The sequence below is a fragment of the Halalkalibacter nanhaiisediminis genome (assembly GCF_007830185.1).
Lineage (GTDB): Bacteria > Bacillota > Bacilli > Bacillales > Bacillaceae_D > Halalkalibacter > Halalkalibacter nanhaiisediminis.
The window spans coordinates 78,605-136,275 of the sequence record NZ_VLKZ01000005.1 but is presented as its reverse complement, the minus strand read 5'-3'; the positions used below and the strand labels follow the sequence as shown (position 1 = coordinate 136,275).

Below are 57,671 nucleotides of genomic sequence, written 5' to 3'. Positions count from 1 at the left end.
AAAAGTCGAAGTGCAATTGTCACGACGATAATAGATAAGCCATAACTACCATAAAAGAACTCAGCTACCTGAATAATAAGCCAAGAGAGTGGATAAACAAAGAAATGATTCCATATCCCCTCTGTTTCTGCTGTTATTGGTACGCTATTACCACTACTACCACAAGCACTTAAAATCATGATTATACTTAAGAGCATTATCAACAAACTAATTTTTTTCACAAAATATCCTCCTTGTTGTTATCATTTATCGATAAACAACAAGAGATGGACCTTCCTCATCTTGATCCAAATGATCGATACGAGAAGGAATTTTTGGACGATAGAGCTTGGTCAGTAAGGGAATGAGGAATGAATTTATTTGTTTTTGTTCAACAAGATCTACTATCTGTCTTTTTGAACTCGTGCGAAGCTCCCATTCCATTCTGAGAATATTCGCTTTCGTAAAAGCAGTTACAAGTAAAACTGTCATAACAACACTAACCCAGAGCATCGTCATATCCGAAATAATTTCAAGCATCCCCATTCACCTCCCTTACTCACTTCATTGTGTTTATTTTATCACAAAAACATTTCCCTACCAAATCGCTATCTAATTATTTTTCATTCCGTGATAGTTGCAACGCTTTTTTAATATCTTTTAAGATTGAGCTTTTACCATACATTAAAACACCACCCTTAAAAATTCGTGCACCAATCATTGCTAATAGAATAATTGTTGCGACTAATATCCCTATAGATAGTGCGACTTCCCAAATTGGAATATTTAAAATACCAACCCTTAAAAACATCAGCATTGGAGCAAAAAACGGAATATACGAGCTAATAGTTACGATCGTAGACTCTGGAGCATTTAGTCCAAACATAGCAATAAAGAAAGCACCAATAACAAGAAAGTTAACTGGACCAAGCATTTGATTGACATCCTCAATACGACTGACTAAAGATCCGAGAGTAGCTGCGAGTGTAGCATATAGAAAATAGCCAAGGATGAAGAATACGATCGCATACCCAATCAAGTTCAAAGGGATATTCTGATTAATCAAATCGCTTAGCAGCTCTCCCTCTTCACTAGATCCACTTGACCTTAACAGGATATTCCCGAGTCCAACTAAAAATAGGATCCCATACTGGGTCAGAGCCAGTAAACCAATCCCAACGATCTTCCCAAACATTTGGGTGATAGGAGAAACACTAGAAACAAGTATCTCCATTACTCTTGAGGATTTTTCAGTTGCAATTTCAGTCGCAATCATGTTTCCAAATATTAACACAGAAATATAAATAATGAACAATAAAATATAGACAATGGATTGCGCTTGCATGATTTCATCTTCAGATTTTGCCCCTTCACTGACCGTTGATAAATCGAAAGCAATTGGGGTGTAAATTTGCTCAAGTTCTGCCTCACTTAACCCAAGTTCCACTGTCTTCTGTGTTTCTTTAATATGTTGAAGTGCTTGTTCTAATTGTCTAGGAGCAAACGTTTGTGTTAAGGAATCTGAGAAATACATGCCTCTGATGTTTTGATCCTCATCATTTGAAATCACTAAAGCGGCATCATAAATACCATCAGTAATATCTTGCTTAGCTTGCTCAGAGGATTCTTGTGAATTTATAAGCTGAAGCCGTTCAGAAAAAGGCGCCATTTGCTCTTCAAGTAGAGCATACATTTTATTCGTTTCATCAACAACAACAATTTGAGTCATTTCACTTTCTGCATCACTTTCAAACATCATGAAAAGACGATCCATGTTCATAAAAAAGAGAACAAATAATAGCGTGATGATGGTTGTGAAGAGAAAGGTTTTCGTTAACAGTCGATTTAAATACGTATGGAAAGCAATAATCCAAAAATTACGCATAAGTTGTCCCAACCTTTTCTATGAAAATATCATGAAGACTCGGTTCTTCCACTTCAAACTTACGCGCATAGCCCTTGGCTGCAATATGAGTAAAAAGCTCTTTAGCCACACCTTCATCCTGAACCTGTAAACGAACGCCCTCTGCTGTTGCATGGTATTTTAAAACTCCTACCTGATTGGCAAGCGAGGACAAATCATAATCTGCTTGAATGACAACATTTTTCTTCCCAAACGATCTCTTAATCTCTCGTAAGTTCCCATTAACAACTAGTTTCCCATGATGAAGAATACACAGATGCTGACACAGCTCTTCCACATGCTCCATGCGATGACTGGAGAAAACAATCGTCGTCCCTTTTTGTTTCAATTCAATCACAGCTTCTTTCAACAACTCGACGTTAACTGGATCTAATCCACTAAATGGTTCATCGAGGATGAGCAATTCAGGCCGATGAATGACCGATGCAATAAATTGGATTTTTTGTTGGTTTCCTTTTGATAGCTCTTCAATTCTTTTATTTGCATAATCAGGAACCTTAAATTTCTCAAGCCACTTCTCCATTTCAATAAGAATAGATTTTTTCTCCATCCCTTTTAATCGTCCAAGATAAATTAATTGGTCTTTCACTTTCAATTTTGGATATAAACCTCTTTCCTCGGGTAAATAACCGACTACGTTTGTCCTCTGATACGTAATTTCTTCACCAGCCCAAGTAATCGTTCCCTCTGATGGCTGTAATAACCCTAGTAGCATTCGAAATGTCGTCGTTTTTCCTGCACCATTTGCACCTAACATGCCAAACATTTCTCCTGGTGGAATCTGTAGTGTTAAATGATCCACAGCATGAAAAGAACCAAAGCGTTTAGTCACATTATTGATTTCAAGAGTCATTAGCTTCCCCTCACTTTCTTTTCTCACCTATTACTACTACGGATACAACTTGTTTTCGTTTCAATTTTTTAGTAAATACGTTAAGATTTCACTAAGCTGCATTCGTTGGTCCGAATCAATTTCAATGCCTGCTCGTGAAAAACTTACCTCCGTTTTGAAAATGTCTTCTGTTTAGACAGTTAATTTGAAATTTTTTTCACTTGATCCTGTAAACGCTTCAATTTACACTAGAGATAAAGTCATAATTGAGGTGAGGTTGATGTGCGAATACACACTTACTGTTTTTGAATCGACAGGAGAAATGGTATTTGAAGAACGTTTTGAAGCCGAAAATGATACAGTTGCTAAACAAATTGGCATGCAGAAGCTAGCTGAAAACAATTACAGTGAACATACCCACCGCATGACACGATCAGGAAAGCTTCTATTATTTCATCGTTAATACAAAGAGAGGACAGCTCCATATGGGAACTGTCCTCTTTCTTTTATACTCGCACACGATGCTGCTTACGAAACACCTCACGAATCATATAGGAGACCCCGTCTTGCTCATTTGAACGAGTTAACCAGTCCGCAACATTTTTAACTGCTTGAGTCGCATTCCCCATCGCCACACCTAGACCTACTTGTGAAATCATGTCGACATCATTATCATTAGCTCCTATCGCAACCATCTCATTTGCTTGAATACCTAAGTGCTGTCCTAGTGCTTGTAATCCTCTTGCCTTTGACACTCCTTCATGTACAAAGTCAAATCGACCAGGTGCAGATGAAATGATGTTAATCCCTCTCACTCTTTTCTCAAGCTGGTTCATTGCTTTTATTTGCTCTTTTGGATCGAAAAATTGTACTTGTATTTTTGGTGGGGCTATTGGCTCTTTGATCAATTGCTCTCCAACCGAATCAACAAATGTAATCGGGTAAAAGAGCGGGTCACCTATACCAATTGTCATTTTTGCGATTAGGTTATTAACCTGGCTCACTTTATTTCCAATAGAATAAGACTCGTGTAAGACACGAACATGACAATGATACTGCTCAAGAATATCCACGATCTGAAGGGCCTTTTCTTCCTTTATCCTCCTCACAAACACTGGTTCTTCAAGCGACGATGAGACATATGCTCCGTCACTCGTAATCAGACAACCATCAATTTTTAAAGTTTTTGCCAATTTTTTTGCTGAAGGAAAAGGTCTTGCTGTTGCAAGTGTCACATATACACCTTTATCTTTGACGTATTCAATTGCATCCTTTGTTTGTCTACTTATTTTTGAATTAGCTCTTAGAATAGTGCCGTCAACATTTAAGGCTAGTAATCTGTATCGCATCGTCACATGTCCCCCTTGTTCTCGTTGTCCTTTACCTGGCAGCCTGATATAGGCATGCTACTCTCCACTAGCTTATGACGTTTTTTCTTCTATTAGAACAATTGCTTTTATATCAGAACTAGACGAGAAAAGGAATGTTTCATATACTTATACGACAGTGCAATCCTATTATGAGGAGCAAAAAAAATGAAAAAAGTATTATCCTATTATTACATTCCAACAGGGATCTTTTTACTACTTGCGTTACTTGATTACACTAATACGGAATCTCAAAATCTTTTGATGACGATTGCTGGTGCACTTGCTATCGGTCTTTTTGCAGGGGTTGTCTTTCATCTTGTTACGAAGGTCATGAAAAAGATTTCCAATTAAAACTATTATGAGCTTCTACTCTCAACCTAGAATGAAACAGCATGATTCTTTTTCTATCCAACTAGAAACGAACCAATTTTCATACAAAAAAAGGCTATCTCATAAGGTCACACTTTGACCTTCTAAGAAAAGCTCCAGCGCCTTGGTCAGTCGCTGGAGCTAGACATCATCGAATTTTATGCTTTCTTATCTTCAAAAAAAGTTCAGCACAGAAGATGTGCTGAACTTTTTTATCTACTTATTGTTGGTCAGGATTACCGTAAATTTCTTCAAGAGGCTCTGTGATAATTTTATTAATATCACCAATGATTACACTTAGACGTTGCTCAGCTTCCATTAGCTTTGAAATAAGCTCGTGCTGTTGAACAAGCTCAAATTGCTGTTGTGCTTGTTGTGCTTCCTCTTCAGTAATTTGAATTCCTTGCATTTGCTTCTGTTGAAGTTCAAGTTGAAGATTGCGGAAATTAGTAAGCATCTTTTTTGCAATGTCATCTGCTTCAATTTGCTCATGTAAAGATTTTAACCCCTTAAATTCTTCACTTTCTGCTAATGTACGCTTTAATTCGTGTGCCGTGTCATAAATATTAGACATTCTGTACGTCCCCCTAAAAAAATAGTCTTAACGACTATAACATGTTCACTTCGACTTTTCATCAATATCGAATGAAATGAGACAATTTTTACAGCCTTTTTACCCTCTACCCGATAAAAAGAACAATCAAACTTTGAATGAAACCAATCGCTCCACCAAGCAAAGCTCCTAAATAAGTAATCATTTTTAGCTCACGCCTCGAAATCGATAAAACAAGCTCCTCTATTTTCTCGATCGAAAAGGCTTCTACTTGTTCACGAACGATTTCATCAAGATGAATGCGCTCAAGTAGTGCCTCTAGATGTGTAGCGAGAACTTCTAGTATAAGATCGACACCTTTTGGAATAGCACTCTCCACAATCATTTCTTCATAAGCACTCGTCCACTCATTTAACGGTTGATCAATCCATTGATAAAGAGGAATATGCTTGTCCACTGTTTTGACAATAAATGAAACGACCTCATCCTCTTTAATATAGGCTTCAATGTCAGCTAGCTTTTTACCTTTGATTTTTTCCCACTCTTGTACAAGCAAGTTTTCGACAAGCTGCCTTGTTCCGTCATCACGTAGAAATTTCATTAATTCTGGATGAATCTTATCGACCAAACGCTCGTTACCGAGAAACATTGATACCATATTGCCAATTGTCCCTTTTTGAGCAAGAAAGCGATCAATCATCATACTTAATCTTTCTTTCCCTTCAGGACTTTGTAAATAGTCTTGACCACGCTCAAGAATATAGCTCGTTACATTTGGAATATGTCTTTCTATATTATTTTGGACAGTTACTGGTACTAGTTGAGCTAATGCCTCATTACGATGAGAATCTAAAAATGTTCGATAGCCTTTTGTGACGAATGTTTCTGTACGATCAAGTAAGACCTGCTTTGGCTCATTTATTCCGATGTGCTTCTCTATTAAGTCAGCTGCACTATTATCGCTTCGGAGAACTTTTTTCACCTCTGTACGTAACCAATTCGTCATACCTTCTGTAAACGCAGCAGTTTTAAGCTTTTTTCCTAACCCTTCAGCTGTTAAAAGGTACTCAACCACTACTTTTCCTAGTTGGCTCGCAAGCTCATCACGACGCTTTGGAATTAAACCAGGTGTAAATGGAAGATGCCATGAACCAATCATAATGGCTCTATATGGTCGAAAAAGCATCTTTATTGCGATCGAGTTCGTCATGCCGCCAATTACGGCACCGATAACGACCATAAATATGATTAATGTCAGTGTTTGCAACCGTGTGTCACTCCTTCAACTTATTCAAAAACGGATGTTTAACACATAGTATACGATACGATGATCATCCTCGCTAGTTTTGTCTAATCATAGCGAAAGGTTTACTGCTTTCACACGTATGAGAAGGTATCACTGAAAAAGAAATTAAACAGCTCTGCACTTATGATATAATTTTAGAACAAGCTGTAATTTAGTTAAGAGGTGACGGCATGATTTCTCATTTTCAATGGAAAGAGCTTCGCAATAACTTAGTACGAAGAGAGTGGACTATTTCCTTCTTTCATAAAGGGCAATATATCACAGGCATTTACCATCAAAATGGTACGATTGCTTGGAATGAGTCATTACTAACAAATGATAGTAAGAAAGAGCTTGAACCACAGATTCATGAATTAATGCTGTATCATGTTTACGAAGAACATTAATGAATAAAATATCATCATCGAGCCATTCTATAAAGAGGGGTGGTAAGCATGTCAGATAAAGACAAAGAGTCGAAATTTGAAGGTCGGGATGAATATTTTATGGATGTTGATCGGATGATTAACGAAGGTCTTGGTGGCGGAACCGTCAATGACACTCACGCTGGTATCATTGAGGAATCACGTGACCTTGAGAAAGAAAATCCTCCTGCTCAATCATAACCAACGAGGTGATCTCAAAAAATATGCTGAGATCACCTCTTTATCTTCGAGACGAAAAACAGCCTAGTGACGTTTCAAGTTCAAAGAAAAAGATCTCCCTGCTATAATATAGCTAATCGTACTTATAGGTATATATGAAAAGGAGGTACATAGAGATGGCTGAAATTCAATTAAAGAATATCTATAAAATGTATGATAGAGATGTAACAGCTGTTACAGACTTCAGCCTTGATATTCAAGATAAAGAGTTTATTGTCTTCGTCGGTCCATCTGGTTGCGGAAAGTCCACAACACTTCGGATGATAGCAGGACTTGAAGATATTTCTAAAGGTGATCTTATTATTGATGGTAAACGTATGAACGATGTCGCAGCTCGAGACCGCGATATCGCAATGGTTTTTCAAAATTATGCGCTTTATCCCCATATGACTGTCTATAAAAATATGGCATTTGGACTAAAGCTTCGTAAATGTAAAAAAGACGAAATTGATCGTCGTGTACGAGAAGCAGCAAAAATTCTCAGGCTTGAAGAAATGCTTGACCGTAAGCCAAAAACAATGTCTGGTGGACAACGTCAGCGTGTTGCCCTTGGACGAGCCATTGTTCGTGATCCACAAGTATTTTTGATGGATGAACCCCTTTCGAACCTTGATGCAAAGTTACGTGTGCAAATGCGTGCTGAAATCACAAAGCTACATAAACGTCTTCAAACAACAACCATTTACGTCACACATGACCAAACCGAAGCGATGACAATGGCCACACGAATCGTTATTATGAAGGATGGATTTATCCAGCAAGTTGGTTCACCAAAAGAAGTATACGACAATCCAAGAAACATTTTTGTTGGTGGTTTTATTGGTTCACCAGCTATGAACTTTATTAGTGGCCGATTAGAAGGAGATTCTTTTAAAGTCGGAGAGCTAGCTGTTAAAATTCCAGTAGAAAAGCTCGCAATCCTTAAAGAGCAAGGTTATGTAGATAAAGAACTTATTCTTGGTATTCGTCCAGAAGCTGTACATGATGAGCTATTATTTATCAAATCATCACCAGATATAGTGATTAAAGTTAATATTGAAGTCGTCGAGCTAATGGGGGCCGAAACTGTGCTTTATTCCTCCATTAACGGCCAACAATTAACGGCACGTATTGATTCACGGATAGGTATTTCAAGTGGACAATCAATCGACCTTGCCCTTGATATGAATCAAGCTCACTTCTTCGACAAAGATACAGAGCTTGTTATTAAATGATAAATAAATCTGTTCTCCGTTAACTATCATATATAAGTTGTTCTTCGACAAGATAAATCGAATACTGACTACAACTTGGGCACGTCATGTAATGAGGGCAAAGACTATTTTGTAAATCATTTTCAATGCCATTAGCTACTTTTAACAAGTCAATCTCTTCATATGCCTCATATTTCTCACCATAATCCATAATACGTCCAAAATCGATAAGCTCTATTTCACATTGTGGACAATCAATTTTTATGTTGTTCATCCCATTGCACATAAGACACATACTCATCCCTTTTTACACCTCCACACAGTTCGAAGAAGGGATGAGCTTTCCCATCCCTTAAGCCATATTATTGTTGTTGATATCCATTCATTTGTTGTTCAGACATTTGTACAAGACGTTTTGTAATTTCTCCACCTACAGATCCGTTAGAACGAGATGTTGAATCTGGACCAAGCTGAACGCCAAATTCTTGCGCGATTTCATACTTCATTTGATCGAGCGCTTGTTGTACACCAGGTACAACAAGCTGGTTTGAACTGTTGTTTCTCGCCATGTTTCTCACCTCCTTCTGTACTCATAGTTTGGATGTTTTCACATTAGTTATGTGCATTTCAGATTAATAATTACTGGGATTTTAGAGAAAGATAGGCTATAACATTTACTAATCCTGATTTTTCAAATTCGACTATGGCCGATTTTTATTCTCAAAATAAAAAAAGAAGCTTAACCACTTCAAGGTTTGAGCCTCTCTCACGTTCCATCTATTCAAATGTTCCTTTAACCAAAACCTCACCTTTTTCGACCATAACTTGACCACGTGCAATGACTGTATCAATGTCCAACCTATCATCAAGCAGCACGATATCAGCATCTTTTCCGACCTCGATTTCCCCTTTTTGTATGAGCTTTAAAGCTTTTGCTGGGTTCTTCGTAATGACCTGAATAGCAGTCTCTAGTGCAAGTCCTTCATCCATAATGGCATCACGTACCTCTTTAAACAGTGAACGAATATCTCCAAGCTTCAACCCAATTAAGTTCCCATTTTCATCAAAGTCTGGTAAACTCGCCTGCGCATCAGATGTGAACGTAATCTGACTTAGCTCTATCCCTTCAGCAAGCATCCTACTTAGAGCTTGACTACATTTTATTTCTCCTTCAGCAAGAAATTTTGGAATCGTACTCGTCGTAAAGTCAACTCTCCCTCCCTTTTTAGCATAAGCAATCCCAGCCTCAAATAGATATGGATTACGGTTGATGTGCGTCGGCATAAATTGCGCTAACGGAATATCACTTTTTTCAGCAATTTTTTCTAACAAATCAAGCTTCTGCCTACTATCACCGACATGAATGTTGACAATTCCACCTTTTCCAGATAACATTCCACCGACTCTTGCTTCGGAAGTAAGTCTAATTAATTCTTGGACTGTAGGCTGTGACGAGCGGTGATCAGAAATCGCGATTTCACCTACACCGATTATTTTATCAATTAAGATAAGGTCGCTTTGAATGGAGCCTGTTAACGACTTTACTGGCACTTGATAAGAGCCCGTATGAACAAAACACGTGATTCCTTCTTCTTCTAACCCCTTTGCTTTTGCAATCAAATCAGGCATCGTCCTTGTTGTTCCATCTGTTCCGATTACACCAACAATCGTTGTGACTCCAGCTGTCGTCGCTTGACTTAGCATTAATTCAGGGGTCCTTGTTCTGTAGCTTCCCTCACCTCCACCACCAATAATGTGAACGTGGTTATCAATGAAGCCTGGGACAACATTATGTCTTTCTGCGTTAACCACACGTACCTCACCAGGTAAACAACTTTGATCAATTTTATCTTCCAACGCCACAATACGATCGCCTGCTATTAAAATATCCTTTTTCCCGAGGTGCTTCGGTGCAAATACGTCGCCATTTATAATCAATGTGAACATCTTTTTTCCTCCATTTATATATTGCCCCAATTATAGTACTCATCTTGACAAATATTATATTAGAACAACTTAACAGATATATTAATATAAAAAAACGAACTCAGATCTGCATCTAAGTCCGCTTCTTTTATTTCTTTTAGTAAGTACCTATTGGAACTGTTTTTTTAGCACTTTCTGATGAAAGCAATTCAACGAGTAAGCTCATACCTTGTTCAATTTTCTCTGGTGTAGAATGAGTAAAGTTTAATCTCATCGTATTCTTTTGCGCAACCCCAGCATAAAACGGTTCACCAGGCACATATGCTACTCCTTTTTCAACAGCTTGTGTGAGTAATGCCGTTGTGTTGATCGACTTCTCGAGTTCAACCCAAAGGAACATACCACCTTTTGGTTTGACGAAACGTACATCACTTAGATTGGCTTGTTCAAGACATCTAACCATGACCTCCATGCGGCTGTTATACACTGAAATCAAATGCTGAATATGAGCATCAAGGTCAAAATGGCAACAAAGCTGATACAAGGCTTGTTGTGATAATGAGTTCGAATGAAGATCATTCGCCTGCTTCGCTTGAGACATCATCCGAATCACTTGGAAAGGTCCAACAATCCAACCAGTTCGAAGCGCTGGAACAGCTGTTTTTGAGAACGTGCTTGTATACATAACATGCTGGCCATTATCAAGTGCAGCAAGAGGTACATACGTTTCATCTTGTTGGAACTGAATTTCACCATAAGGATCATCTTCAAAGACAACAATATTATATTTTTGAACAAGCTCAATAAGTTGTTTCCTTCTTTCAAGTGACCATACACGTCCTGCAGGATTAGAGAAAGTAGGTACGACATAAATACATTTTGGTTTATGTTGTTTTAACTTTTTCTCTAAATCATCTGGTAACATACCAGAATTATCTGATTGTACCGCAATGACCTTCGCTTCATATGACTTAAACACTTGCAACGCAGCTAAATACGTTGGGTCTTCTGTTAAAATAACATCTCCTGGGCTTAACATCACGCGTGAAAAGAGATCAATCGCTTGCTGGGAACCTGTCGTCAGTAGAACTTCGTCTGCTGAAAATCCAGTAATTCCTTTTTTATTTCGCATTCTCTCAAGAATCACTTCTCTAAGCGGACGATATCCTTCTGTTTCCATATATTGCAAAGACTTTTTCCCTGTTGCAAAAACTCGAGAAAAAGCATCCTCTATTCCTTCAATTGGAAATAAATCATCATCTGGAAGACCACCTGCAAATGAGATCACGTTGCCTTGTCCGACTACTTTTAAAATGTCACGAACGGCAGAAGACTGCAAATGACGAACACGATTAGCAAAGGCATATTTCATAACTGGCACCTCTATCGAACTAAAAATTTTGAATATTACATATATACTACCCGATTTAGCCTAAATGTCAATGGACAAAAAAAGAATACAGACACAAAAATACATCAGATATTTAACTCTGATGTATTCCCTTGTTCGCCTGCATCATGTCATCATCCTGACAGACACGATTACGTCCCTGACTTTTTGCCAAATAAAGAATACGATCGGTTTCTTTGATGAGATCATTAAGATAGTTGGATTCATGCGGTTGCATTGTGAACACACCAGCACTAATTGTCACCCACCTACTAACCTCAGAGCGAGCATGCTCAAATTGTCTCACTTCTATCGCTTTTCGGATTGATTCTGCAACAAAAAATGCCTCTTCCTTACCTGTATTTGGCATTATTACTGCAAACTCTTCTCCACCATAGCGAGCATACTTATAGGTAGAATTAATTTGTTGAACGGTCTTCTCAAGCTGCTTTGCAACCATATTAAGACATGCATCACCAGCTTGATGTCCATAAAAATCATTGTAACCCTTAAAATAATCGATGTCAAAAAGCATTAAAGATAAAGGTGTACCTTCTTTCACTGCCGTTTCCCATTTCATTATTAATTGGTCATCGAAAAAGCGACGGTTTGCTATTTCCGTTAATCCATCCATATGCGATAACCTTTGCAAAATAAGATTGGCTTCCTTTAAACGTTCTTCTGCCTCCACTCTTTTCGTTATATCACTTAAGAAAACCGACACACCATCTTCTCGCGGATAGATACGTATATTAAACCAAGTCGCTGTTCGTGCATCCTGCCCAACATACTGAAAAAGGGTCTTATTTTGTTTAGCTTCCTTAATGGCTTTAAAAAGCATTAATTTCTTGAGGTGAGGAAATGCTTCCCAAATGGATTGCCCTATCAATTCCTCTCCTTTTTTTTGAGAAAGTTTCACGGCTTCTCGATTCATATAAATAAATCGATCAAATTTATCAAGAGCAATAAAGGCATCACGGATACTTTCGAGAATATCAGTCGTTTCTTTTTTCGTTTTTTTAAGCATCTGATTACTCTCTGTAATACCTAAATATAGACGATTAAGTTCTATAAAAAACATAGCAAGAACAACTGTTGCTGAAAAAAGGGAAAGCAGTCGAGCGACATACCAGCCCACGCTAAACCGAGCTCCTGAAAAAAGGGTAACAAAAACATCAAGAGTGAAGGCCAAAACAGATAATACTAGCCATAAATGAAGAGTAGACTTCATTTTCGTTTGTCTCATGAGGCAAACGAGGGCCACAATATTCAAAAGAAGTACAACAGGTCCAATACCAGAGTCTAACAGCAATCTGAAATTCCCCTGCTCAATAATGACGGGTAAGTAGTCACTTCCTTTTGTCAGTACAATTGTACTCATGACAATTATACAGATAATTGTCATCACCATTATAAACGTAAGCTTTCCTTGCCTGTGCACATAGTCGAGCTTATTTTTTCTTAATGTATATACATAAAACAATATCCCAATCGGAAAACCAGAATGCCATAGCACCCAAAACCAGACAGCCGTTTGACTTCCTGCACTTAGCAAACCAGCTTCTGTAAAAACGTTCGGGAACGTTAAAATATGAGGAACCGTTATTAGTCCAGTAAATAAATAAGTCCCTGCTAAAATTAAAATGGCTCGATTACACGTTACTCGATACTGGATAAACATTAAAAAAGAAATAAGAATATCAGCAATCAACAACCAAGATATGAAAATAGGTAGAAACGGGTTAATTTCTACTATTAAGGTCTTAATGTTGGGTAAGGTCAAGAAAACAATTAAAAAAAGAAAAAGTACAAGCCCAATAACGGTCGTACGTTGTTTTTTACTAGGTTCAATCGATTCGATCGATAAGACTTGTTCAACGTTTTTGTTCATATATCGCTCCTTCTGTTCAATCTTCCCTTCATTATAATGACTGACCAAAAGAATAACAATGACATTTCAACCACATCTTTAGAACCGATTATCATTAAAAGAAGGGGCTGCCCATAAGTTCATTTTATGACCTTATGGGACAGCCCCTTTAAAGTTATAGGTTTCTACCTTATTTGTACGTTTTGTATGGTCGAGACGGTGAGCGATCTGATCAACCGGAATCACTCTTATTACCCTTTGAGCCATACGAATTTCACCGATTGGACCACTCCCTAAAACCATAATATCACCTTTTTTAACACTACTCATATGTTTCGAAAAGTCATTCCGTGGTATTTCGGAAACATGACAAATGTGATTGATGAGAGAAGTGGAATGATGCGAAATAAACCTGGTATTAGAATTACTAGTTCGGTTGAGAAATTGCTTCCACGCTTAAAAGTGCACCAGATGGAGTTGCAGAAGCATCAGAGGGAAAAGTCAAGAAACCGATGATCTTAGGAGTTCAAAGGCATCCTGAAGAGATGGCTTTAGAAAATAAAATTATGTTACGGATTTTTGAAAAAATTAAAAAAGAATTCATCGAGGAATGAGCGAAGAATCGGTAAGTATACTAAAAAAATAAATCTAACTGTCATAGTATGATCTTTATGTTAAAGCTCCATTTAAAATACGTTTCATCATTCGTGTTTGCAGTGCAATTTCCAAGGTTTTCCCTTTATGTGTAGTGGGGTATAGATATGAAATATGATGAGGGGGAAATAAAAATGGATTTACATAGAGGAAATTTATATTGGCCTAAGACGCTAAATAATGTACCGCGGTATCATAAGCTTAATGAAGTAATAAGTTGTGATGTTTTGATAATAGGGGGAGGAATGTCTGGAGCATTATGTGCCCATACCCTTTCAAAATATCCGCTAAAAACAGTATTAGTCGAAAAAAGAACCATCGGTAGTGGGAGTTCTTCAGCTAACACCGGGCTTTTACAATATTCGAGTGATATGATGCTCCATGAATTCATTCAAAAGCTCGGGGAAGAAAAAGCAGTAAGGTTTTATAAACTTTGTTTAGAAGCAGTAAATGACTTACAACTAATAGCAAGTGAACTACCTGAACCGGTCGACTTTATTCGAAGAGATAGCTTGTACTATGCTAGTTCCAAAGAGGATATCCCAAAACTTCAAAAAGAATATGAAGCTTTAACGAAACATCAATTTGAGGTAGAATACTTAGACGAAGAGAAAATAAAGAAAAATTTTTCTTTTGAAAAGCCGGCAGCTCTATTAACGAAAGGGGATGCCGAAATAAACCCTTTTAAATTTATTAATAACCTTATTCAGAATGCATCTCAAAAAGGTGTGGAAATTTATGAACAGACTGAATTACACGAAGATAGTGCCGATGAAGAATATGTATATTTTCACTCCGAGCAAGGAAAAATTGCTGCCAGAAAAGTCATTTATACTACTGGATATGAGGAAATTACTTTCGCCAAAAAATTTGGAGCAACAGTAAATCGAACATATGCAGTGGTCACTTCGCGTTTGCCTTCTTTCCCAAATTGGAAAAAGAACTGTTTAATATGGGAAACACAGCGACCTTATTTTTATATGCGAACAACAAATGATGGAAGGATTATAGCAGGGGGACTTGACGAAAATAAAATGGAACTATCACCTGATAAATCGACAATAAAGAAATATGAGAATCGATTACTTCAAAAGATAAAAGAACATTTTCCTAAATACGATCTAGATATTGCTTATTCATGGGTTGCGAGCTTTGGTGAATCTAATGATGGCTTACCGTTTATCGGACTCCATCCTAAAAGAGATAATATTTATTACTGTCTTGGTTTTGGCGGGAATGGTACGGTTTACAGTATGCTTGGGGCAAAGATTTTAAAAGACTTGATTTTCCATCAATCAAACCCAGATGCAGATATTGTCCGTCTTGATAGATGATTATTAAGTCACTATTTTTAAATATACAATAAAAGAAAAATGAGAAGAAAAAAGAAGTACGTTCTCTACAGAAGACTCACAGAACTCTATTTAATGATTACCTTCCCCGTCTTCAAAAATATGAACATCAAGTGGGATTTTTGGTGAGCGCAACAGTTTCTCGAAAACAGATACAGATGCGACTTTTATACGGATGAAAGACGACATATGAATAATGGACAATTAAAAGCAGGCTACAGGGAATCCCCATAATATGAGGAAGCGAGTGGCGGCTGACCGCCACTCGCAAGAGAATGAAAAAATAAATAACAAAAATCACGGAGACCAACGTAAACAGGTCTCCGTGATTTTTAGTTTTTATGGGCTTTTGGGACAGCCCTTCTTTTTCCTTTAATTCATCCACTACTTAGACAGAATTTCACCTGTATGAGCATCAATTACCACATCAACATCTTTATTATTTTCTTGCTCTATTTCAATTTCATAAATGAAACGACCATTTTCCTTTTCAAGATCGATATCATCTACGGTACCGCCACCTACATGATTAAGAGCAATCTCGATCGCTTGTTGAGTCGTTATTTGTTCTTTCACTTGCTCTTTTGGTTGCTTTTCTCCATTACCTTTTTCAGCGACCTTCGCCAACACTTCACGTAAATCATCTTCTACATAAAGGATTTCACCATTCGTTGCATCGACGGATACATCACCATCTTCACCTGCAATTTTCACCTCAAGCTCATAAATATAACGACCATTATTTTTCTCAAGCTCAATTCCCTTAATCTTTCCAGTAGCAAGGTGATCTAAAGCCATTTGCTGAGCTTGTTGAATCGTTATATCCACTTCCTCAGCAATAGGTGTTTTTAACAAGTTACCATCGATATTAATAATCTCACCCGTATGAGCATCGATATCAAAATCATAGTGCTCACCTGTAAATTTTAACTCAACTTCATAGACAAGACGACCATCTTCCCACTCAAGCTTAATGTCATCTACTGTCCCATCCAATACCTCTTTGGCAATCGTGGCGACTTCTTCTTCTGATAATCTGCTTTGTTTTTCACCAGTGGTATTTGCAGCTTGAACTTGAGTATTAACTTCTTGTACTGTGGCCTCTGCAGCTATCGCTTTTTCATAAACAACATTTCGATCCTGATCAGATGCAGCAACACCGATTGCAGTACCACTTGCAATTAGTAAACTTGTTGCGATTGTTGTCATTTTTTTCATATCCATTTCCTCCTTTGATTTCCTTATGTCATCATCATATCTAAGCTTTATGACAACAACGTTAGAGAAAAATGAGAATTTGATGAGAATTGATTAAAAACTATTCTACATCTATATGTTTGATGATTCTAGCAGGGTTCCCCCCAACAACGACATCATCAGGTATATTTTTTGTAATAACTGCCCCAGAAGCGACGACAACATTATTTCCAATTGTCACACCTGGATTAATAACAGCTCTTCCTCCAATCCATACATTATCCCCTATGGTGACTGGTATTCCGTATTCTTCACCCGAAATACGTCTTGAAGGATCCAATGGATGTGTCGCGGTATAAATGTGTACACCTGGAGCCATGAAACAGTTATCCCCAATTCGAACCTCACATACATCTAAAATGACACAATCAAAATTAGCATAAAAGTTTTCTCCAACATGAATATTGTAGCCATAATCACATCGGAAATTTGGTTCAATGAATACATTTCTCCCTACTGTACCTAGAAGCTCTTTTAAAAGTTCAGTGCGTTTGATATCCTCCGTCTCGCATGTTTGATTGTATGATCTAGTAAGTCTTCGTGCGTTTACACGTTCTTTTGTTAATTCTGGATCTCCTGCATGATACAATTCACCATTTAACATCTTTTCCTTTTCTGTCTTCATTATGATATCTCCTTCTAAACTTCATTTCATTTTAAAATTTACAATCTTAACCTTAATTTTCTATTAATATTATGAATATCCAATAATTTCTTCTTCGCACCAATTTTGTTCAATATTTGTTTAAGTTTTTTAGCGTTTGTATTAGGACGTTTGAACTAAAAAATGGTACAATTCAAGAAAATACACTAATGTAAAGGACTGAGCCGTTTATGTCTTATTCAATATCAAAAAAAATAGTTACAGAAACTAACCCTACAAATAAGTTAGAAGCTTTCCTTCAAATCATACCAGTTATACACTCCATGCTACCAGATCTAGGTATTGGTATGACAAATACAGAAGAATGGCTTGTCTATTATCCTGGAAGAAAGATTGATATTGGAGCAAGAATTGGACTTAAAATTGATCCAAAAGAGCCACTAGCTGACTGTATTCGTTTTAATAAGATAATTGAAGAAGAAGTACCTTCTGAGTTCTTCGGCTTTCCATTTAAAGGTCTAGCAGCACCCATTATTGAAGAAGATAAAGTTGTGGGAGCTCTTGCTATTCAAATTCAAGAACAAAATGAAAAAGAGTTACGTAGAATAGCTGATCAAATTGTCGAATCAATTGGACAAGCAAACCAAGAAATTACAAATGTTGCACAAGGTGCGGACGGGCTAGCTACAATTAGTCAAACACTGCTTGAACAGTCAAACACTGCTTCAGAGGAAATGAAAAATACTGATGAAGTACTCACCTTTATAAAAAAAATTGCTGACCAAACGAATCTGCTCGGATTAAATGCTTCCATTGAAGCAGCAAGAGCAGGTGAGCATGGACGTGGATTTGATATCGTCGCAAAAGAAATACGAAAATTATCCAATGAAACGGTCTCCTCAACAGAGAAAATTCGCAGTACCTTAATGAATATGCAGCAATCCATCAATGAAATATCAGTCTCAATCGAAAATGTTGTCTCGGTTGGACGCGATCAAGCTGCATCTACAGAGGAAATTGCATCCTTTATTGATGAGATTGAAAAAATGAGTAAGGATTTAAATAAGTATGCATCAGAGTTGTAAAATAGTGTACACAATCAAAATCCTGACTGAAATTAATCAGTCAGGATTTTTCAATTAATCTTCCCAAATTATTGTCATCACTTCACCCGTTATCGCATCAATTAACACTTCTGCATCTATATCTTCAGACTCAGCTTTAATCTCTATTTCATATATTAATCGTCCATTATCTTCGTCAAGCTCGATATCTTCTACTTTACCAGCAACTTTAGAGAGTGCAATTCGCTTCGCTTCTTTTTCTCCAATAGGCTTTTTGTACTGTTGCTGCTCTTTTTTAGGAGAAGATTTATCTTCTTCCTTCTTATCCTTCTTGTCTTTCTTGTCTTCTTTTTTCTGCTCCTTAGCTTGCTCAGGAGGCTGCGTTTGTGCAGGTGGTGGTTCAACTTCCTTTACTGAGGAAGGTTCGACTTCTTCTTCTGTTAACGAATACACAAGCACTTCACCCGTTCTAGCGTTAATCTCCATCTCGCCCGTCCCTTGTGACTGGCGAACCTTCACGTCATAGATGAGTTGTCCATCCTCTTCCTCAAGCTCCATTTTAAGAATGGTCACGTCTTCACCAACTGATCGCTGCACGAGCTCTCTTATTTCTTCATGACTAAGTGTTGTTGAAGACGTGACCTCCTCATCTTCCCATTTACTAGGATCCACTTCTTCCCGCTTAAGAACATGCGTTAGCGAAAGAATCTCTCCCGAATACTGATCAACAATGATTTCATATATTCCAGCTTCAGCTAGTAGCTCAATTTCATAGACATCCTGCCCGTCCTTCACATTCTCATGTAACGAATAAATTCTCCCATCAAATTGTTCTTGAATAAAGGTTCTTACCTCGTCTTCCTCAATCGCTGCTTGAGCTGGACGAATAAAAGAAATTGCGATAATCGCCGCAATGACGACAGCAAGGCCGATAAAAATTCGATTGCGCCATACGCTATTCATCAAGTTCTCCTCCTTTCCTTATTGCCATGGGCAACAATACCGTAAATGTTGTTCCAACTTGCTCCTTACTTATCACGGAAATTTGTCCCCCGTGTACGTCAACTATTGTTTTAGCAATCGCCAAGCCTAAGCCACTGCCTCCTGTTTGTCGACTACGTGCTTTATCGACACGGAAAAATCGTTCAAACACATGCGGAAGGTCTTTTTCAGAGATTCCAATTCCTTGATCACTTACTTCCATTTGTACGAACTCATTATAATGAGAAAAGGTTACCGTTAATGAATCATTACTATATTTTAAACCGTTTTCTAATAAGATAAAAAGCAGCTGCTTAATCCGTGCTTCATCTCCTAAAATGGTATACGTTTCATCTGTCCCAATATGAATATCACGCTCATAAGCCTGTTGCAGCTTTCGTGCCGTTTCTTGGGCTAAAAGGCTAAGTTCAAGCTTTCGTAATTCCACCGTTCGATCTTGCTCACCAGTTGCCAGTGATAACATTTGTTGGGTTAAACCTTTCATTCGCTTAGACTCTTCAAGTATAGCCTCAACTGCTTCTTTTAACCTTTCTGGATTAGTCATTCCCCAACGCTTTAATAAATTCGCATAACTTTCAATAACCGTAAGAGGCGTCCGCAATTCATGAGAAGCATCTGAAACAAACTGCTGCTGCTTCTCGTAATTGCACTCAAGCAGTTCAATCATTCGATTAAATGTTTGGCCCATTTGATCAAGTTCATCTTTAGACTCCTCTGATACCTCAATGCGATTAAACGTACCACTTTTTCGAATACCTTCCATCGTCTGCATCAATGCTTGAATCGGTTGAAGAAGAAGCCGACTTAACGCCCTCCCTGCAAAAAAGGCAGGAATTAAGACAAGTAACGAAGCCACCACAAGGACCAATCTCAGTGTTGCTAAAGTCGACTCAAAGGTGTCCATCTTCTCACTATATTCTAACGTCACGACTGTTCCATCGTTCCAAATCACAGGAAAACGGGCCATAGCAATGCGATCACCTTGATACCGAATTTGCTCTGTTCCCTGTGCGACTGAATACATACGTGAAATTCCGCGCATGGCTGGATTTTTTGTAATCGTAACAGCCTCACTACCATCTTCTCGAATAACACGAATCATTCCTTCACCTGCGACATAAGCAGCAAAAAGGTCTGCAGGCTGAAGTGTTTCTCCACCCGCTGCTTCAGCAATAGCTTGAGCTTGCGACGAAACACGTTCTAACTCAGCACGAGCCGTCAATTGCTCAAATAGAAAATAGATACCACTATTGACGATTAATAAAATCACGAGAAGCCATACCGTTGAAAACCAAGTGATTCTGCGTGAAATACTCATTATTTCGGATCCTTAATAACATAGCCAACCCCGCGAACAGTGTGGATCAAAGGCTTATCAAATGGTTTATCAACCTTTTGTCGCAAATACCGAATGTACACATCAACAACATTAGTGTCACCATAGTAATCAAATCCCCAGACATGCTCAAGGATCTGCTCACGGTTTAACACTTGATGGGGGTGTCTCATTAAGTAAACAAGTAAATCAAACTCTCTTGGCGTACACTCAATTAAGACATCTCCACGCTGTACTTCACGCATCTGTTCATTAATTGAAAGATCAGCAACTTTTAGACTTTCATCTACGGTATCGGTTACGGTAACAATCTTAATACGCAAACAAGCTCTAATTCGGGCAAGAAGTTCTTCTATTTCAAATGGCTTCGTCACATAATCATTCGCCCCTTGATCTAATCCCATAACTTTATCTACAATCGTATCTCTAGCTGTCAGCAAAATGACAGGAGTCTGATTCCCTGCTGTTCTCATCCTACGTAATACTTCCATCCCACTTAAAACGGGAAGCATAACATCTAACAACACTAATGACCAATGTTCGGATTCAAGTTGCTTAAGTGCCGTACCACCATCAGCAGCAATCACCGTTGCATATCCTTCATGCTCTAGCTCCAACTGAACAACTCGGGCAATATTTGCCGCGTCCTCTACGATTAAAATTTTGGCTTGTTCCATTATTTTTCCTCTCATCGTCCTTTATCTCTTATTACCACCCAATAAGCCTCACCACTGAGCGAACTTTCCATTTATTTAAGTGTACATGAAATCATAGGAAAGAGAAAACAGAAAAAAGCCAGACATTTTGTCTAGCCCATTGAACCTATAAATACTTTCGATGCACCTTTTTTCCATCATAAATAAACGCAATTGCCTTATCACTAATGACTGTTTCGATATTGACTGCTCGCCCCCACAGCTGATATAAATAAGGAAGTACTTTCTCTAAATAACCAATATCGAGCTCTGTTCCTTCGTACTTATGAGTAATGTAAAGCTCTCCATTTTTTAAATAATCGCCATCCGTGACAACAAGATAAGGAAAACCACCATTTACTCTTGACAAAGCTAGCTGATCACGGACATGCTCCCACTCTTTATCGACGATTTTGTAATCGCCACCTTGTTTTTGAAACAAGTACATATCCTCACGCATAACGAGATCCTTCGTTAAGTAATTGCGAATAAAGGAAATATCAGACTCAATCTCACGGACTTCAAACATCTTCTCTCGTCCACTGTCTGGCTTAACACCTTGTCGTTCTTGCATCTCCTTCGTCGGATTATTATAACGCTCTTCAATATCCTCAAATATTTTCAACCCTAAATAATATGGGTTAATCGACGTCTTCGATGGTTGGACAACTCCTGCATTCAATGTCGCAAACTCAATCGTTTCTTCACTCGTTAAATCCATTTCACGAAGGATCCGCGAATGCCAGTACGAAGCCCAGCCTTCGTTCATGATCTTCGTTTCAAGCTGTGGCCAAAAATATTGCATTTCTTCACGCATCATCGTTAACACATCACGTTGCCAAGGCTCGAGTTCACGGCTGTATTCTTCGATAAATAGCAAAATGTCTTTCTCGGGACTTGGAGGGAAGCTTTTTTTCTTTGCTTTTGGCTCTTCTTTTACTTGCTTTTCATCGAGCCTCCATAAATCATCATATTCTGATTTCTTTTTTTGCGCGGGTTCTTCTTCATCTGTTATGCTCCAATCTAATTTCGGTCGGATGATACTTGGGTCGATATGCTCTTGTATGGCAAGAACTGCATCGAGAAAATTCTCGACTTCTTCCTTTCCATAAACATGCTCATAATAGGCAATTCGCTCTGCCGTTGCACTCATACTCTCAACCATGTCACGCCTCGTATTGGAAAACCGGACATTATTTTTAAAGAAATCACAATGACCAAGCACGTGTGCAACAATCAATTTGTTTTGAATGAGCGAGTTACTATCAAGTAAAAAGGCATAGCATGGATCAGAATTGATGACCAATTCATAGATTTTACTCAAACCAAGATCATATTGTAATTTCATTTTATGAAACTGCTTCCCGAAGCTCCAATGTGTGTAACGTGTTGGCATTCCGTACGCACCAAATGTATAAATGATTTCCGCAGGACATATTTCATAACGCATTTCATAGAAGTCCAGGCCAAATCCTTCTGCTATTTCAGTGATTTCACTTATTGCTCGTTCAAGCTCCTTCCATTCTTCTGACGACATTAATATCCCTCCTTGAACTTGCTTTTTACATCTTATGTAAGAAGCAATAAAAAAAGACTGTTGAACAACGTTTTCAACAGTCTAAAGAGAGCTTGGATCATTCTCCAAGCTCTCTTTTCGTATAAGATGAACAAGTAAACCAGTTCTCCACTTTGTACCTTAAGCCAACTGATTTACTTTTCGCATCACATCTTGGCTTATTTTCCCTAACTTATCTTTACACTGTTCGAGTGACTCACTTTGAACACCAAAGTAGAATTTCACTTTTGGCTCTGTTCCAGATGGACGAATGCAGAACCACGATCCGTCCTCTAGCTTGTACTTAAGAACATTTGATGTAGGATAATCCATCACTTTCTTTTCGTTATTCTCCGTAGTCAGCGACTCGCTTGATTGATAATCTTCAACCACAACAACTTTCAAACCATTAATCATACTAGGAGGTGTTTCACGGAATGACGTTAGAATTGCTTGAATCTTTTCCACACCTGCTTTTCCTTTTAACGTTAATGATTCTAAGCCTTCTTGAAAATAACCGTACTTCTCAAATACTTCGATTAAGCCATCATATAAGTTCATGCCACGAGACTTATAATAGGCAGCCATTTCAGCAGCCAGTAAGCACGCTTGCACGGCATCTTTATCACGGACAAAATCTCCAATTAAATATCCATAGCTCTCTTCATAGCCAAAAAGGTAAGTATGTTCGCTTGTTTGTTCGAATTCTGCGATTTTTTCTCCAATAAACTTAAAACCAGTGAGTGTGTCAATCGTTTTCAATTCGAATGCATCAGCAATCACACGACCAAGTTCTGAGGTAACAATGGTTTTCAATACTACACCGTTAGCTTGGAGTTTTCCTTGTTCCTTTTTATGCGTAAGCAAGTAATCAAGCATTAATGCTCCAGTTTGATTCCCTGTTAGTACAACATATTCATCATTTTTATCCTTAACGGCAACACCAACGCGATCACCATCTGGATCAGTCGCTAATAAAACATCCGCTCCCTCTTTTTCGCCATACTTAATCGCAAGCGAAAAAGCTTCATGCTCTTCAGGATTAGGTGATTTGACTGTTGTAAAGTCTGGATCAGGTAATTCTTGTTCAGCTACGACCGTCACTTGTGTAAAGCCACTATCCTCAAGCACACGGCGTACGGGAATATTAGAAGCACCATGAAGAGGAGTGAAAATAATTTTCACATCTTTTCCTGCTTCTTTTACAAGCTCTGGTTGAACAAGGATTGTCTGCAACTCATTATTATAAGCATCATCAATCTCATCTGAAATAATTTGAAGAAGACGTTCACCTTTTAGCACCAGTTCATCCGTTACTTCAATTTTCAATTCATCTTCAACTTGATTAACGTATCCAATTAGCTCTTCAGCTGGTGCTGGGGGAAGTTGTCCACCATCTGGTCCATATACTTTAAAACCATTATATTCTGGCGGATTATGGCTCGCTGTTATAACAATTCCTGCATAAGCATTCAAATAGCGCACAGCAAAAGAAAGCTCTGGAGTCGGACGAAGCTCGTGGAACAAGTAAGACTTAATTCCATGTTTTCCAAGCGTCAACGCCGCCTCTAACGCAAATTCTCTCGATTTATAGCGAGAGTCAAATGCAATCGCCACACCGCGCTCTTTTGCCTTGGCTCCTCGTGCTTCGATATAACGAGCTAATCCCTCTGACGCTTTTCTAATCGTGTAAATGTTCATACGGTTAGGGCCTGGACCAATTTCTCCCCTCATTCCACCCGTTCCAAATTCCAAATGCTTATAAAAACAATCCTCTAATTCAACATCATTACCTTCGAGCTTATCTAAAGCTTCCTTCCACTCCTTTTCCAATGCCGAATACTCTTTCCACTTTATGTATTGATCCTTCCAGTTCACTCGCTCTCCCCCTAGCAATGATTCTTTTTTAGATCTATAATATATCATTCCACACGAATACGATGACTTCCTTTTACAAATAGGATAAAAATATATTTTTTACAAAAATATGTATGATATGATCCTATTCGACATGATGCGTAAGCACCTATTCTGTAGATTTCAATTTTTTATTCCTATCATTCGGTTGGTACTTACGCTTCTATCATTTTTCTTATAGTGGCGTTTTTGCAAAATATAATTCGGCGGCTAATTCTCTCTCATGCTTTTCTGTCTCTTCTTGTGTCCACTCAAATGTATCACGCATACAACGAATGACAGGCTCCTTCCACTTTTCAACCCAATTAATATTAAAGAAAAGGGCACTCGTTCTTCTAATAAAGAAATCGAGAGGTGTTTCAACCATTTCCTCCTCAATTCCGTAACGTAATTGGGCGTAGAGTGATGCACTCAGATGAAACGCTTCTGCCTCTTTACGCAGCTTACTCATTCGCGCAAACACATTAGATACATTAGAACCATATCGTTTTGCCAGTTCTTTTGCTTCTTGCTTGCTAAGACCTAACATCATTCCCTCTTCGATCTTTCGTTGAATAAACCCTTCAAACCCTTTTGAACCTCCAACATGTCCACCTGACAGGGCAATATCTTCTGTCTCGCATTCTTTTTTCACACCAAGTTCTTTCCCAACAATATTAACAATTCGTTCAGCCATTTTTCGGTAACCCGTTAATTTACCTCCAGCAATCGATATCAAACCAGATTCCGACACAAATATTTCGTCCTTCCGGGAAATTTCTGATGCTGTTTTCCCTTCTTCATAAATAAGTGGCCGTAATCCAGTCCAACTTGACTCAACATCCTCCCGCTTAAGCTGCACCGAAGGAAACATATAATTACAGGCATCAAGTATATAATCACGGTCAGCTGCTGTCATTCTTGGACTTGCAATCTCGCCTTCATAAAACGTATCCGTTGTTCCAACATACGTTTTTCCATCACGTGGAATCGCAAACATCATCCGTCCATCTTTCTCCGTATCGAAATATACAGCTTGCTTTAAGGGGAATCTTGAGCCATCAATGACAAGATGGACTCCTTTTGAGAGCTTTACTACCTTTCCTTCTTTTGAACGGTCTTGCTCTCTAATAGTATCAACCCAAGGCCCCGTTGCATTAACAATTTTTTTCGCAAAAATTTTATGCGCTTCACCACTAAGCTGATCTACGACTAAAGCTCCAATCGCTTTCCCATTTTCATAAAGTAATGACTCTACTTTCACATAATTCAAAGCTATAGCTCCACGCCTCACAGCTTCCTTCAACACTTCAATGGTTAGTCTCGCATCATCCGTACGATACTCGACATATATACCTCCACCTTTTAGCTTTTCCTTTCTAAGCAATGGTTCTTCTTGCAATGTCTGACGTTTTGAGAGCATATGGCGTCGTTCAGACTTTTTCACATCAGCAAGCCTGTCATACACACTTAATCCAACCGAGGTAGAGAGCTTACCAAATGTGCCATCTTTATAAATCGGCAGAAGCATCTTTTTAGGTGAGGTCACATGTGGCGCATTTTCATACACAACCGACCTTTCTTTACCAACCTCTGCCACTAACTTCATCTCAAGCTGCTTTAAATAACGTAAGCCTCCGTGTACAAGTTTCGTCGAACGACTTGAAGTACCTGCGGCAAAATCTTGCATTTCTACAAGCCCTGTTTTCAAGCCTCTTACTTGTGCATCTAAGGCAACTCCAGCCCCTGTTATCCCTCCACCAATCACAAGTAAGTCTAACTCCTCACGTTTAAGCTTCATTACATAATCTTGTCGCTTCTCACTCGAAAATGTATGCCCCATCTCACTCTCCGCTCCTTATCTAGAAAGATGAACAATTCAAAAAACTTCCAACTCCTTGACTCCATTTTAAACGATTTTAGTCAAAAATGCTTATTTTTACAAATTTTTCGACATAATTAATTAAACATGATAACAATAAGGTCTAAGAGGAACGAAAACGTTCTCCTTAGACCTCATTGCTTAAAACAAGGAAATGCTTAAGCTGACGTTGTATATCAAATCAGTAACGGTTGTTCAAGATTAAAGTGATCATCTGGATCACGGTTCCCCCCTGCAATAATAGGTCCCTTCATATGAAATACGTATCCGCAGAAGGAGGTACACGCACAAATCAAAATGCGACTTATTAAAATGAGATATGAACACTATTTCAAAACATTATCTTTACAATGATCGCTTTCTTCTAGTAAAGGTCATTACTTTTATAATCAGACCTTGCTAAGATCAATCTTGTTTATAATTAATTTCATAGATATCATGTCTACGGTCTCGCAATTGATTGACACTTCCTGCTCTACGATGACGTCTTAATATTTCAAGATCAACATCACCAACAACAACCGTTTCAATATTCGGATTACATTCTCCGACAATTCCATCACGTGCAAAAGTAAAATCAGAAGGACTAAAAATACCAGATTGAGCGTATTGAATATCCATATTTTCAACATCTGTTAAATTACCAACAGTTCCAGATAGGACCGTATAAACTTGATTTTCAATTGCTCTTGCCTGTGAACAATAACGAACACGTAAATATCCTTGACGGTCATCTGTACAAAATGGTGTAAAGATAATATTTGCCCCTTTATTTACTGCAATACGAGCTAACTCAGGGAACTCAATGTCATAACAGATTTGGATTGCAATCTTTCCGCAATCAGTATCAAATACATTGACATTATCTCCGCCACTAATACCCCAGAATTTCCGTTCATTTGGCGTAATGTGTAGCTTGTACTGCTTTTCAATTGTTCCATCACGACGGAATAAGAAAGCAATATTATATATCTTGCCTTCTTCTTCAACAAAATGTGAACCACCAATAATATTTACATTGTACTTCAACGCTAAATTGGTAAACAACTCAATATAGTCTTCTGTAAATTCAGTCAGCCTTCTAATGGCTAGACTAGGACTTTTTTCTGGTAAGAAAGATAATAATTGTAGCGTGAAAATTTCTGGGAAAACGGCAAAATCTGAATTATAGCTTGCCGCTACGTCTGTATAATGTTCACATTGAACAGCAAAATCCTCAAACGAAGAGATCTTTTTCATTGCATATTGAATTGTCGTAATTCGGACTGGAAATGACGTCTTAAATTGACGCTTCGGCATCGTAGGACGATAATCAATATTATTCCACTCCATTAATGTTGCATAGCGAAGGGAAGCCTTATCATCTTCTAAGTAGTTCTGATTGATTCGCTTTAACGTAAAACCATTCATCACTTGAAATGTTAAAACAGGATCATAAATATTATGCATCGTCACTTCTTCAACATACTGACGCGGTGTCATTTCTTTGGCATGTTTAAAATAATTCGGAATTCGTCCACCGATAATAATACTTTTCAAATTCAGTTCACGAGCAAGGTCCTTCCTCGCTTCGTATAGTCGACGTCCAATCTTCATTCTGCGATATTCAGGATGAACCATGACCTCAATACCATAAAGATTATAGCCTTCATAATCATGGTTTGTTATATATCCATTGTCTGTAATTTCATCCCACGTATGTTGATCATCATATTCATCAAAGTTAATAATCAAACTTGAACATGAACCAATAATCTCACCATCATATTCAACACAAAATTGACCTTCTGGAAAAATGTCTAAATGACTTTCTAAATGTTCTCTTTCCCAAGGCTCCATGTCTGGAAAACAAAGTTTTTGCATATTTATAATCGCATCGAAGTCCTTCTCCTCGATATGACGAATAATCATTTTTTTCTCGAATTTAGACATATCAATCATCGACATCGTTATCATCTCCTTCCCCATCGAAACCATTCCATTATAAAGTTTACCCGTTTTTATAGCTTATGAACACTCTTTTGTCTTGCTTGTATTTATAATGAGAAAACCACCTTAATTTAAGGTGGTTTAAGAAGATCAATCTATTCTTCCTTTACTGCGATGTGCACATCAATTTGTCCGATTTTACTATTAAGAGGAACTGTTACAAAAGGATTACTTGAATGTAATTTAGACTCCCCCTCATTTACAATAGGTGTCGTCACATCGATAATACACGATTCTTTTGAAAGTTCAGTAGCTGTGGTACCCGCTACCCAATTTCCAAATTCTTGCACAGCACTCAAACCCATCTCATCAAGTTGATCAATTTGCATACCACCCATCATCACACCGACAATTTGTTTGGCCGTATTATTAGAAAATGCGCAAACAATTTGACCTGTTAGCTCACCCTTCACTCCTAAAATAACAGCAATTTCCTTAGAAAAAACGGTCCCTGTTCCAGTTGTTGGCTCAAGGGGTGTAACGTCTAATCCGAAATGGTTTGTTAATATTTCATTAGTAGCTCGACTTATCGCGTTTACATGTTTAACATTCAAATCCATTCCCCCATTGCTTATCACGCAGAAAAATACTAATCCTGTCGAAATGCGGTAAATTATTTACATTTTACCATAGCACTTTAGAGAAATGTGATTTTTTTTAATTTACTGCAGCTACCTTCTCTTTATCACGAATAAGGTGCCACTGTTCTCTTGCCATTTCAACTAATTTCCGTTCAACAGACTTATTTTCATGCTGTATGACGCGAGAGAAATAACGGATGGCATTGTCCTCATCTTCAAGGCGCCTTGATAGTTCCCCAATTAAATAGAGAACTCTCATATCAGTCATTTGTGTTTTTAAATAATCAGATTGTTGATAGGAAGCTTCATACTGTAGAAGGGCTTTTTCCAAAAAACGTCTTTCTTGTTCCGTATCCTTAAGCAAACGAAACATCCAAGCAAGGCGAAGACATAGACCTGCTATGACAATATTCTTTTCTTTTTTCAGCATTGCGGACAGGACTCCTAATTTCATCGTGCGAATCGCATCCTCAACCGAACGCTCTCGTCCAAAATCTTGCGTTTTCCATTTCTGAAATTGTTCTAAAATGATCGCCTTCGTGCCTGGCGGAAAGTATTTGTTAAACATTTCTGTTGAAGCGAAGCCACAATGTGGACAAACATCGACTTCATAAAATACTGGATTCAATGATGCGTCTTTGTACTCAGTGTAGAAATCACTGTGTATTTTGTTCACACGAACAAATCTTGAACGCATTCTTTTTGTTTGAAATGGCATTTCGCAGAATAAACAACAGACTTCTTTATCATAAAGTGGCTGCAATTCATAAATCATGCGCATCACCCTAGTCTTTTAGTTTTATTTATATTTTAGTCTATAAGTACCCATTAAGACTAGATATTTTTCTATTTATTTCTTTTTTTTGATTTGTATTTTACATTTCTATTTCAATAGATTAAAACTGGTCCTTTAGTATCAATCAATAAAAATTTTCCTTTTTATAAAATCTTTCGGAATAGTAAGCGTTTTCATATACATAGAAATAATTGACTACAGTGGTCAATCTCTACAGGGGGGAATCTCCTTTTCCTATGACAACACACGCACAAGGAACGATATGGATGTCCCTTCACGCATCAAAAAACGAAGAAGATAGGGGCGGGTATAATTGAACAGAAAAAAAGAATGCGTTGCCATGTTACTTGCAGGAGGGGAAGGAAAGCGATTAGGTAACTTAACAAAAAAGGTAGCCAAGCCTGCTGTATATTTTGGTGGCAAATATCGAATCATCGATTTTCCATTAAGTAATTGTACGAATTCAGGGATTGATACCGTCGGTGTGTTAACTCAATATGAACCACTTGCTCTTAATAGCCACTTAGGCATAGGAACTCCTTGGGATTTAGACCGTTGGAATGGCGGATTAACGTGCTTACCTCCATTCGTTGAGAAACAAGGTGGTTCTTGGTATTTAGGTACTGCTGATGCGATCTATCAAAATTCCTCTTTCATCGAGCAATATGATCCTGAATACGTACTCATCTTATCTGGTGATCATATTTACAAGATGGATTATAGCCTCATGCTTGACTATCATATAGAACGCAAAGCTGAGGCTACGATTTCAGTTATTGAAGTTCCTTGGGATGAAGCAAGTCGTTTTGGCATTATGAATGCAGCAGATAACGGAGTCATTTCAGAATTTGAAGAAAAGCCAGTTCATCCAAAAAGCAATCTAGCTTCAATGGGGATTTATATTTTTAATTGGTCTGTCTTGAAGTCTTATTTAAAAAACGATGCTAGATCTGATTTATCGAGTCATGATTTCGGTAAAGATATTATTCCAGCCATGCTTCAAGATCATCGCAAACTATTTGCTTATCCTTTCTCTGGATATTGGAAAGATGTTGGAACGATTCAAAGCTACTGGGATGCAAATATGGATTTACTTTCCAAAAATCCTTCACTCAAATTGCACGATCACCATTGGCGCATCTATTCTGTTAATCCTAATCAACCTCCTCATTTTATTGCTGCAAAAGCAAACGTATCGGATTCTCTAATCAATGAAGGTTGTGTCGTATACGGAGATATCGATCACTCGATTCTCTTTCATCAAGTAAAAGTTGGTTATAACAGCTCCATTTCGAAATCGGTGCTGATGCCAAATGCAAACATCGGCAACCACGTCAGCCTAAATAAAGTAATTGTTGCCGAAGGGGTTACAATTCCAGATTATACAACAATTGAATCACCCCATGATGAGATTATCGTAATAGACAGAGATATTCCCATTCAAAAGAAAGCAGTCTCTAGATAACCAACTAGTAATCTAGCCAACTATCAACTACTTTTGGAGGTTTTATATGAGTAAATTAATGGGTGTTATCCACTTAGACGGAGAACAGGACTTGTTTGGAGAACTCACTTATTTCCGGTGTGGTGCGGCCGTTCCTTTTGGAGGTCGATATCGAATAATAGATTTCGTCCTATCAAACATGGTTAATGCTCGCATTCGTGATGTAGCTGTCTTTACACGTCGAAAATATCGCTCTTTAATGGATCATCTTGAAACAGGAAAGTCTTGGGATTTAGATAGAAAACGTGGAGGCTTGTTTATTTTACCTCCTGATTGGAACGATCCCACTGATTTTTCATTAGGTGAGTTACAGCATTTTCACAATAACCGTGATTTTCTTGACCGTGGCTCAGCTGACTATGTACTTATTACAGGTGCCCATCATATTTGCAATATCGATTATGGCAAGGTCTTCGCCGAACATTTACGATCAGGAGTCGATGTAACCCTTATCTATCAAAATGTGCAGCAACTTGAACATGAACATCGCTTTGAAAAGAAGCTCGATCTCGATCAAAATCGATTCGTCAAAAACATAACAACCGATGCAACTAATCATAATCTATACATGGGCATGTTTATTATTCGAAAAGCATTATTACTAGAAATTGTTGACTATTGTATCGCTAGGCGGAAAGAAAATTTATTACAAGATGGCATCATCGCCAACCTCGACCGTCTGAAAGTACGTGCCTATGCTTATAAAGGATATCTCTCTGTCGTCAATTCGATCGAAAGCTATTTCAAACATAGCATGGCTTTGCTTGATGTCGATGCCTATACCCAGCTCTTTTTAAACCGAAAACCGATCTACACAAAGGTAAAAGATGAGCCCCCAACACGTTATACGAAAGACGCAAAAGTCAAGGGTTCCTTATTTGCAAATGGATGTGTCATAGAAGGAACCGTCGAAAATAGTATTCTATTTAGAGGCGTTCATGTTCATAAAAATGCGGTTGTTCGTAATTCGATCATCATGCAGCGTTGCAACATTCAAGAAGGAACCGTTTTAGAAAACGTCATCTTAGACAAAGATATTATCATCTCTCCAGATCGAACCATCATAGGACCACCAGAACATCCACATGTCATTGCCAAAAGAAAAGTGATCTAGAAAAAAGTCGACACGATGGTTTGTCTAATAGCACAACTCCATACCTTCATCTCCCCTCTCACAAAAGTACCAGAAGTGACCGCGGCAGATGTTTTAGCTAAATCCATCTAACTTCCAAACAAAGGAGACTATTGACTATGAATATTGTTATGGTTGCCTCAGAATGCACACCTTTTTTTAAGACAGGGGGGTTAGCCGATGTTATCGGCTCTCTCCCTCGCTTTCTTACAAATCGCGGACATAAGCTATCTGTTTTCTTACCAAAGCACTCTTCCCTCTCACCAGAAATAACCGATCAATTACAATTTATCGGCTCCTTTGATGTGTGGGTGAGATGGCGCAAGCAGTATTGTGGTCTATTTGTTTATCAACTAGAGGATGTTCGCTATTATTTTATTGATAACGAGTATTATTTCAAACGTGCTTCTCTATACGGCGAATTTGACGATGCAGAACGCTATACCTTCTTCTCACATGCTATCTTCTCTGCTCTTGATTATATAAACCTTAAGCCAGATATTCTTCATTGTCATGATTGGCAAACTGGCTTGATTCCAGCTTACATTCGAACAAATCCTGATTTAAACGATATTAAAACCGTCTTTACCATTCACAATTTAAAGTATCAAGGAATTTTCCCTTTATCGATCTTTGATGAGCTACTTCATTTTGATTCCATTCATCACGCTGGCTTGGAGATGAATGGAGCGATTAATTTTATGAAAACAGCACTTGTCCATTCTGACTGGGTAACAACAGTCAGTCCAACTTACGCTAGTGAAATGATGAGCTCGCACTACGGAGAAGGCTTAGAACAACTTCTTTTGCAACGTGAAACAAGCATAACAGGTATCGTAAACGGCATTGATGAAGATATCTATCATCCATCTACAGATTTACACATTCCCATCACATATTATCAACAACCTGAGCGTAAGAGCGAGAACAAATATTATATGCAAAAAGAGCTTGACCTCCCAGTTGATCGTCACATTCCAATGTTTATTCTCATAAGTCGATTGGTTGAAGAAAAAGGGCTCTCACTGCTCCTATCCATTCTCGATCACCTTCTCACAACAGAGTCCATTCAAGTTGTGATCATGGGTACAGGAGAGCAATATTTTGAGGAGGCATTCCAATCCGTCTCTAACCGTCATCCATCAGCTTTTCGATTTATTGGAGAATTCAATGAAGGGTTAGCTAGAAGATTATATGCAGCTTCTGACTTTTTTCTCATGCCTTCACGATTCGAACCATGCGGCTTAAGCCAATTGATTGCCCTACGCTATGAAAGTGTGCCAATTGTTCGCGAAACAGGTGGTTTAAAAGATACGATTCAGTCATTTAATGAATATACAAAAGAAGGAAATGGGTTTACTTTCACGAATTATAATGTCAATGACTTATGGCATACAATTCACTATGCCATTTCGCAGTACCATCACCCAGACAATTGGCAGAAGATTTTAGAAAATGTCTATGAAAGTAAACTTAGCTGGCATGATTCAGCAATTGAGTACGAACACGTTTACTCTCATCTCAGTTCAGCTAATAACGAGGAGGATGAATATGACACTGACCGTCGAGAGTCTGGGACAATTACTGAAAGAGAAGCTGACCTTATCATTCGGTAAAAGCCTTGAAGAAGCAACTACGAAGGATATGTTTCAATCTATTTGCTTAATGATGAGAGAATCTATTCATACAAATTGGCACAAAACGCAGGAAGTCTACCGTGATAGCGAAAGCAAGCAAGTCTATTATTTTTCAATGGAATTTTTGCTAGGACGTATGGTCGAAACCAATCTATTAAATATGGGGTTGTTGTCCCTTTACAGTGAAACGCTCGAAAGTCTTGGTTTTGATCCTGAGGAAGTCTTTCATGAGGAGCATGATGCAGGGCTTGGTAATGGCGGTCTAGGAAGACTAGCCGCCTGCTTTCTTGATTCTCTTGCATCTCTTCAACTGCCTGGTCACGGCATGGGAATTCGTTATAAATACGGGTTATTCCAACAAAAGGTCGTAAATGGATATCAAGTTGAGTTACCCGACTATTGGTTAAAGGATGAATACATGTGGGAAACGAAACGCAGTGATAAAACGATTGAAGTTCGCTTTGGTGGAACCGTTGAAACGTCTAACGAAAATGGGAGCCTTAAATTTCACCATCACGACTATGAACGTGTTCTGGCGATTCCATATGATGTTCCAATCGTTGGCTATCAAAATGAAACAGTGAATACCCTACGACTTTGGAGTGCTGAGTCAACTTCTAATCATTTCCACTTTCACTCAAGTCGCGGTCACGATTATTATCATTACCTTGATTACAAACGCTCTGTTGAAAAAATTTCTGAATTTCTTTATCCAGATGACTCTTATTATGAAGGAAAAATATTACGCTTAAAGCAACAGTATTTTCTCGTTTCAGCAGGGCTTCAAAGTATCCTTCAACGGTTTAAAAAACAATTTAAAGAGCTCAAATGTTTACCTAATCATATTGTCGTTCAAATCAACGACACTCATCCAAGTCTGATCGTTCCAGAATTGATGCGTTTACTCATTGATGAAGAAGGTCTTGATTGGGACGAAGCGTGGGATATTACTCAACGCACAGTTGCCTACACGAATCATACAACATTAAGTGAAGCACTTGAAAAATGGCCTGAAGATATGATTCAATCCCTTTTCCCTCGTCTTTATCTGATTATCAAAGAAATCAACGAACGCTTTTGCCAAATGCTCTGGTTTGACTATCCCGAATTACGTGACAAAATTCCTGAGATGGCGATTCTTTCATACAATCAAATTCATATGGCTCATCTTGCCATGGTCGGTAGCTTCAGCATTAACGGGGTAGCGAAGTTACATACTGATATTCTCAAAAATCGCGTCATGAAGCCATTTTATACCGTCTTTCCAAAGCGATTTAATAACAAAACAAATGGCATTACCCACAGGCGTTGGCTCTTAAATTGTAACCCCGAACTAGCAACGGTCCTCTCAGATACAATTGGACCAAATTGGATCAAGGAACCACACCGACTAGCTAGTTTACTCCCTTTTGCCGATGATGCCGGGCTTCAGGAATCGATTGCAAAAGTGAAGCATGAAAACAAAAAGAGGCTCGCTCACTACATTAAAAAGCATTATGATATTACCATTGATGATAAGTCCATTGTTGATGTCCATATTAAGCGACTGCATGGTTATAAACGTCAGCTTCTGAACTTATTCCATATCATTCACCTTTATCAACTTTGCCTCGAACAGCCTACTATTGAAATGACACCACGAACGTTTATCTTTGGAGCAAAAGCAGCCCCAGGCTATTTATTTGCTAAGCATGTCATTAAGTTAATCAATACTGTTGCAGAAAAAGTCAATCATCATCCGCATGTACGTGATAAAGTAAAAGTGATTTTCCTAGAGAATTATCAAGTTAGCCTTGCTGAACGAATTATCCCTGCGGCTGATGTTAGTGAACAAATTTCCACAGCTAGTAAAGAAGCTTCTGGCACAGGTAATATGAAACTAATGATGAACGGAGCACTGACGATTGGCACACTTGACGGAGCTAATGTTGAAATTAGTGAACTAGTTGGTCCAAATAACATCTTCACATTTGGTCTCACCTCTGAGGAAGTATTTGCTTATCAACAACGAGGGGATTACCGGGCGCGTGATTACTACAACAACGACCGCCGCTTAAAATCAGTCATGGACCTACTAGTTAATCAACATTTTACAAATGATGATGTAGAGTTCAAAGATATTTTCTACTCCCTCCTCTCTAATAACGATGAATACTTTGTCTTAAAAGACTTTGACAGCTATGTTCATGCACATAAGCTAATTGAACAATCCTATCATAATCAACATGAATGGTTACAAAAGAGCATCATTAATATTGCTCACTCAGGAACGTTTTCTAGCGACAGAACCATTCAAGAATATGCAAAAGATATATGGGAGATTGAACCAAAAAAACAATCATAGTTCGACATAAAAGAGTCTCCTTCTATGAACATCATGTTCAATAAAGGAGACTCTTTTATTTTTAAATTTTAAGCACGCTCCCTTTCTTCCCTTATGATCAGTGCTTCTTTTGGATAATCTGTAAAAATCCCATCACAGCCCCAGTCCATATACTCTCGCATCCACTCACGATCATTCACAGTATATGGTCGCAACCGAATCCCTTTTCTCATTAAATCTTGGGCCTCTGTCTTTAATAAAAGAGGTGAACAGAAATGATATCCAGGTGCCCCTATTCTTTTTAAATAAAACGCTGGTTCATGTAAAGCAGCCATCACAATGACCGCAGTCTCTACCTGCGGCATTTTTTGCTGAATCAAATGGATAATAGTATGATCAAATGAAGAAAGAATCACCCTGTCAACTAATCCAAATTGCACAATTAGAGAAAGGACCGTCGATGAAATAAGCTCTCGTTCACGAACATCACCCTTTAATTCAATATTCAAAAGCAACGAATGATGTTTAGCCCAAATGAATACTTCTGTAAGCGTTGGAATTTGCTCATTTTTAAAATCAGGATGAAACCACTCTCCTGCACTTAGCTCTTTTAATTCTTTAACCGTATGTGATCGAACAAGTCCAGACCCCGTTGTCGTTCGATCAAGTGTATGATCATGAATAACCACAGGTACATCATCTTTGCTTAATTGAACATCAAACTCAATACCATCTGCTCCAACATTCACTGCAGCCCCAAAAGCGGCCATCGTATTTTCAGGAAATTGGCTCGATACACCGCGATGAGCAAAAACGTTCGTTTGAGTCATCATGAATCCCCTCCTTATCTTGATTTCATACGCACATCCCTTTACGTAACAAGTTTATGTAAATGTAAGGTTGTATAATCTTTAAGATTACGTAAAGACTTTCACAAACAATGTACTCTTTTTTGCTCAATTCCATGTTCCCTTATTATATAATTGAGCAAAAAAGCTGTCAGAAAACCTATCAATCATAGCATTTCTCGCTATATTTACTAAAAAATCAATTGTCATCTTTTTTGATAGTTGGTAATATTTATTGATAGACTACAGAAAGGGGTTGATTGAATGGAAGAAGAAAGCAGAGTTTTAGCCATTATTAATGAAATTAGCAGTTTTATTTGGGGACCACCACTACTTATTTTAATAGTAGGGACTGGGATTTTTTTAACATTTCGTCTTTCTTTTTTACAATTTTCCACGCTGCCTTATGCATTGAAGCTCGCATTCAGTCGCAATCAAGACAAAAATTCTGAAGGAGATATTTCGCATTTCCAATCATTAATGACCGCCTTAGCCGCAACAGTTGGAACAGGTAATATTGCGGGTGTAGCAACAGCCGTTGTGATCGGGGGACCAGGGGCTGTTTTTTGGATGTGGCTCTCTGCCCTTTTCGGGATGGCAACGAAATACGCAGAAGCGATTCTTGCTGTTAAATATCGTGAAAAAGGCCCTAATGGTGAAATGGCTGGTGGACCGATGTACTATCTTGAAAAAGGACTAGGTCAAAAATGGCTAGGGGTAGTATTTGCTGTTTTTGCTGCTATTGCTGCCTTTGGAATCGGAAATACCGTACAGTCAAATTCAGTTGCTCATGTTGTTGAAAGTAACTGGGGAATAAACCCGTGGTTGACGGGAATCATTATGGCTATTTTTACTGGTCTCGTTATTTTAGGTGGTATTCGTAGTATTGGGCGTGTCGTAGCATTTATCGTGCCTTTAATGGCTTTATTCTATGTCATTGCTGGACTTGTTCTTATCTTCTCGAATTTATCTCTCGTACCAGGCGCTATTGGCCTTATTTTCTCAGATGCCTTTACTGGTCAAGCCGTTGCTGGGGGCGCAATTGGGATTGTCATTCAGTACGGGGTTGCACGTGGAGTATTCTCCAATGAAGCTGGTTTAGGCTCGGCTCCAATTGCAGCCGCTGCCGCAAGAACTGATTATCCAGGACGTCAAGCACTTGTCTCCATGACCCAAGTATTTATTGATACCATCGTTATTTGTTCGATTACGGGTATTACTCTTGTGATGGGTAATTTATACACAAATGGTGAAACAGGAGCTGCTCTTACTTCAGCAACATTTGAATTCTTCCTTGGACCTATTGGTTCTGTTATTGTTGCAATAGGCTTAATTTTCTTTGCCTACTCTACAATTCTAGGATGGTCCTATTACGGGGAAAAAAGTTTCGTTTATTTATTCAAATCTCAGACATCAATCGTTATATATCGTATTTTATTCGTCATTGCTGTCGTACTCGGAGCAGGAGCTAGCCTTGACCTCGTTTGGGGTATAGCAGATATTATGAACGGATTAATGGCGATTCCAAACTTAATAGGTCTCCTCGGCTTATCTGGTGTCGTCGTAGCTGAAACTCATCGTTTCCTGAAACAAATGAAAGAAGAGAAGAAACAGAATAGCGCTTATCATGTAGAGCAATAGGATTAGAAAGAAGGAGTTAGCCTTTTGCCAACTCCTTCTTTCTTTTATTCGACGATAAAACGTCCTTTTTCCTCTGCTCCCCAGTAAAGAATACATTCATCACCACTATGTAATGGACCGACTCCCTCAGGCGTTCCTGTATAAATCAAATCTCCCTTTCCTAGGCCAAAACATTCGGCACACTCATCAATGATTGCTTGAAAGTCAAACATCATGTTTTGAATATTGCCTTTTTGAATGACATCACCATTTTTTACAAATGAAAAATCAACCTGCTTCAAGCTTTCCACTCCTTCAAATTTCCAGAACGGAGTCACGATTGCTGAATTTTTAAACCCTTTTGCACGTAACCATGGATGTCCTTTTTCCTTTAAGACTGATTGTACATCGCGGAGCGTTAAATCAAGACCTAATGCAATCTCGCTCACGACATCTTCAACCCTATCCCCTTTTTGAACGTCACGATCAATGCGAAGCACGATCTCAATCTCATGATGAACCTCACCTTTATCCTTAGGTAAAGAAATTACTTGTCCATCTGTATAAACAAGCGCATGAGTTGGTTTCGAGAAAAGAATCGGCTGCTTCGGAATCGCATTTCCAAGTTCCTCCGCATGCTTAGCATAATTACGTCCAATACAGTAAATGTTTTGTGTCTCCATCAATTCTTCTCTCCTTTTTCATATAGCTTCTTCTTTAGTTTAATCGTTTTCATTAAGATAAAAAAGAAAAAAGATGAAGAATTCGGTTCAACTTCTTACAACATAAAATTGATCATGCAGGATAATTAAACCAAAGTGTTGTATGTATATACATAGTACTTTTTTAAATAAATGAGGGATAGATTATGACATTAAAAGTTGGAGATATCATTAAATTTGAACGTATATTTACCGTTGAGGATGTAGAGTTATTTACTAAAGTTTCAGGCGATGAAGGAACTCACCACATTACTCCTGATCAACAAGGCAGAGTCGTCATTCAAGGGTTATTAACGGCGACTTTGCCAACAAAAGTAGGCGGCGACCATAATGTCCTCGCCCGTAAAATGTCTTATGAATTCTTACGACCAGTCTTTACAGGAGATACCATCCTTTGCGAAGTTAAAATTGAACGATTTGAAAAACAGGGTGATAGAACACATATTACAGCTACATTTGTTTGCCAAAATCAGCATGAGAAGGACGTGTTAAGTGGGTATTTTTCGGGGGTTATACTGTAAGTTTACTGCCTCAGTAAACTTACATCGTTATGTTAATTTCATTATGCTAAAACAATGAGACCATATCTGTTGTACCTATTTTCAACCAGTTAAAAAATGGACAATAAACGGTCCATATATCATTTTGTCCGATCGTTTCTTCTCCCCATTCTAAGCCATTCCCGCCAATTTACTAAACCTTTTAATTCAACCAAAAATAGATAGTAATCACTGTAAATTCCGCAAAAAAATAGGAAAGCCTATTGATGACACTTATGATATAATTTCCTTGAAAGAAAAATTTGTCATTTTTGATATCTTTTTTCTCTACAGGGAGGCTCTTATGAACATTTTAGATGCACTAGTAATCTCAGCACCTGTTATTCAACAACTGTTAAAAGGCGAAGCTACATTAGGAGTCATCAACAAAAAGGAGTTTTTATGTTATTTGCCTTCAGAAAAGATTGATTTTGGAATAAAGACAGGGGATCCCGTTTCTCCAAAGGATGAGAATTTACAAAATGCGTTAAACGGAAAAATTGCACAAATTATGATTCCAACAGAAGTTTATGGCTTTCCCGTTAACGCTACTTCTTTACCGATCAAGGATGAAAACGGCAAAGTAATCGGCGCTCTTGCCTATGCAGTTCCTTTTGAACGTCAGCAAAAGCTCGATAACTACATGGAGCAAATTTATACAATTGTCGATGATTTACAAGAAAAAGTTCAGGTGTTATCTGCGCATTCTCAAGAGCTCGCTGCATCTGGGGAAGACGTAAAGGAACAATCAGCAAGCGCTTTACGAGATTCTAAAAAATCACACGAGGTCGTTAATTTTATTAAACAGGTCTCCAGACAAACAAATTTGTTAGGTATTAATGCATCAATCGAAGCTTCAAGAGCTGGAAGTGCAGGAGCTGGCTTTAAAATCGTAGCAACTGAAGTTCGAAAACTATCAACAGAGACATCTGACGCATCAGAAAAAATAAATCATTCCTTAAATGAAATTACATCTAGTATTCATTTGCTTTTAGAAAACGTGGAGCAAATTACAGACTCATCAAATAACCAAGCAGTCTTAGTAACCGATTTTAGTGAAATCATTGAAAGGTTAAGCACCATTAGCGATGAATTAAAAGCGTTTACAAATGATTTGTTGGTCTAATTCATATTAATTACATCTTTCGTTGTAGGATAGTAGAACAAAAAGGATAGATTTAGCGGAGATGATTCCGCTAATCTATCCTTTTTGTTTACAAACCTATCTATTCTGAAATAGTAGCAGAGCGCTGCAACCTTTTGGCAATCTCCATAAATTCTTCTTGTGAAATGCCTGGTGCAAATGTTTCTGGAAGGTCTTCAAAGTCAGGTATAGGTCCCCCTTCAGGTATACCTTGAATCACTTCAAGCTGCCCTCCTTCTGTCGGGTGCGTTCCTTTCCAAATTTTATCGATGTCTTTGTAATCATGATCGCTAAATGTGTACAGTCTTCGGTGAACTCCTTCTGCCTCAAATTTTCGTGTGGCATCGAATTTTGAGTTATCTAGATTCGGAATAGGCAGTAATTTCGTTACATCTACACCTGTGGCGATTTCAAGTGCTTTTGCATAGGCAACAACATGCACCCCACCACGAACGAGGAGGTAACCAATCATTTCACGGGCAACTGGATTATCCGTCATTTCATACACACGCATCTTATGTGTTCTCGCACCGCACTCCAAAAAGAAATTATGCAAAAGGTTTAAGACAAGATTGCCACTATTAAACACATAATCACCGCGCCAGGAAGTCCCCATTGAATCCATTGGATGAGACGTCTGCGCTGTTTGAATAAAATGGTACGTATTACGCTTATCCTTCGCATCCCTCATCGGTGCAAGGTCTGGATCAGCTGGGAAAGTCGTGCCTTCAATCAATATGTGAAACGAGCTCCACATGACCAAATTCCTCTGTTGTAATACTTACGACTAGATCATAAAAGGGCTTCAGCTTCTTTTTATTTCGAAAATTAAACGATTGATACATATAATTATTTAAGGTCGACATCTCTCCAAATTTTCCACCAAGTAACTCTTGAACGGCTGCAGCTGCATTCGCATCTGGATTTTTTTGGCGTCGGCAATTCAATCGCCAATTTATTAAACCGTTTAATCAATTGCCTTCCCTCCATATGAACAATTTAAGATTCTTTATGTCATATGAAGAAAAAGGAATGTCTTATGCTGTTTGTTACCCTTGAGAAAAGAGATTAAGAGCGCCAATTCGTAGCATCGCTTCTCGAAGCAACTCTTCCTCACACAATAACCCAATACGAACATATCCTTCGCCGTACTCACCAAATCCATTTCCAGGTGCAACGACAACTCTAGACTCTTCTAGGACTTTATCTGCAAAGCTTTCTGACGTATAACCTTCTGGTACAGGGAACCAAGCAAAGAATGAACCTTGAGGAGCTTTAACATTCCAGCCAATTTCTAAAGCGGACTCAACCAATACTTTGCGACGCTTCTCATACATATCGACTAGCTCAACAACGCTTGATTGATCAGAATTAAGAGCATAAGCAGCTGCATCTTGAATGCCTCCAAAAATACTGCAAAAATAATGATCTTGAAGCAGTTCAATGGCCTGAATCACACTCGGATTTCCGACAGCAAATCCAACACGCCACCCTGCCATATTATACGTTTTAGAAAGGGTGATCATCTCGACTCCAACTTCTTTTGAGCCAGGGATTTGTAAAAAACTCAGCGGCTTTTTACCATCAAATCCAATAGCCCCATAAGCGAAATCATGAATTAAACAAAAGTCATGTTCATGCGCAAGCCGAATCGCCTCTTCAAACAAGCTATGAGTTGCCACGGCACCTGTTGGATTGTTTGGATAATTTAAAAACATAAGCGATGCTTTTTGCAAAACATCTTGATCGATTTCTGAGAAATCAGGATGAAAATCAAGCTCTGGACGAAGTGGCATTGTATGCATCTTCCCCCCTGCGATTGCGATCCCTGACCAGTAGTCAGGATACCCTGGATCTGGAACAAGGGCGAGATCCCCTGGATTTAAAAGACACTGGCTTACTTCAACAAGTCCTGCCTTTGCCCCAGCAAGAACGGCTACTTCTGTCTTCGGATCAATTTTCACCCCATATTCGCGTAAATAATAATTAGCGACAGCCTCTTTCAAAAAAAAGTGTCCATCAAATGGTGAATATTTATGATAGGCAGGGTTACTAGCAGCTTCCTTAAGCCTTTCCACAATTGGTTCTGGTGTAGGTTGGTCGGGGTTTCCTTGACCTAAATTAATGACATCATCATGTGTTTCTTTTACTTTTGCGACCTTTTTCACAAGCTTTGCAAAAAATTGTTCAGGCAAATTTTTTAGCGTTTCTGACTGTTTAAACGTTTTCATATAACCACACCTCGATTTTTTCAATTAAAAAGAGCCACCTTCTCGTTCTGAAAAAGTGGCTCGTGTCTTCGCACTGGACGCTTATCTTTCAGAATACATCGATTCTGCAGGAAGTAGCACCTTTCCTAATAAATGGCGGTTGCTGGACGTCATCGGGCCTGATCCCTCGGTCACTCTTGATAAGATTGTATGTAGTTCGTTGTTATGTCACAGCTTAGTAGAATTCAAGAATTTTGTCAATAGTTGTTATGACTTGAGAAATCCTTGCTTTTTCAAGAAGTCTCCTATATGCGGACGCTTCGTCGTAGCGAAAAACCTCGACATTTGCTCTGACCATGTATCAACTCTTTTAGCTTCAGAACGCTCCTGATAATAGCGCGCTGTAATCTCATCATATTGTGCTAATGTTTCTTCGTAGTTTGAGGCATCATACGTTTCATAATGAACGACCGCTTGTTTTGGCAAACGAGGTTTTTGCTCAGGCTCCTGCGCAGGATAACCAATACATAATCCCATCACAGGAAACGTAAACTCAGGCAAACCTAACAGCTTTGAAACAGCCTCTGGGTCGTTACGAATTCCCCCAATCATAACACCTCCCATTCCATATGAACGAGCAGCAAGTAACATATTTTCAGCAACAAGCGCCGTATCGACGGCACCAACAAGGACTTGTTCCTGCGCGCCTACCTCAAATGGCTGTTCATGCTTTGCTGTTGCTCTTTGTAAACGGTAAAAATCAGCACAGATGACAAAGAAAACAGGACACTCTTCTACATAAGACTGATTACCAGCTAGCTTGGCGAGCTCTTTCTTTCTTTCCTCGCTTTGAATCACGATAATGCTATAAGCTTGTACATGATTAGAGGATGGTGCCCACCGTCCTGATTCAACAATCGACTCAATTTGAGCATCCGTTACCTTTTGCTCTGTAAAAGCGCGAATCGACCGATGACTTTGAATGAGTTTAATCATTTCTGTCTGTTGCATACCCTTTGCCTCCTAGTAACATTTTCCTTCTTACTAGTCTACACGAGAATGGTCTTTTTCAAAAGTAAGTTGTTACAAGAGAGAAAGTTGATTTACATATTGATCTGTGGTAATTTATATTTGTGCAAAATGACTAAATTATTCATTTAGTCATTAGTGGAGGTGATAAAATGACCGTTGATCGCAGAAATTTGATTCTAGAAGCAGCAACCAAATCATTTTCGATGTTTGGTTACAAAGCAACAACAATGGATCAGGTAGCAAAGCTAGCCAATGTTGGTAAAGGCACAATTTATACATTTTTCACTAATAAAGAAGAGCTCTTTCATGAGATTGTGATTACACTGATTCAAGATATGAAGCATGCAGCCGAAGACGTGATCAAAGAAGATGCTTCTTTTCACGAAAATGCTCATCACGCCATTTTAAGAATGTTAGAGTACCGAAAACAGCATCAGTTGACCATTAAGCTTTTTCAAGAAGAAAAGGAACTTGGTACTCACGCCGTGCAAGAAGTTATGCAACAAATAGAACGAGCAATTTTAAACTTCATCAAGGAAAAAGTTGAACAAGCAATTGAAAATGATGAAATTAAGCCATGCAATACAGAACTCACTGCATTTTTAATGTTAAAGCTCTACATTGCGCTTATTTTTGATTGGGAGCAGCACCATGAACCACTAGACGAAAAACAAATTTTACATTTATTCGAGTTATATGTCATGAATGGATTATCGATCTCTTAAAGGTAATCCTTTTATTCCGAACAAAAATGACCAAATGAATAAAATGGTCAATTAATCACAGGAGGAGAAAAAATGAAACTATCGTATATAAAAACCGAATGGCTAAACGTATTACAGAACAAAAAGGTACTCATTTCGGTTATCGCGATCTTGTTTGTTCCTATCTTATATGCAGGAATGTTTTTATGGGCATTTTGGGATCCATATGAACAGCTATCAGATTTACCAGTAGCCATTGTAAATGAGGATAACGGTGCTGAATTCGAAGGTGAAAAGCTTCATTTAGGAAATGATTTAGTAGAGAAACTGAAAGAAAGTAATGATTTTCAGTTCACATTTATAAATAAGGAACAAGCAATGAACGATTTACAAACTCAAAAATATTATCTAGTTGTCGAGATTCCATCAACATTTTCAGAGCATGCGACAACACTTTTAGAGGATAATCCAAAAAAAATGGAATTAACATACATTCCAAATGAAAGCTATAACTTTCTCTCAGCACAAATCGGAGCAACAGCCGTTAACCAAATCAAGTCGGCTTTAGCAGAAAAAGTAACAGAAACATATGCAGAGACGCTGTTTAAGAAACTTCAAGAAGTGGGAGATGGCTTTAACCAAGCTGGAGACGGAGCATCTCAAATAAATGCTGGAGCAGCAGAACTTTCTAATGGAGCAAACCAATTAAAAAATAACTTAGCCTTACTTGCAGAAAAATCGATCATATTTGATCAAGGAATGGCTCAAGCCTCTGAGGGATCGACAAAATTAAATGCTGGCATTGGCGAACTTTCCGTTGGATTATCTCAACTAGTGAATGCAGAGCAAGAGCTTCAAGCAGGAGCTGGAAAAATGAACGCTGGAACGACAACGCTTGTCCAGGGTTTCGAACAGACAGAAAGTGGCACACATACACTTACCGCTTCTTTAGAAAAAGTCGTGCAAGGTACAGCAGCCCTTCAAGGTGGAGCAAATACACTAGCCACCTCTCTTGTAGACCTAGAAACAAAGTCAGATCAATTAGCAGATGGTGCCAAGCAAATCCAACAAGGAATGAATTTGTTGACAGAAAGAATTACGCCCATGCTAGAGCAAATGTCTCCTGAACAAAAACAGCAACTAACTGTCATCCTAACTCAATTGAATGAAGGCTCTACACAGGTGGCAAACGGAACAGCAGCCCTTTCTCAAGCATCAGGTCAGCTTAGTGGCGGCGCCAAGCAATTAGAAGGATCTCTTTCCGAAGTAAATAAAGGCCAGAAAGAAATAGTAAACGGAAGTCAACAATTAGCTAACGCCTTAAATCAATTATCTACTGGTGGAAAGGAATTGCTTACTGGCACAACAACTTTACATGAAGGCCTTACTTTATTTGGTGACAAGCTCCAACAAGCAGAAGCAGGTTCTAAACATCTACTTGGAGGAAGTAACGACCTTTCAAATGGATTACACCAACTTGAAGAAGGATCTGGACAATTTAAGTCTGGTTCACAACAGTTGGCAGACGGAGCCAATACTTTATCTAATGGAACAAACGAGTTTGAGGAAGGTACGTCTAAACTAAAAGATAAATTGCTTGATGCAGGCTCCAAAGTTAATGAAGTACAGGCTGATAAAGATACGTACAATATGATGGCAGCTCCTGTTGAAGTCCAGAGCGAATCTTTCCATCATGTACCGAACTACGGAACAGGTTTTGCACCCTATTTCTTATCACTCGGATTATTCGTTGGGGCTCTCCTTCTTTCCATCGTCTATCCAATGCGCGAAGTTGCAACAGAAGGTAAAAATGGCTTGGTTGTATTCTTCGGTAAATTTTCATTCCTAGCTGCTGTCGGAATGCTTCAAGCATTGCTAGCAGCTGGAATTCTATTAGTTGGTCTTGGAATTGAAGTTCAAAGCGTGCCACTATTTATATTGACTTCAATCATCACAAGTCTAACCTTTATCGCTCTTGTTCAATGTCTTGTTACGCTTTTAGCTGATCCAGGACGCTTTGTCGCGATCATCATTTTGATACTTCAATTAACAACAAGTGCAGGAACATTCCCATTAGAATTGATTCCACAAGCACTTCAACCATTTAACGCAATATTACCGATGACGTATTCAGTTCAAGCTTTTAAAGCCGTCATTTCAAGTGGTGATTTCTCCTTTATGTGGAGCAATCTCGGAATCCTTTTCCTATATATGATAGGTTTTATGACTATTACATTATCTTATTTTATTGTGAAGCAATCTCGAAAAACAAAGCTTTCAACCGCTGAATAAGCATACGAACCAGGTGCAGTTAATTGCCCTGGTTTTTTGGTGTTTCTAAAGCAAAAGGACATGATCCCTTCATTGTCCTCATAATGTGTGATGAGCAGTTATTTTTTGCTAAAATTTAATAAAGAGATGAGGAGGTTTTAGGATGAGATCAATTTGGTCGAGTATTCTTGTCTTCGTTATTACGTATTCCCTATTTTCATTAGCCGGAGTGCTATTTCCCATTGATCCCGATTGGTATAACTCATTACACAAACCTAAATGGACACCAAGTGGATCTATGATTGGGTTGATTTGGGCACTATTGTTTTTCCTCATTGCAACAGCTGTGGCAAAGATCTACAGACAATATGGCTTTACATTTGCCGCGCGATTATTTTGGTTTGTCTTACTTGCCAATTGGCTATTGAACCAAGCATTCAGTTATTTTCTATTCACTGAGAAAAATCTATTTTTCGCATTTGTTGACTCTGCCTTTGTTACTCTCACAACATTCCTTCTCATCATAACGACGAAACCACTTTCAAAAAAAGCATCCAATTTACTCATCCCTTACCTACTATGGAGTTCATTTGCGACCTATCTCGCTTTTATCATTTATATCATGAATAAATAGATTGAAAAGATGATTTAGATCAACCTTGAGTCTGCTTACTTGCATTGAAACTTTTTACTCATTGCTACGTATGTTAAAAAGAGTTAAAATCCATCTTGTGAGAATGATAACAAGTTCTTACAGTAAGAAACAGATTTTAAGTAAAGGGGACAACATATGACAACACGTTCAAACCCAATTGATGAAAAAGACCGAATTGTTTCTCTTGATCTGATGAGAGGCCTTGCCTTACTCGGCATCTTGCTAGCAAATAGCATGCATTTTCAATTTGGGTTATTTCTTGTACCTGATATTCATGATTATTATCCACTCGGCGCACTAGACCGTGCAGCCGAAATTTTTATTCAACTTTTTGCCCAAGCAAGCTTTTATACGCTCTTTTCCTTTCTTTTCGGGTATGGAATGGCGTTTCTAAAAGAAAGACTTGAACAAAGAGAGTTACGCTTTGGTGTTGTTTATTGGCGTCGAATTCTTATCCTCCTTGTTGTCGGTTACTTGCATGGACTATTTATTTGGGATGGCGATATTCTTTTCGTCTACGCATTGACATCATTCATCTTGTTTTTCTTTTTGAAATTAAAAGAAAGAGGATTACTCATCTGGTCACTCCTTCTTCTTTTACTAATGGCCAGCTCCATTGCTACACCAGAAGATGAATCAACTACTCTTATTGGCGAACAATTGTATCAGTATTCAATAGAGGAAAAAGAAGCACTCTCATCAGGTAGTTATGCTGACGTTGTTTCATTTCGTATGGATGCTGATCCTCTTGGGATGGGAATGATCGGAGACATTATTATTACTTCCACTGCCATGGTTAGTGTCTTAGGAATGTTTTTGCTAGGTGCATTTGTTGCACGTAAAAAGTGGCTTGAGGATATTCCACGTCATAGAGCACTTATCAAAAGAATTTGGTGGGTCACTCTACTTGTTGGCTTTCCAAGTAAACTTGCCTTTGTCATTCAAGGAACATATCAAAGTGAAATGCTACATACGACGGTTGGTGGCCCTTTTGTTGCCATGTTCTACGCATCAAGCATCGCTTTAATCGCTTCAAGTGACAAAGGGAAAAAGCTGTTGCAGCCACTTGCATACGTTGGGCGCTTGTCATTAACGAATTATTTAATGCAATCGATTGTCTTTACAACCCTATTCTATGGCTACGGTATCGGACTTTTTGATCGCATTGGCTACTTTGCTGGTATTTTGCTCGTGTTTGCCTTCTTCTTCATTCAAGTGATTGCAAGCAAATGGTGGCTCAAGCACTATCGTATGGGCCCATTTGAATGGGTATGGAGAGCGGGAACCTATTTAAATGTTCCGAAATTAAGACGTTAAGAAAAAAGCCAGTAGCAAAATCATATCTGCTACTGGCTTATATTTTTTTTATTCAATTGCAACGTCAACCTCTTTAATCATTTCAGAAACAGACGTTAACCCGCCACCTGAAATATACCAGTTCACAGGATCTAGATAAACAATATTTCCTTCTTGATACGCTTGTGTCCCCTGGACTAATTCATTTTCAATCGTTTGTTTTCCAGGTGATTCCCCGCCAACAACTGCGCCTCTATCGACAACAAAGAGGTATTTAGGATCTTTCTCAACAATGTATTCAAATGAAACATTTTGACCATGAGTAGACACTTCAATATTTTTGTCAACAGGTGTTACTCCAAATACATCATGTAGAAGGCCAAATCGTGAACCAGGACCATATGCACTAATTGCTCCGTCATTCGCTAACACAATTAAACCTTGAGCTTCGCTAGCAGTTGCCTTTTCATTTAATTGACTCGCAGACTCTTGAATCGCCGCAAGCTGCTCTTCTGCTACGTCTTCCTTACCAAAAATTTCTGCTAATGTTTTTACGTTAGCTGTGAATGATTCCATATAATTAGCTGTATCTAAGCCCATGAAAATCGTTGGTGCAATTCCACTTAACTCCTCATATGCATCAGAAGTTCGACCAGAAATAATAATTAAGTCTGGCTGTATATCATAAATTGTCTCAAAATCAGGCTCTTTTAATGAGCCCACATTTGTATATTCAACACCATCATACTTTGCTAAGTACTCTGGAATGTTCCCCTTTGGCACAGCAACAACTTCTTCTACACCTAAAGCATCTAAAGTATCTAGTACACCCATATCAAAAACAACAACTTTACTTGGATTTTTTGAAACAACCGTTTCACCTAGATCGTGTTGAATCGTGATTTCCGTCTCTTCTTCTGCAGCTGGCTCTTCCTCTGCCGCTACATCTGTCTCCTCTTCCTCTGCTGGTGTTTCTTCTGCTGGTGTATCAGTCGCACTATTAGAACCACACGCTGCTACAAAAACAGCTAATAACATAAGCATAAACATGAATATTAAAGACTTCTTCATTCTACTCACTCCAATTTTTAATTTTATAATGATGATGCTAATGAATCCTAAATGTTAACATCACGAACTACCAAACAATGCTTACGTAAAATACACACAAATTTTGCAATTATTAATGTTATTAATCGGAATATCCATATCGTATATTTCTTTCAAGACAGCATTGTTGATAATCTCAGGCGTTGGCCCTTCTTTTACGATCCTCCCATCCTTTAACGCAACGATGTGGTCCGAATAACAGGATGCGAAATTAATATCATGGAGAACAATGACAATCGTTTTACCAAGCTCATCTACCATTCGTCTAAGTACTTTCATGATTTGTACCGAATGCTTCATATCTAAATTATTAAGTGGCTCATCAAGGAGAATGTATTCTGTATCTTGAGCAATAACCATCGCAATGTACGCTCTTTGCCGCTGGCCCCCACTTAGTTGATCTAAAAATTTATCTTGGATATCTTCTAACTCCATATATTTAATCGCTTCATCGACATGACGGATATCTTCTTCCGTTAAGTTTCCTTGGGAATAGGGAAACCGACCAAATGATACAAGCTCTCTAATTGATAATCGTACCGAAATGTTATTGGATTGCTTTAAAATAGACACCTTTTTCGCTAAATCCTTGCTTTTCGTTTGAGAGATATCAACATCATCAATTCGAATATCACCTGAATCCTTTGAAATCAGTCGACTGACAATCGACAATAATGTACTTTTCCCCGCTCCATTCGGACCGATAAACGAAGTAATTTTTCCTTTTTTAATATTGACTGACACATGATCAACGACATTCTTTGTCGCATATTGCTTTGTTACATTCATAATTTCTACCATTTTTTACTCTCCTTTAATAAAAGGTATAGGAAATAGACACCACCGATGAAATTAATAATGACACTTAACGTCGTCGAAAACGTAAACACTCTCTCGATAATTAGCTGTCCACCAACAAGGGCAATAACACTAATCAACATCGAACTTGATAGTAAATATTTGTGCTGGTACGTTCGCATGAATTCATGAGCGACATTGGCAACAAGCAGTCCTAAAAACGTAATCGGTCCAACTAAAGCTGTAGCAATCGAAACAAGAATGGCAATCATGATTAACATTCTTTTTACAACATGATCATAATGCACACCCAAATTAATCGCTTGTTCTCTTCCAAGAGATAAAACATCTAAATATTTCGTAAATTGATAAAAGTACAATCCCAAAACCAAAATAAGTAGAATCGAGATACCTAATAGCTCGGTATGAATGTTATTAAAACTAGCAAACATTCTATCTTGAACGGACAAAAATTCATTTGGATCAATTAACACTTGCATAAACGTCGACAAACTTGAAAATAGCGTACCAAAGACCAGACCTATTAAAAGCAGTAAATAGATATTTTGACCTTCTCTTCTAAAGAGCAACTTATATAAAAAAGCCGCAAACAAAACCATTAAACCAACCGAGATAGTGAAGTTTAAATACTGATTCAATACGAAGAAGCTAGTCGAACCAAAAACATAAATAATGAACGTTTGAATAAGTAGATAAAGAGAATCAAGGCCAATGATACTAGGTGTTAAAATACGATTGTTTGTGATGGTTTGAAACACCATTGTTGAAAACGCAATGGCAGCTCCTGTTATGACAATGGCAACGATGCTTAACCCTCTTCGCGGAAGCACATATTCCCAGTTACCTTTTGAATCAATTGTCATGTACACAACAATCAACCCAATTGCAAGAATCATAAGCAAGGTAATTTTTGTTTTATAACCCATAAGACTTTCTCCTTAACAATAGATACAGGAAAATACCGCTTCCAATCACACCAACCGTAAGACCAATCGGAATTTCGTATGGGTAGATGATCAATCTACCTAAAATATCACAGAACAGAACAAAGATTGCCCCGAGTAAGGCCGTATAAGGGAGATTTTCCCGTAAATTATCACCACGATAAATCGTAACGAGATTTGGAATAATGAGCCCCAAAAATGGAATCATCCCAACCGTTAAGATGACTACTGAAGTAATTAATGCCACAATGATCAACCCAATATTAACCACCTTTTTATAATTCAATCCTAAGTTAACAGAAAACTCTTCGCCCATACCTGCAACCGTGAACCTGTTCGCAAACAAGTAAGCAATGATCAAAATAGGAATACTTATGTATAAAAGTTCATATCTTCCTTTTATAATGATAGCGAAGTTCCCTTGCAACCATGCTGACATGTTTTGAATTAAGTCATAACGGTAAGCAAAGAAGGTCGTAATGGAGCTAATAATATTTCCAAACATTAACCCAACAAGCGGAATGAAAATCGTATCTTTAAATTTAATTCTCTCTAGGATTTTCATGAAAATAAATGTTCCAGCTAAGGCGAAGGCAAACGCGACAAGCATTTTTACGATCGGACTAGCAGACGTAAATAATAATAAGGATACTAGAATCCCTAACCTAGCCGAATCCATTGTCCCCGCTGTAGTTGGTGAGACAAATCGATTTCTTGTGAGTTGCTGCATGATTAACCCGCAAATACTCATGCTCACTCCTGCAATAATGATACTAATAAGCCTCGGAAACCTGACTAACCACAATGTCTCAGCTTGCTCTTCATTCAAAGCGAACATATCCATTGGCTTTATATCTCGAACTCCTATAATAAGTGAGATGAGCGAAAGAAAAACGAGTAACAAAACTAAATATCTTTTTTTCATAACCTATCCTACTATTCTCTTTAAGAGATTCCTCAAAAAAAATCTACCTGATTCAGATGAGCAACTAGGAACCCTAACCCCCTTTCATAACTATTTGGATATGATAATGATTATCACTAAATGATAAAAAAAATAAATAAAATTATCAGTATTTCATTAATTCAAATGATAATGATTATCGTTATAAGTGCTATTTTATTCCTATCGAGAACCATTGTCAATACACTTCCGAAAATTAGTTGTTTTAACAACTAATTTTAATTTGAATAGTATCATTCATAACGCTGTTTTTTCAAAAATATTATAATAATAGCTGTTCATACAACTATATTATCTAGAAAGAAAAGCAATAACACATAATAAAAGCACTACTCTCTAATTGAGAATAGTGCTACTTTTATTCTTGAAAATCGCTTAAATTTCGGTCGATTTTTTCTAACACTTTTAGAAATATCTCTAATTCTGCTGGATCAATTCCCTCTGATATTTGTTCGACCGTTTTCTGGGCTTGCGTTATGAGTCCCATTTGCATTTTCTTCCCTTTTGTCGTTAAAAAAATCAAATTCGTTCGTTTATCAACTGGGTGCGGAACTCGCTTCACTAATTCACGCTTTTCCATATTATTCACTAGTCTCGAAACACTTGGCGAGTCCTTTTTCGTTAAAGCCGCAAGCTTATTCTGTGTTAAACCATCTTCTTCCCATAAGCGGATCATGATTGACCATTGTTCATTTGTTACAGGAAAATTATTTTGTTTAAAATTATCATTTAGTCTCTTTGTGACAAGACGGGCTGTATTCGTTATTTTATATCCAATTGAATCAGCCAAAACATACTTACGGTAGTCCATATTAGTCCCCTATCATCCATAGTTATATGAAAAGCGTACATGATCTTAGACGATTCGGCAATACGATATCGTAAGCGTTTGCTATTTTAATTAAATTAGCAGAATAACCCTAATCTATTCTATAGTAATAAAGCTAACTCCTAAAAGTTAGCTTTGAGAAAAACACAAATTTCATCTTTTCATTACATTAGCAAACTACTCTGTTTTTATACTCTTTTCTTCATCCTAAATCACCCAAATGATAAATAGATATTAAATTCGTTAAATCACGTTCAATATGCTCCTGCATAAAAGCCCCAGCCTTTTTATCATCTTTTTCTTTGAGAAATTCTAAAATCGTACGATGATCATTAAACACTTCTTCTCGGCGTGAAATTCCTTTTACATTATAATGTCTATATAGGTAAGTTAAACTTTTTAATTGCTTAATTTGCTGTTGTAACCTTGGATTCCCACAAGAATGATTAATAACTTCATGAAATTCTGAACATAAGTCAGCAAAGTCCTTTGCTACTGCTTCACTGTCTGTTTCAATATAAATGAATGTTTCTTTTTTCTTCATTATACTCGCTAGTCTATCTATTTTATCATCATTCATTCTGCGAGCAGCTAATGTAGCTGCTAATGATTCTAGAACCTGTCTACATTGATAAATATTTTCAATATCTTCAATCGTAGCTCTATACGTACGTAACTGATTTTTATTATCCCGTGTAATAAGCCCTTCTTGCTCAAGAATTCTGATCGCTTCTCTCACAGGCCCACGACTAACTTCTAAATCTCTAGCTAAATGTACTTCATTTATAATCGAATCGCTTTCTAAATTCCCTGAAATAATTTCTTTTCTTAGTTGATTATAAACTTGTTGGTATAAAGGAATTGAACGAATAACTTCCAACTAAGTTTACCTCCTCTATTAGCGTAAGTCATTCTAGAACATACAGCCTGCTGAGTGTCGTTTCTCAACAGGCTAAAAATGATTAATTAGATTCTACCTTAATTTTTACAAGATTATTAATGATTTCATCTCCAACATCTGCTGTTGTGGATGATCCTTCTAAATCAGGCGTCAAAACCTTTTTATCAACTAACGTTTTCTCAATTGCTTGGATCACTTGATTGCCCCATTGCTCATATCCAAAGAAATCAAGAATCTGACTTGCTGACCAAACAGTTGCCATCGGATTCGCAATTCCTTGTCCTGCAATATCAGGAGCCGATCCATGAATTGGTTCAAACATAGAAGGAAATGTTTTTTCTGGATTTACGTTTGCACCTGCTGCCAAGCCCAGTCCCCCCGCAAGTGCAGCTCCAAGATCAGTTAATATATCTCCAAATAGATTCGTTGTAACAACGATTTCAAAGCGTTTTGGATCTTTAATTAGTAGCATACTTGCAGCATCTACTAAATATGAATCGATCTTTACATCAGGATACTCATTAGCTACTTCTTCAAATATCTGATCCCAAAATACCATTGAATATTGCATGGCATTTCCTTTTGAAATACTCGTTAAACTCTTCCCTTGTTTCCGGGCCTCTTCGAACGCATATCTAATAATTCTCTCGACACCTTTTCTTGTAAAAACACCAGTTTGTAGAGCGATTTCATCTTCTCTGCCTTTATTAAGCCAGTCACCAGCTCCTGCATATTCCCCTTCTGTATTTTCACGTATAAAAAGCATATCAATATTTTCACGCGGCACATTGCTTAATGCATTTGGTATTCCATTTAAAAGTTTTATAGGGCGTAAGTTTACATATTGATCAAATCCTTTTCTAATTTTTAGAAGAAGATCCCAAAGAGAAATATGATCTGGTACACCAGGGAAACCTACTGCTCCTAAATAGATAGCATCATAATTTTTTAGTATGTCTAAACCATTATCGTCCATCATCTTGCCATTCTTTGCGTAATATTCACAACCCCATGGAAAATAATCAAATTCAAAGGTAAACGATCCATCAAGTTCTGCTATTCTTTGTAGGACCTTTACGCCTTCATCGATAACCTCTGGTCCAATTCCGTCTCCAGGTATTACTGCAATTTTATGTACCTTCATCTACTCACCACTCCTATTTGATATCTTATTGAATGTGACCTTCTACCACTATTTAGATAAAGCTACCAAAAATGATCTCATTTTCTTTACATTGTCTACTGTTAACAGTAGACAATAAAAAAAGATACTATGTATTTACCAAAGTTTACTGTTAACACTATTCATTTGGATATTTCTTACTTTAAACGACAAAAAGAAAATTGACAATGAAAATTCTGAAAAATATTAAAAATTTAATTAAAAGCTAAATTACACAAGAAATAGGGAGTTACGAAAAATTTAAGCCGCACCAATATTACTGTGATACGTCTTCAAGTTACTAACATTGTATGAAGGTTATAATATGACTCATTGCTTACAACTTGAGGATAACGCATGTTCAACGTGAACACTTCCCTTTCATTCATAGTCATTCTAAATGGATTTTCTTTCCTTTAGTTCTTTTCCATTCATAGAATCCGTCTGCATTAAAAACAGTTAAATATATAGACATTGAACCTTTGAAAAATATTAATTTTTGAAAAAAATCGATCAATGTGCTATCTATACCAGTCTGCTTTCAATACTGAACACCCTTTTGTCCAACTGTTATCGCTGTGCCTACATCAATTATAATAGCACTATTGTTGGGTATGATGATTAGGGTTGAAACCTTGACCGACATCTAAATGTTTTTTAAATTTTGATTATATTTCAATTTATTACATAAAAAAAAGAGTTTTAAATGTGTTAAAACAGGTAATTTAAAAATAACTTACAAAGGAGGGTTTAAAATGGCACAAAAAAACAATAACAACAATAATGCAAACAACAACAATGAAAAGATGAGTCGTGAAGAAGCGGGAAGAAAAGGTGGAGAACAAACAAGTAAAAATCATGACAAAGAGTTTTACCAAGAGATTGGTCAAAAAGGTGGAGAACAAACAAGCCAAAATCATGATAAAGAATTTTATCAAGAAATAGGTCAAAAAGGTGGAAATAATTCATCAGGAAATCAAACCACTAGAAACAACAGCGGTAATGGTAATAACAACGGAAACGGCAATAGCAATAGCAACAACAATGGCAATAACAATAACAACAGCAATAACAATAACAACAGCAATAGCAATAGCAATAGCAATAGCAATAGCAATAACAACAGCAATGGCAATAACAACAGCAATGGCAATAGCAATAACAACAGCAATGGCAATGGCAATGGCAACAGCAACAACAACGGCAATGGCAACAGCAACAGCAACAGCAACAACAACGGCAATAACAACAGCAATGGGAACAACAACAGCAATGGGAACAACAAC

The 57,671-nt window shown here is 37.9% G+C and carries 54 protein-coding genes, 2 pseudogenes and 1 riboswitch (1 of these 57 cut by a window edge); of the genes and pseudogenes, 19 read left to right on the top strand and 37 right to left on the bottom strand.

What is annotated here, in order from left to right; genetic code table 11:
* The 4 genes from yidC to IQ10_RS10180 all read right to left on the bottom strand — a co-directional run.
* Positions 1–197: the 5' end (the start) of a membrane protein insertase YidC gene (yidC, locus tag IQ10_RS10195; protein ID WP_144450599.1), read on the bottom strand. It extends 547 nt beyond the left edge of the window; 197 of the gene's 744 nt are visible here — the first part of the coding sequence; its start codon is at positions 195–197; the stop codon falls past the left edge of the window.
* 49 nt (positions 198–246) lie between these two features.
* On the bottom strand, positions 247–519 hold the full coding sequence (locus IQ10_RS10190) for a hypothetical protein (protein WP_144450407.1): 273 nt from the start codon (positions 517–519) through the stop codon (positions 247–249).
* 76 nt (positions 520–595) lie between these two features.
* On the bottom strand, positions 596–1,864 hold the full coding sequence (locus IQ10_RS10185; RefSeq protein WP_144450406.1) for an ABC transporter permease: 1,269 nt from the start codon (positions 1,862–1,864) through the stop codon (positions 596–598).
* A complete protein-coding gene (locus tag IQ10_RS10180) occupies positions 1,857–2,756 on the bottom strand; it encodes an ABC transporter ATP-binding protein (protein WP_144450405.1) in 900 nt (299 codons plus the stop codon). Before IQ10_RS10180 ends, IQ10_RS10185 begins: the two co-directional genes overlap by 8 nt.
* A gap of 259 nt (positions 2,757–3,015) precedes the next feature.
* On the opposite strand from IQ10_RS10180, the gene IQ10_RS10175 reads away from it, so the two are divergent.
* Positions 3,016–3,198: a YhzD family protein gene (locus tag IQ10_RS10175; protein WP_144450404.1), complete on the top strand. Its 183-nt coding sequence runs from the start codon at positions 3,016–3,018 to the stop codon at positions 3,196–3,198.
* Positions 3,199–3,241: 43 nt separating this feature from the next.
* On the opposite strand, the gene IQ10_RS10170 is transcribed toward IQ10_RS10175, so the two are convergent.
* Positions 3,242–4,084 carry a Cof-type HAD-IIB family hydrolase gene (locus IQ10_RS10170; protein ID WP_144450403.1) on the bottom strand — a complete coding sequence of 281 codons (843 nt, stop codon included), beginning with the start codon at positions 4,082–4,084 and terminating at the stop codon, positions 3,242–3,244.
* 186 nt (positions 4,085–4,270) lie between these two features.
* Here IQ10_RS10170 and IQ10_RS10165 point away from each other — a divergent pair, with 186 nt between their 5' ends.
* On the top strand, positions 4,271–4,456 hold the full coding sequence (locus tag IQ10_RS10165; protein WP_144450402.1) for a hypothetical protein: 186 nt from the start codon (positions 4,271–4,273) through the stop codon (positions 4,454–4,456).
* Between the two features lie 238 nt (positions 4,457–4,694).
* Here IQ10_RS10165 and IQ10_RS10160 read toward each other — a convergent pair whose 3' ends face one another.
* Both IQ10_RS10160 and IQ10_RS10155 read right to left on the bottom strand, forming a co-directional pair.
* Entirely contained in the window at positions 4,695–5,048 is a 354-nt protein-coding gene (locus IQ10_RS10160; RefSeq protein ID WP_144450401.1) for a YlbF/YmcA family competence regulator, read from the bottom strand.
* Positions 5,049–5,154: 106 nt separating this feature from the next.
* Positions 5,155–6,294, bottom strand: coding sequence for a DUF445 domain-containing protein (locus tag IQ10_RS10155; protein ID WP_242009809.1), 1,140 nt, complete (start codon positions 6,292–6,294; stop codon positions 5,155–5,157).
* A gap of 209 nt (positions 6,295–6,503) precedes the next feature.
* On the opposite strand from IQ10_RS10155, the gene IQ10_RS10150 reads away from it, so the two are divergent.
* From IQ10_RS10150 to IQ10_RS10145, 3 genes are all read left to right on the top strand, one after another.
* Positions 6,504–6,719: a YheE family protein gene (locus IQ10_RS10150; RefSeq protein ID WP_144450400.1), complete on the top strand. Its 216-nt coding sequence runs from the start codon at positions 6,504–6,506 to the stop codon at positions 6,717–6,719.
* A 48-nt stretch (positions 6,720–6,767) separates the two neighbouring features.
* Positions 6,768–6,938: a hypothetical protein gene (locus IQ10_RS18195; RefSeq protein WP_199757413.1), complete on the top strand. Its 171-nt coding sequence runs from the start codon at positions 6,768–6,770 to the stop codon at positions 6,936–6,938.
* Between the two features lie 155 nt (positions 6,939–7,093).
* Entirely contained in the window at positions 7,094–8,191 is a 1,098-nt protein-coding gene (locus tag IQ10_RS10145) for an ABC transporter ATP-binding protein (protein WP_144450399.1), read from the top strand.
* Positions 8,192–8,210: 19 nt separating this feature from the next.
* On the opposite strand, the gene IQ10_RS10140 is transcribed toward IQ10_RS10145, so the two are convergent.
* The 6 genes from IQ10_RS10140 to IQ10_RS18030 form a co-directional block, all read right to left on the bottom strand.
* Entirely contained in the window at positions 8,211–8,471 is a 261-nt protein-coding gene (locus tag IQ10_RS10140) for a hypothetical protein (protein ID WP_144450398.1), read from the bottom strand.
* A 61-nt stretch (positions 8,472–8,532) separates the two neighbouring features.
* The gene (locus IQ10_RS10135; RefSeq protein WP_144450397.1) at positions 8,533–8,739 is read right to left on the bottom strand and encodes an alpha/beta-type small acid-soluble spore protein; all 207 of its coding nucleotides are present in this window, start codon (positions 8,737–8,739) and stop codon (positions 8,533–8,535) included.
* Positions 8,740–8,947: 208 nt separating this feature from the next.
* Positions 8,948–10,117: a beta-aspartyl-peptidase gene (gene iadA / locus IQ10_RS10130; RefSeq protein WP_144450396.1), complete on the bottom strand. Its 1,170-nt coding sequence runs from the start codon at positions 10,115–10,117 to the stop codon at positions 8,948–8,950.
* A gap of 136 nt (positions 10,118–10,253) precedes the next feature.
* Positions 10,254–11,468, bottom strand: coding sequence for an aminotransferase-like domain-containing protein (locus IQ10_RS10125; protein ID WP_144450394.1), 1,215 nt, complete (start codon positions 11,466–11,468; stop codon positions 10,254–10,256).
* Positions 11,469–11,580: 112 nt separating this feature from the next.
* A complete protein-coding gene (locus IQ10_RS10120) occupies positions 11,581–13,377 on the bottom strand; it encodes an MASE4 domain-containing protein (RefSeq protein WP_144450392.1) in 1,797 nt (598 codons plus the stop codon).
* 132 nt (positions 13,378–13,509) lie between these two features.
* The gene (locus tag IQ10_RS18030; protein ID WP_158640027.1) at positions 13,510–13,659 is read right to left on the bottom strand and encodes a hypothetical protein; all 150 of its coding nucleotides are present in this window, start codon (positions 13,657–13,659) and stop codon (positions 13,510–13,512) included.
* Between the two features lie 458 nt (positions 13,660–14,117).
* Here IQ10_RS18030 and IQ10_RS10115 point away from each other — a divergent pair, with 458 nt between their 5' ends.
* The gene (locus IQ10_RS10115) at positions 14,118–15,344 is read left to right on the top strand and encodes an NAD(P)/FAD-dependent oxidoreductase (protein WP_144450391.1); all 1,227 of its coding nucleotides are present in this window, start codon (positions 14,118–14,120) and stop codon (positions 15,342–15,344) included.
* Positions 15,345–15,746: 402 nt separating this feature from the next.
* Here IQ10_RS10115 and IQ10_RS10110 read toward each other — a convergent pair whose 3' ends face one another.
* Complete coding sequence (locus IQ10_RS10110; RefSeq protein WP_158640026.1) at positions 15,747–16,580, bottom strand: PepSY domain-containing protein; 834 nt, start codon at positions 16,578–16,580, stop codon at positions 15,747–15,749.
* 100 nt (positions 16,581–16,680) lie between these two features.
* Entirely contained in the window at positions 16,681–17,244 is a 564-nt protein-coding gene (locus tag IQ10_RS10105; RefSeq protein WP_144450387.1) for a maltose acetyltransferase domain-containing protein, read from the bottom strand.
* A gap of 209 nt (positions 17,245–17,453) precedes the next feature.
* Between IQ10_RS10105 and IQ10_RS10100 the strand changes: the two genes are divergently transcribed.
* Positions 17,454–18,308: a methyl-accepting chemotaxis protein gene (locus tag IQ10_RS10100; protein WP_144450382.1), complete on the top strand. Its 855-nt coding sequence runs from the start codon at positions 17,454–17,456 to the stop codon at positions 18,306–18,308.
* Positions 18,309–18,362: 54 nt separating this feature from the next.
* Here IQ10_RS10100 and IQ10_RS10095 read toward each other — a convergent pair whose 3' ends face one another.
* The 9 genes from IQ10_RS10095 to IQ10_RS10055 form a co-directional block, all read right to left on the bottom strand.
* The gene (locus tag IQ10_RS10095; protein ID WP_144450380.1) at positions 18,363–19,250 is read right to left on the bottom strand and encodes a PepSY domain-containing protein; all 888 of its coding nucleotides are present in this window, start codon (positions 19,248–19,250) and stop codon (positions 18,363–18,365) included.
* Positions 19,243–20,607 carry a sensor histidine kinase gene (locus IQ10_RS10090; RefSeq protein ID WP_144450378.1) on the bottom strand — a complete coding sequence of 455 codons (1,365 nt, stop codon included), beginning with the start codon at positions 20,605–20,607 and terminating at the stop codon, positions 19,243–19,245. Before IQ10_RS10090 ends, IQ10_RS10095 begins: the two co-directional genes overlap by 8 nt.
* A complete protein-coding gene (locus tag IQ10_RS10085) occupies positions 20,607–21,302 on the bottom strand; it encodes a response regulator transcription factor (protein ID WP_144450377.1) in 696 nt (231 codons plus the stop codon). The genes IQ10_RS10090 and IQ10_RS10085 overlap by 1 nt, the downstream gene beginning before the upstream one ends.
* 145 nt (positions 21,303–21,447) lie before the next feature.
* Positions 21,448–22,857 (bottom strand): SpoVR family protein, encoded by a 1,410-nt coding sequence (locus IQ10_RS10080; RefSeq protein WP_144450375.1) that lies wholly within the window; start codon positions 22,855–22,857, stop codon positions 21,448–21,450.
* A gap of 159 nt (positions 22,858–23,016) precedes the next feature.
* On the bottom strand, positions 23,017–24,753 hold the full coding sequence (locus tag IQ10_RS10075; RefSeq protein WP_144450374.1) for a phospho-sugar mutase: 1,737 nt from the start codon (positions 24,751–24,753) through the stop codon (positions 23,017–23,019).
* 214 nt (positions 24,754–24,967) lie between these two features.
* The gene (locus IQ10_RS10070) at positions 24,968–26,614 is read right to left on the bottom strand and encodes a glycerol-3-phosphate dehydrogenase/oxidase (RefSeq protein ID WP_144450372.1); all 1,647 of its coding nucleotides are present in this window, start codon (positions 26,612–26,614) and stop codon (positions 24,968–24,970) included.
* A 444-nt stretch (positions 26,615–27,058) separates the two neighbouring features.
* On the bottom strand, positions 27,059–28,600 hold the full coding sequence (locus tag IQ10_RS10065; RefSeq protein ID WP_144450370.1) for a bifunctional GNAT family N-acetyltransferase/carbon-nitrogen hydrolase family protein: 1,542 nt from the start codon (positions 28,598–28,600) through the stop codon (positions 27,059–27,061).
* Between the two features lie 137 nt (positions 28,601–28,737).
* Positions 28,738–29,202 carry a chemotaxis protein CheX gene (locus IQ10_RS10060; protein WP_367613671.1) on the bottom strand — a complete coding sequence of 155 codons (465 nt, stop codon included), beginning with the start codon at positions 29,200–29,202 and terminating at the stop codon, positions 28,738–28,740.
* Positions 29,203–29,299: 97 nt separating this feature from the next.
* Positions 29,300–29,998, bottom strand: coding sequence for a DUF2225 domain-containing protein (locus IQ10_RS10055; protein WP_144450366.1), 699 nt, complete (start codon positions 29,996–29,998; stop codon positions 29,300–29,302).
* A 334-nt stretch (positions 29,999–30,332) separates the two neighbouring features.
* On the opposite strand from IQ10_RS10055, the gene IQ10_RS10050 reads away from it, so the two are divergent.
* From IQ10_RS10050 to IQ10_RS10035, 4 genes are all read left to right on the top strand, one after another.
* A complete protein-coding gene (locus IQ10_RS10050; RefSeq protein WP_144450365.1) occupies positions 30,333–31,484 on the top strand; it encodes a glucose-1-phosphate adenylyltransferase in 1,152 nt (383 codons plus the stop codon).
* Positions 31,485–31,530: 46 nt separating this feature from the next.
* Complete coding sequence (gene glgD / locus IQ10_RS10045; RefSeq protein ID WP_144450363.1) at positions 31,531–32,637, top strand: glucose-1-phosphate adenylyltransferase subunit GlgD; 1,107 nt, start codon at positions 31,531–31,533, stop codon at positions 32,635–32,637.
* A 137-nt stretch (positions 32,638–32,774) separates the two neighbouring features.
* The gene (locus tag IQ10_RS10040; RefSeq protein ID WP_144450361.1) at positions 32,775–34,271 is read left to right on the top strand and encodes a glycogen synthase; all 1,497 of its coding nucleotides are present in this window, start codon (positions 32,775–32,777) and stop codon (positions 34,269–34,271) included.
* Positions 34,207–36,636 (top strand): glycogen/starch/alpha-glucan phosphorylase, encoded by a 2,430-nt coding sequence (locus IQ10_RS10035; protein ID WP_144450360.1) that lies wholly within the window; start codon positions 34,207–34,209, stop codon positions 36,634–36,636. Before IQ10_RS10040 ends, IQ10_RS10035 begins: the two co-directional genes overlap by 65 nt.
* A 68-nt stretch (positions 36,637–36,704) precedes the next feature.
* On the opposite strand, the gene IQ10_RS10030 is transcribed toward IQ10_RS10035, so the two are convergent.
* Positions 36,705–37,445, bottom strand: a complete 741-nt coding sequence (locus tag IQ10_RS10030) for a glycerophosphodiester phosphodiesterase (protein ID WP_144450358.1) — start codon at positions 37,443–37,445, stop codon at positions 36,705–36,707.
* 282 nt (positions 37,446–37,727) lie between these two features.
* On the opposite strand from IQ10_RS10030, the gene IQ10_RS10025 reads away from it, so the two are divergent.
* Complete coding sequence (locus IQ10_RS10025) at positions 37,728–39,104, top strand: alanine/glycine:cation symporter family protein (protein WP_144450356.1); 1,377 nt, start codon at positions 37,728–37,730, stop codon at positions 39,102–39,104.
* Between the two features lie 44 nt (positions 39,105–39,148).
* Here IQ10_RS10025 and IQ10_RS10020 read toward each other — a convergent pair whose 3' ends face one another.
* The gene (locus IQ10_RS10020; RefSeq protein ID WP_144450354.1) at positions 39,149–39,766 is read right to left on the bottom strand and encodes a fumarylacetoacetate hydrolase family protein; all 618 of its coding nucleotides are present in this window, start codon (positions 39,764–39,766) and stop codon (positions 39,149–39,151) included.
* A gap of 185 nt (positions 39,767–39,951) precedes the next feature.
* Between IQ10_RS10020 and IQ10_RS10015 the strand changes: the two genes are divergently transcribed.
* Together IQ10_RS10015 and IQ10_RS10010 are read left to right on the top strand one after the other, a co-directional pair.
* Positions 39,952–40,326 carry a hotdog domain-containing protein gene (locus IQ10_RS10015; RefSeq protein ID WP_144450353.1) on the top strand — a complete coding sequence of 125 codons (375 nt, stop codon included), beginning with the start codon at positions 39,952–39,954 and terminating at the stop codon, positions 40,324–40,326.
* Between the two features lie 322 nt (positions 40,327–40,648).
* Positions 40,649–41,470 (top strand): methyl-accepting chemotaxis protein, encoded by an 822-nt coding sequence (locus IQ10_RS10010; protein WP_144450351.1) that lies wholly within the window; start codon positions 40,649–40,651, stop codon positions 41,468–41,470.
* Between the two features lie 100 nt (positions 41,471–41,570).
* Here the strand turns inward: IQ10_RS10010 and IQ10_RS10005 are convergent.
* From IQ10_RS10005 to nfsA, 3 genes and pseudogenes are all read right to left on the bottom strand, one after another.
* A pseudogene (locus tag IQ10_RS10005) lies at positions 41,571–42,463 on the bottom strand (manganese catalase family protein).
* A 74-nt stretch (positions 42,464–42,537) separates the two neighbouring features.
* Positions 42,538–43,719, bottom strand: a complete 1,182-nt coding sequence (locus IQ10_RS10000) for a pyridoxal phosphate-dependent aminotransferase (protein WP_144450349.1) — start codon at positions 43,717–43,719, stop codon at positions 42,538–42,540.
* A gap of 78 nt (positions 43,720–43,797) precedes the next feature.
* Positions 43,798–43,905, bottom strand: a riboswitch (SAM riboswitch).
* A gap of 60 nt (positions 43,906–43,965) precedes the next feature.
* Complete coding sequence (gene nfsA / locus IQ10_RS09995; RefSeq protein ID WP_242009808.1) at positions 43,966–44,709, bottom strand: oxygen-insensitive NADPH nitroreductase; 744 nt, start codon at positions 44,707–44,709, stop codon at positions 43,966–43,968.
* A 170-nt stretch (positions 44,710–44,879) separates the two neighbouring features.
* Here nfsA and IQ10_RS09990 point away from each other — a divergent pair, with 170 nt between their 5' ends.
* From IQ10_RS09990 to IQ10_RS09975, 4 genes are all read left to right on the top strand, one after another.
* The gene (locus tag IQ10_RS09990) at positions 44,880–45,455 is read left to right on the top strand and encodes a TetR/AcrR family transcriptional regulator (RefSeq protein ID WP_144450347.1); all 576 of its coding nucleotides are present in this window, start codon (positions 44,880–44,882) and stop codon (positions 45,453–45,455) included.
* 72 nt (positions 45,456–45,527) lie between these two features.
* Entirely contained in the window at positions 45,528–47,726 is a 2,199-nt protein-coding gene (locus tag IQ10_RS09985) for a YhgE/Pip domain-containing protein (protein ID WP_144450346.1), read from the top strand.
* A 142-nt stretch (positions 47,727–47,868) separates the two neighbouring features.
* A complete protein-coding gene (locus IQ10_RS09980; RefSeq protein WP_144450343.1) occupies positions 47,869–48,339 on the top strand; it encodes a TspO/MBR family protein in 471 nt (156 codons plus the stop codon).
* A gap of 156 nt (positions 48,340–48,495) precedes the next feature.
* The gene (locus IQ10_RS09975; RefSeq protein ID WP_144450342.1) at positions 48,496–49,677 is read left to right on the top strand and encodes a DUF418 domain-containing protein; all 1,182 of its coding nucleotides are present in this window, start codon (positions 48,496–48,498) and stop codon (positions 49,675–49,677) included.
* A 48-nt stretch (positions 49,678–49,725) separates the two neighbouring features.
* On the opposite strand, the gene IQ10_RS09970 is transcribed toward IQ10_RS09975, so the two are convergent.
* The 7 genes from IQ10_RS09970 to IQ10_RS09940 all read right to left on the bottom strand — a co-directional run bounded on the left by IQ10_RS09970 (position 49,726) and on the right by IQ10_RS09940 (position 56,367).
* Positions 49,726–50,727, bottom strand: a complete 1,002-nt coding sequence (locus tag IQ10_RS09970; RefSeq protein ID WP_144450341.1) for a siderophore ABC transporter substrate-binding protein — start codon at positions 50,725–50,727, stop codon at positions 49,726–49,728.
* Between the two features lie 81 nt (positions 50,728–50,808).
* Positions 50,809–51,567, bottom strand: coding sequence for an iron ABC transporter ATP-binding protein (locus IQ10_RS09965; RefSeq protein WP_144450340.1), 759 nt, complete (start codon positions 51,565–51,567; stop codon positions 50,809–50,811).
* Positions 51,561–52,511 (bottom strand): iron chelate uptake ABC transporter family permease subunit, encoded by a 951-nt coding sequence (locus IQ10_RS09960; RefSeq protein ID WP_144450339.1) that lies wholly within the window; start codon positions 52,509–52,511, stop codon positions 51,561–51,563. The genes IQ10_RS09965 and IQ10_RS09960 overlap by 7 nt, the downstream gene beginning before the upstream one ends.
* A complete protein-coding gene (locus IQ10_RS09955) occupies positions 52,501–53,454 on the bottom strand; it encodes an ABC transporter permease (RefSeq protein ID WP_144450338.1) in 954 nt (317 codons plus the stop codon). Before IQ10_RS09955 ends, IQ10_RS09960 begins: the two co-directional genes overlap by 11 nt.
* A gap of 397 nt (positions 53,455–53,851) precedes the next feature.
* Positions 53,852–54,304: a MarR family winged helix-turn-helix transcriptional regulator gene (locus tag IQ10_RS09950; RefSeq protein WP_144450337.1), complete on the bottom strand. Its 453-nt coding sequence runs from the start codon at positions 54,302–54,304 to the stop codon at positions 53,852–53,854.
* Positions 54,305–54,524: 220 nt separating this feature from the next.
* On the bottom strand, positions 54,525–55,202 hold the full coding sequence (locus IQ10_RS09945; protein WP_144450336.1) for a GntR family transcriptional regulator: 678 nt from the start codon (positions 55,200–55,202) through the stop codon (positions 54,525–54,527).
* 82 nt (positions 55,203–55,284) lie between these two features.
* Positions 55,285–56,367: a tartrate dehydrogenase gene (locus IQ10_RS09940; RefSeq protein ID WP_144450335.1), complete on the bottom strand. Its 1,083-nt coding sequence runs from the start codon at positions 56,365–56,367 to the stop codon at positions 55,285–55,287.
* A gap of 773 nt (positions 56,368–57,140) precedes the next feature.
* Here IQ10_RS09940 and IQ10_RS18190 point away from each other — a divergent pair.
* A pseudogene (locus tag IQ10_RS18190) lies at positions 57,141–57,357 on the top strand (KGG domain-containing protein); the annotation flags it as partial.
* Here IQ10_RS18190 and IQ10_RS18185 read toward each other — a convergent pair.
* On the bottom strand, positions 57,354–57,671 hold a 318-nt coding region (locus tag IQ10_RS18185), incomplete at its 5' end, for a hypothetical protein (RefSeq protein ID WP_199757412.1). The pseudogene IQ10_RS18190 and the gene IQ10_RS18185 sit on opposite strands and share 4 nt — an antisense overlap.

What these genes read in the sequence shown, in the direction of transcription:
- IQ10_RS09965 (WP_144450340.1), bottom strand. Translation starts at nt 51,567, where the DNA reads ATGGTAGAAATTATGAATGTAACAAAGCAATATGCGACAAAGAATGTC.
- IQ10_RS10055 (WP_144450366.1), bottom strand. Translation starts at nt 29,998, where the DNA reads ATGATTTATGAATTGCAGCCACTTTATGATAAAGAAGTCTGTTGTTTA.
- IQ10_RS10165 (WP_144450402.1), top strand. Translation starts at nt 4,271, where the DNA reads ATGAAAAAAGTATTATCCTATTATTACATTCCAACAGGGATCTTTTTA.
- IQ10_RS10080 (WP_144450375.1), bottom strand. Translation starts at nt 22,857, where the DNA reads ATGTCGTCAGAAGAATGGAAGGAGCTTGAACGAGCAATAAGTGAAATC.
- IQ10_RS10070 (WP_144450372.1), bottom strand. Translation starts at nt 26,614, where the DNA reads ATGGGGCATACATTTTCGAGTGAGAAGCGACAAGATTATGTAATGAAG.
- IQ10_RS10015 (WP_144450353.1), top strand. Translation starts at nt 39,952, where the DNA reads ATGACATTAAAAGTTGGAGATATCATTAAATTTGAACGTATATTTACC.
- IQ10_RS10135 (WP_144450397.1), bottom strand. Translation starts at nt 8,739, where the DNA reads ATGGCGAGAAACAACAGTTCAAACCAGCTTGTTGTACCTGGTGTACAA.
- IQ10_RS10140 (WP_144450398.1), bottom strand. Translation starts at nt 8,471, where the DNA reads ATGAGTATGTGTCTTATGTGCAATGGGATGAACAACATAAAAATTGAT.
- IQ10_RS09940 (WP_144450335.1), bottom strand. Translation starts at nt 56,367, where the DNA reads ATGAAGGTACATAAAATTGCAGTAATACCTGGAGACGGAATTGGACCA.
- IQ10_RS10100 (WP_144450382.1), top strand. Translation starts at nt 17,454, where the DNA reads ATGTCTTATTCAATATCAAAAAAAATAGTTACAGAAACTAACCCTACA.
- IQ10_RS10115 (WP_144450391.1), top strand. Translation starts at nt 14,118, where the DNA reads ATGAAATATGATGAGGGGGAAATAAAAATGGATTTACATAGAGGAAAT.
- IQ10_RS10000 (WP_144450349.1), bottom strand. Translation starts at nt 43,719, where the DNA reads ATGAAAACGTTTAAACAGTCAGAAACGCTAAAAAATTTGCCTGAACAA.
- IQ10_RS10065 (WP_144450370.1), bottom strand. Translation starts at nt 28,600, where the DNA reads ATGTCGATGATTGATATGTCTAAATTCGAGAAAAAAATGATTATTCGT.
- IQ10_RS10025 (WP_144450356.1), top strand. Translation starts at nt 37,728, where the DNA reads ATGGAAGAAGAAAGCAGAGTTTTAGCCATTATTAATGAAATTAGCAGT.
- glgD (WP_144450363.1), top strand. Translation starts at nt 31,531, where the DNA reads ATGAGTAAATTAATGGGTGTTATCCACTTAGACGGAGAACAGGACTTG.
- IQ10_RS09970 (WP_144450341.1), bottom strand. Translation starts at nt 50,727, where the DNA reads ATGAAGAAGTCTTTAATATTCATGTTTATGCTTATGTTATTAGCTGTT.
- IQ10_RS09985 (WP_144450346.1), top strand. Translation starts at nt 45,528, where the DNA reads ATGAAACTATCGTATATAAAAACCGAATGGCTAAACGTATTACAGAAC.
- IQ10_RS10180 (WP_144450405.1), bottom strand. Translation starts at nt 2,756, where the DNA reads ATGACTCTTGAAATCAATAATGTGACTAAACGCTTTGGTTCTTTTCAT.
- IQ10_RS10185 (WP_144450406.1), bottom strand. Translation starts at nt 1,864, where the DNA reads ATGCGTAATTTTTGGATTATTGCTTTCCATACGTATTTAAATCGACTG.
- IQ10_RS10095 (WP_144450380.1), bottom strand. Translation starts at nt 19,250, where the DNA reads ATGAATAGCGTATGGCGCAATCGAATTTTTATCGGCCTTGCTGTCGTC.
- IQ10_RS10030 (WP_144450358.1), bottom strand. Translation starts at nt 37,445, where the DNA reads ATGACTCAAACGAACGTTTTTGCTCATCGCGGTGTATCGAGCCAATTT.
- IQ10_RS10105 (WP_144450387.1), bottom strand. Translation starts at nt 17,244, where the DNA reads ATGAAGACAGAAAAGGAAAAGATGTTAAATGGTGAATTGTATCATGCA.
- IQ10_RS10150 (WP_144450400.1), top strand. Translation starts at nt 6,504, where the DNA reads ATGATTTCTCATTTTCAATGGAAAGAGCTTCGCAATAACTTAGTACGA.
- IQ10_RS10160 (WP_144450401.1), bottom strand. Translation starts at nt 5,048, where the DNA reads ATGTCTAATATTTATGACACGGCACACGAATTAAAGCGTACATTAGCA.
- IQ10_RS10035 (WP_144450360.1), top strand. Translation starts at nt 34,207, where the DNA reads ATGACACTGACCGTCGAGAGTCTGGGACAATTACTGAAAGAGAAGCTG.
- IQ10_RS09950 (WP_144450337.1), bottom strand. Translation starts at nt 54,304, where the DNA reads ATGGACTACCGTAAGTATGTTTTGGCTGATTCAATTGGATATAAAATA.
- IQ10_RS10170 (WP_144450403.1), bottom strand. Translation starts at nt 4,084, where the DNA reads ATGCGATACAGATTACTAGCCTTAAATGTTGACGGCACTATTCTAAGA.
- IQ10_RS10175 (WP_144450404.1), top strand. Translation starts at nt 3,016, where the DNA reads ATGTGCGAATACACACTTACTGTTTTTGAATCGACAGGAGAAATGGTA.
- IQ10_RS10060 (WP_367613671.1), bottom strand. Translation starts at nt 29,202, where the DNA reads ATGGATTTGAATGTTAAACATGTAAACGCGATAAGTCGAGCTACTAAT.
- IQ10_RS10190 (WP_144450407.1), bottom strand. Translation starts at nt 519, where the DNA reads ATGCTTGAAATTATTTCGGATATGACGATGCTCTGGGTTAGTGTTGTT.
- IQ10_RS09990 (WP_144450347.1), top strand. Translation starts at nt 44,880, where the DNA reads ATGACCGTTGATCGCAGAAATTTGATTCTAGAAGCAGCAACCAAATCA.
- IQ10_RS10040 (WP_144450361.1), top strand. Translation starts at nt 32,775, where the DNA reads ATGAATATTGTTATGGTTGCCTCAGAATGCACACCTTTTTTTAAGACA.
- iadA (WP_144450396.1), bottom strand. Translation starts at nt 10,117, where the DNA reads ATGTTCACATTGATTATAAATGGCGACGTATTTGCACCGAAGCACCTC.
- IQ10_RS10145 (WP_144450399.1), top strand. Translation starts at nt 7,094, where the DNA reads ATGGCTGAAATTCAATTAAAGAATATCTATAAAATGTATGATAGAGAT.
- IQ10_RS10020 (WP_144450354.1), bottom strand. Translation starts at nt 39,766, where the DNA reads ATGGAGACACAAAACATTTACTGTATTGGACGTAATTATGCTAAGCAT.
- IQ10_RS10010 (WP_144450351.1), top strand. Translation starts at nt 40,649, where the DNA reads ATGAACATTTTAGATGCACTAGTAATCTCAGCACCTGTTATTCAACAA.
- IQ10_RS10120 (WP_144450392.1), bottom strand. Translation starts at nt 13,377, where the DNA reads ATGAACAAAAACGTTGAACAAGTCTTATCGATCGAATCGATTGAACCT.
- IQ10_RS10090 (WP_144450378.1), bottom strand. Translation starts at nt 20,607, where the DNA reads ATGAGTATTTCACGCAGAATCACTTGGTTTTCAACGGTATGGCTTCTC.
- IQ10_RS09960 (WP_144450339.1), bottom strand. Translation starts at nt 52,511, where the DNA reads ATGGGTTATAAAACAAAAATTACCTTGCTTATGATTCTTGCAATTGGG.
- IQ10_RS10125 (WP_144450394.1), bottom strand. Translation starts at nt 11,468, where the DNA reads ATGAAATATGCCTTTGCTAATCGTGTTCGTCATTTGCAGTCTTCTGCC.
- IQ10_RS10085 (WP_144450377.1), bottom strand. Translation starts at nt 21,302, where the DNA reads ATGGAACAAGCCAAAATTTTAATCGTAGAGGACGCGGCAAATATTGCC.
- nfsA (WP_242009808.1), bottom strand. Translation starts at nt 44,709, where the DNA reads ATGCAACAGACAGAAATGATTAAACTCATTCAAAGTCATCGGTCGATT.
- IQ10_RS09980 (WP_144450343.1), top strand. Translation starts at nt 47,869, where the DNA reads ATGAGATCAATTTGGTCGAGTATTCTTGTCTTCGTTATTACGTATTCC.
- IQ10_RS09975 (WP_144450342.1), top strand. Translation starts at nt 48,496, where the DNA reads ATGACAACACGTTCAAACCCAATTGATGAAAAAGACCGAATTGTTTCT.
- IQ10_RS10110 (WP_158640026.1), bottom strand. Translation starts at nt 16,580, where the DNA reads ATGAAAAAAATGACAACAATCGCAACAAGTTTACTAATTGCAAGTGGT.
- IQ10_RS09955 (WP_144450338.1), bottom strand. Translation starts at nt 53,454, where the DNA reads ATGAAAAAAAGATATTTAGTTTTGTTACTCGTTTTTCTTTCGCTCATC.
- IQ10_RS18195 (WP_199757413.1), top strand. Translation starts at nt 6,768, where the DNA reads ATGTCAGATAAAGACAAAGAGTCGAAATTTGAAGGTCGGGATGAATAT.
- IQ10_RS18030 (WP_158640027.1), bottom strand. Translation starts at nt 13,659, where the DNA reads ATGGTTTTAGGGAGTGGTCCAATCGGTGAAATTCGTATGGCTCAAAGG.